At 35.7% G+C, this 57,671-nt stretch carries 56 protein-coding genes, 1 other RNA gene and 1 pseudogene (1 of these 58 running past the window's edge); 14 read left to right on the forward strand and 44 right to left on the reverse strand.

All coding sequences use genetic code 11. The features are described 5' to 3' along the window. Positions 1–87: 87 nt before the first annotated feature. Entirely contained in the window at positions 88–2,682 is a 2,595-nt protein-coding gene (locus EKM64_RS07115) for a glycoside hydrolase family 3 protein (RefSeq protein ID WP_125677055.1), read from the reverse strand. A gap of 372 nt (positions 2,683–3,054) precedes the next feature. Between EKM64_RS07115 and coaBC the strand changes: the two genes are divergently transcribed. Both coaBC and EKM64_RS07125 read left to right on the forward strand, forming a co-directional pair. Further along, entirely contained in the window at positions 3,055–4,257 is a 1,203-nt protein-coding gene (coaBC, locus tag EKM64_RS07120) for a bifunctional phosphopantothenoylcysteine decarboxylase/phosphopantothenate--cysteine ligase CoaBC (protein ID WP_125677058.1), read from the forward strand. 251 nt (positions 4,258–4,508) lie between these two features. After that, positions 4,509–6,131, forward strand: coding sequence for an APC family permease (locus EKM64_RS07125; protein ID WP_125677060.1), 1,623 nt, complete (start codon positions 4,509–4,511; stop codon positions 6,129–6,131). Between the two features lie 42 nt (positions 6,132–6,173). Here EKM64_RS07125 and EKM64_RS07130 read toward each other — a convergent pair whose 3' ends face one another. Next, complete coding sequence (locus EKM64_RS07130) at positions 6,174–9,200, reverse strand: MMPL family transporter (protein WP_125677061.1); 3,027 nt, start codon at positions 9,198–9,200, stop codon at positions 6,174–6,176. A gap of 295 nt (positions 9,201–9,495) precedes the next feature. Between EKM64_RS07130 and EKM64_RS07135 the strand changes: the two genes are divergently transcribed. Further along, positions 9,496–10,074 carry a TetR/AcrR family transcriptional regulator gene (locus EKM64_RS07135; protein ID WP_125677063.1) on the forward strand — a complete coding sequence of 193 codons (579 nt, stop codon included), beginning with the start codon at positions 9,496–9,498 and terminating at the stop codon, positions 10,072–10,074. A gap of 80 nt (positions 10,075–10,154) precedes the next feature. Next, positions 10,155–10,511 carry a bacteriocin immunity protein gene (locus tag EKM64_RS07140; RefSeq protein WP_125677066.1) on the forward strand — a complete coding sequence of 119 codons (357 nt, stop codon included), beginning with the start codon at positions 10,155–10,157 and terminating at the stop codon, positions 10,509–10,511. 53 nt (positions 10,512–10,564) lie between these two features. Here the strand turns inward: EKM64_RS07140 and EKM64_RS07145 are convergent, their stop codons facing one another. The 9 genes from EKM64_RS07145 to EKM64_RS07185 form a co-directional block, all read right to left on the reverse strand. Next, on the reverse strand, positions 10,565–10,753 hold the full coding sequence (locus tag EKM64_RS07145) for a PspC domain-containing protein (RefSeq protein WP_125677068.1): 189 nt from the start codon (positions 10,751–10,753) through the stop codon (positions 10,565–10,567). Between the two features lie 9 nt (positions 10,754–10,762). Next, on the reverse strand, positions 10,763–10,948 hold the full coding sequence (locus EKM64_RS07150) for a PspC domain-containing protein (RefSeq protein ID WP_125677070.1): 186 nt from the start codon (positions 10,946–10,948) through the stop codon (positions 10,763–10,765). Between the two features lie 699 nt (positions 10,949–11,647). Beyond that, entirely contained in the window at positions 11,648–12,337 is a 690-nt protein-coding gene (locus EKM64_RS07155; RefSeq protein WP_125677072.1) for a methionine ABC transporter permease, read from the reverse strand. Between the two features lie 2 nt (positions 12,338–12,339). Beyond that, complete coding sequence (locus EKM64_RS07160) at positions 12,340–13,383, reverse strand: methionine ABC transporter ATP-binding protein (protein ID WP_377769733.1); 1,044 nt, start codon at positions 13,381–13,383, stop codon at positions 12,340–12,342. Positions 13,384–13,435: 52 nt separating this feature from the next. Continuing rightward, positions 13,436–14,269, reverse strand: a complete 834-nt coding sequence (locus EKM64_RS07165) for a MetQ/NlpA family ABC transporter substrate-binding protein (RefSeq protein ID WP_125677077.1) — start codon at positions 14,267–14,269, stop codon at positions 13,436–13,438. A gap of 12 nt (positions 14,270–14,281) precedes the next feature. Next, positions 14,282–15,097 carry a MetQ/NlpA family ABC transporter substrate-binding protein gene (locus EKM64_RS07170; RefSeq protein ID WP_125677079.1) on the reverse strand — a complete coding sequence of 272 codons (816 nt, stop codon included), beginning with the start codon at positions 15,095–15,097 and terminating at the stop codon, positions 14,282–14,284. Positions 15,098–15,647: 550 nt separating this feature from the next. Continuing rightward, a complete protein-coding gene (locus EKM64_RS07175; RefSeq protein ID WP_125677081.1) occupies positions 15,648–16,115 on the reverse strand; it encodes a hypothetical protein in 468 nt (155 codons plus the stop codon). A 151-nt stretch (positions 16,116–16,266) separates the two neighbouring features. Further along, the gene (locus tag EKM64_RS07180; RefSeq protein ID WP_125677083.1) at positions 16,267–17,178 is read right to left on the reverse strand and encodes a hypothetical protein; all 912 of its coding nucleotides are present in this window, start codon (positions 17,176–17,178) and stop codon (positions 16,267–16,269) included. Between the two features lie 164 nt (positions 17,179–17,342). Next, complete coding sequence (locus EKM64_RS07185) at positions 17,343–18,035, reverse strand: DPBB and LysM peptidoglycan-binding domain-containing protein (protein ID WP_125677085.1); 693 nt, start codon at positions 18,033–18,035, stop codon at positions 17,343–17,345. A 223-nt stretch (positions 18,036–18,258) separates the two neighbouring features. On the opposite strand from EKM64_RS07185, the gene EKM64_RS07190 reads away from it, so the two are divergent. Then, a complete protein-coding gene (locus EKM64_RS07190) occupies positions 18,259–18,861 on the forward strand; it encodes a YitT family protein (RefSeq protein ID WP_125677087.1) in 603 nt (200 codons plus the stop codon). A gap of 54 nt (positions 18,862–18,915) precedes the next feature. On the opposite strand, the gene EKM64_RS07195 is transcribed toward EKM64_RS07190, so the two are convergent. From EKM64_RS07195 to EKM64_RS07270, 16 genes are all read right to left on the reverse strand, one after another. Further along, entirely contained in the window at positions 18,916–19,860 is a 945-nt protein-coding gene (locus tag EKM64_RS07195; protein ID WP_125677089.1) for a zinc-binding dehydrogenase, read from the reverse strand. A 319-nt stretch (positions 19,861–20,179) separates the two neighbouring features. Next, the gene (locus EKM64_RS07200) at positions 20,180–20,491 is read right to left on the reverse strand and encodes a rhodanese-like domain-containing protein (protein WP_125677091.1); all 312 of its coding nucleotides are present in this window, start codon (positions 20,489–20,491) and stop codon (positions 20,180–20,182) included. 1 nt (position 20,492) lies between these two features. Beyond that, on the reverse strand, positions 20,493–20,912 hold the full coding sequence (locus tag EKM64_RS07205; RefSeq protein WP_125677093.1) for a hypothetical protein: 420 nt from the start codon (positions 20,910–20,912) through the stop codon (positions 20,493–20,495). A 9-nt stretch (positions 20,913–20,921) separates the two neighbouring features. Further along, complete coding sequence (locus tag EKM64_RS07210) at positions 20,922–21,785, reverse strand: nucleoside hydrolase (RefSeq protein WP_125677095.1); 864 nt, start codon at positions 21,783–21,785, stop codon at positions 20,922–20,924. Beyond that, entirely contained in the window at positions 21,785–22,414 is a 630-nt protein-coding gene (locus EKM64_RS07215) for a TIGR04282 family arsenosugar biosynthesis glycosyltransferase (RefSeq protein WP_164505321.1), read from the reverse strand. Before EKM64_RS07215 ends, EKM64_RS07210 begins: the two co-directional genes overlap by 1 nt. Further along, the gene (locus tag EKM64_RS07220) at positions 22,411–23,412 is read right to left on the reverse strand and encodes an aminoglycoside phosphotransferase family protein (RefSeq protein ID WP_125677099.1); all 1,002 of its coding nucleotides are present in this window, start codon (positions 23,410–23,412) and stop codon (positions 22,411–22,413) included. Before EKM64_RS07220 ends, EKM64_RS07215 begins: the two co-directional genes overlap by 4 nt. Position 23,413: 1 nt before the next feature. After that, positions 23,414–24,085, reverse strand: a complete 672-nt coding sequence (locus EKM64_RS07225; RefSeq protein WP_125677102.1) for a TIGR04283 family arsenosugar biosynthesis glycosyltransferase — start codon at positions 24,083–24,085, stop codon at positions 23,414–23,416. Further along, a complete protein-coding gene (locus tag EKM64_RS07230; RefSeq protein WP_125677104.1) occupies positions 24,086–25,072 on the reverse strand; it encodes an ABC transporter ATP-binding protein in 987 nt (328 codons plus the stop codon). After that, complete coding sequence (locus EKM64_RS07235; protein ID WP_125677106.1) at positions 25,072–25,866, reverse strand: ABC transporter permease; 795 nt, start codon at positions 25,864–25,866, stop codon at positions 25,072–25,074. The genes EKM64_RS07230 and EKM64_RS07235 overlap by 1 nt, the downstream gene beginning before the upstream one ends. Next, positions 25,856–26,731, reverse strand: coding sequence for an ABC transporter permease (locus EKM64_RS07240; RefSeq protein ID WP_164505322.1), 876 nt, complete (start codon positions 26,729–26,731; stop codon positions 25,856–25,858). The genes EKM64_RS07235 and EKM64_RS07240 overlap by 11 nt, the downstream gene beginning before the upstream one ends. Further along, the gene (locus EKM64_RS07245; protein WP_125677108.1) at positions 26,721–27,965 is read right to left on the reverse strand and encodes an ABC transporter substrate-binding protein; all 1,245 of its coding nucleotides are present in this window, start codon (positions 27,963–27,965) and stop codon (positions 26,721–26,723) included. Before EKM64_RS07245 ends, EKM64_RS07240 begins: the two co-directional genes overlap by 11 nt. Before the next feature lie 12 nt (positions 27,966–27,977). Continuing rightward, positions 27,978–28,631, reverse strand: a complete 654-nt coding sequence (locus EKM64_RS07250) for a TVP38/TMEM64 family protein (RefSeq protein ID WP_125677110.1) — start codon at positions 28,629–28,631, stop codon at positions 27,978–27,980. A 33-nt stretch (positions 28,632–28,664) separates the two neighbouring features. Then, entirely contained in the window at positions 28,665–29,804 is a 1,140-nt protein-coding gene (locus EKM64_RS07255) for a TVP38/TMEM64 family protein (protein WP_225420977.1), read from the reverse strand. A gap of 15 nt (positions 29,805–29,819) precedes the next feature. Beyond that, on the reverse strand, positions 29,820–30,452 hold the full coding sequence (locus tag EKM64_RS07260) for a YdjY domain-containing protein (protein WP_125677112.1): 633 nt from the start codon (positions 30,450–30,452) through the stop codon (positions 29,820–29,822). Positions 30,453–30,471: 19 nt separating this feature from the next. Continuing rightward, on the reverse strand, positions 30,472–31,512 hold the full coding sequence (locus tag EKM64_RS07265) for a sulfurtransferase (protein ID WP_125677114.1): 1,041 nt from the start codon (positions 31,510–31,512) through the stop codon (positions 30,472–30,474). Between the two features lie 680 nt (positions 31,513–32,192). Then, the gene (locus EKM64_RS07270) at positions 32,193–32,552 is read right to left on the reverse strand and encodes an ArsR/SmtB family transcription factor (RefSeq protein WP_125677116.1); all 360 of its coding nucleotides are present in this window, start codon (positions 32,550–32,552) and stop codon (positions 32,193–32,195) included. A gap of 45 nt (positions 32,553–32,597) precedes the next feature. On the opposite strand from EKM64_RS07270, the gene EKM64_RS07275 reads away from it, so the two are divergent. Together EKM64_RS07275 and ssrA are read left to right on the forward strand one after the other, a co-directional pair. Next, a complete protein-coding gene (locus tag EKM64_RS07275; protein WP_125677118.1) occupies positions 32,598–33,194 on the forward strand; it encodes a cadmium resistance transporter in 597 nt (198 codons plus the stop codon). Positions 33,195–33,289: 95 nt separating this feature from the next. Then, positions 33,290–33,657, forward strand: a transfer-messenger RNA (tmRNA) gene (ssrA, locus tag EKM64_RS07280). A gap of 275 nt (positions 33,658–33,932) precedes the next feature. On the opposite strand, the gene EKM64_RS11650 is transcribed toward ssrA, so the two are convergent. The 9 genes and pseudogenes from EKM64_RS11650 to EKM64_RS07320 form a co-directional block, all read right to left on the reverse strand. Beyond that, positions 33,933–34,064, reverse strand: a complete 132-nt coding sequence (locus EKM64_RS11650) for a hypothetical protein (RefSeq protein ID WP_263852833.1) — start codon at positions 34,062–34,064, stop codon at positions 33,933–33,935. After that, positions 34,061–34,762 (reverse strand): Fic family protein, encoded by a 702-nt coding sequence (locus tag EKM64_RS07285; protein ID WP_125677120.1) that lies wholly within the window; start codon positions 34,760–34,762, stop codon positions 34,061–34,063. Before EKM64_RS07285 ends, EKM64_RS11650 begins: the two co-directional genes overlap by 4 nt. A gap of 131 nt (positions 34,763–34,893) precedes the next feature. Beyond that, a pseudogene (locus EKM64_RS07290) lies at positions 34,894–35,625 on the reverse strand (hypothetical protein); the annotation flags it as partial. A gap of 4 nt (positions 35,626–35,629) precedes the next feature. Next, positions 35,630–36,202 (reverse strand): phage scaffolding protein, encoded by a 573-nt coding sequence (locus EKM64_RS07295; RefSeq protein ID WP_164505323.1) that lies wholly within the window; start codon positions 36,200–36,202, stop codon positions 35,630–35,632. 94 nt (positions 36,203–36,296) lie between these two features. After that, positions 36,297–36,476, reverse strand: a complete 180-nt coding sequence (locus EKM64_RS07300; RefSeq protein ID WP_125677126.1) for a hypothetical protein — start codon at positions 36,474–36,476, stop codon at positions 36,297–36,299. After that, positions 36,460–37,689, reverse strand: coding sequence for a phage minor capsid protein (locus EKM64_RS11655; protein WP_125677128.1), 1,230 nt, complete (start codon positions 37,687–37,689; stop codon positions 36,460–36,462). Before EKM64_RS11655 ends, EKM64_RS07300 begins: the two co-directional genes overlap by 17 nt. Then, a complete protein-coding gene (locus tag EKM64_RS11660; RefSeq protein WP_125677130.1) occupies positions 37,673–38,065 on the reverse strand; it encodes a phage minor capsid protein in 393 nt (130 codons plus the stop codon). The genes EKM64_RS11655 and EKM64_RS11660 overlap by 17 nt, the downstream gene beginning before the upstream one ends. Then, positions 38,058–39,017 (reverse strand): phage portal protein, encoded by a 960-nt coding sequence (locus EKM64_RS07315; RefSeq protein ID WP_125677132.1) that lies wholly within the window; start codon positions 39,015–39,017, stop codon positions 38,058–38,060. Before EKM64_RS07315 ends, EKM64_RS11660 begins: the two co-directional genes overlap by 8 nt. 3 nt (positions 39,018–39,020) lie before the next feature. Next, entirely contained in the window at positions 39,021–39,377 is a 357-nt protein-coding gene (locus tag EKM64_RS07320) for an HIT family protein (protein ID WP_125677134.1), read from the reverse strand. A gap of 231 nt (positions 39,378–39,608) precedes the next feature. Here EKM64_RS07320 and EKM64_RS07325 point away from each other — a divergent pair, with 231 nt between their 5' ends. Continuing rightward, positions 39,609–40,796 carry an MFS transporter gene (locus EKM64_RS07325; RefSeq protein ID WP_125677137.1) on the forward strand — a complete coding sequence of 396 codons (1,188 nt, stop codon included), beginning with the start codon at positions 39,609–39,611 and terminating at the stop codon, positions 40,794–40,796. A gap of 92 nt (positions 40,797–40,888) precedes the next feature. Beyond that, positions 40,889–41,869 (forward strand): cation diffusion facilitator family transporter, encoded by a 981-nt coding sequence (locus EKM64_RS07330; protein ID WP_125677139.1) that lies wholly within the window; start codon positions 40,889–40,891, stop codon positions 41,867–41,869. A gap of 18 nt (positions 41,870–41,887) precedes the next feature. On the opposite strand, the gene EKM64_RS07335 is transcribed toward EKM64_RS07330, so the two are convergent. Beyond that, entirely contained in the window at positions 41,888–43,018 is a 1,131-nt protein-coding gene (locus EKM64_RS07335; RefSeq protein ID WP_125677141.1) for a glycerate kinase family protein, read from the reverse strand. Positions 43,019–43,135: 117 nt separating this feature from the next. On the opposite strand from EKM64_RS07335, the gene EKM64_RS07340 reads away from it, so the two are divergent. From EKM64_RS07340 to EKM64_RS07350, 3 genes are all read left to right on the forward strand, one after another. Further along, positions 43,136–43,981: an aldo/keto reductase gene (locus EKM64_RS07340; protein WP_125677143.1), complete on the forward strand. Its 846-nt coding sequence runs from the start codon at positions 43,136–43,138 to the stop codon at positions 43,979–43,981. Between the two features lie 127 nt (positions 43,982–44,108). Further along, positions 44,109–44,429, forward strand: a complete 321-nt coding sequence (locus EKM64_RS07345; RefSeq protein WP_125677145.1) for a DMT family transporter — start codon at positions 44,109–44,111, stop codon at positions 44,427–44,429. Between the two features lie 43 nt (positions 44,430–44,472). Then, positions 44,473–45,324 (forward strand): glycerophosphodiester phosphodiesterase, encoded by an 852-nt coding sequence (locus tag EKM64_RS07350; protein WP_125677148.1) that lies wholly within the window; start codon positions 44,473–44,475, stop codon positions 45,322–45,324. Positions 45,325–45,391: 67 nt separating this feature from the next. Here the strand turns inward: EKM64_RS07350 and EKM64_RS07355 are convergent, their stop codons facing one another. Beyond that, positions 45,392–46,729 (reverse strand): NCS2 family permease, encoded by a 1,338-nt coding sequence (locus tag EKM64_RS07355; protein WP_318530741.1) that lies wholly within the window; start codon positions 46,727–46,729, stop codon positions 45,392–45,394. A gap of 201 nt (positions 46,730–46,930) precedes the next feature. On the opposite strand from EKM64_RS07355, the gene add reads away from it, so the two are divergent. Continuing rightward, positions 46,931–47,956 (forward strand): adenosine deaminase, encoded by a 1,026-nt coding sequence (gene add / locus EKM64_RS07360; RefSeq protein ID WP_125677150.1) that lies wholly within the window; start codon positions 46,931–46,933, stop codon positions 47,954–47,956. A gap of 44 nt (positions 47,957–48,000) precedes the next feature. On the opposite strand, the gene mmuM is transcribed toward add, so the two are convergent. After that, entirely contained in the window at positions 48,001–48,912 is a 912-nt protein-coding gene (gene mmuM / locus EKM64_RS07365) for a homocysteine S-methyltransferase (RefSeq protein ID WP_125677152.1), read from the reverse strand. A 154-nt stretch (positions 48,913–49,066) separates the two neighbouring features. On the opposite strand from mmuM, the gene EKM64_RS07370 reads away from it, so the two are divergent. Next, entirely contained in the window at positions 49,067–50,407 is a 1,341-nt protein-coding gene (locus EKM64_RS07370; RefSeq protein WP_125677187.1) for an amino acid permease, read from the forward strand. Between the two features lie 152 nt (positions 50,408–50,559). Here the strand turns inward: EKM64_RS07370 and EKM64_RS07375 are convergent, their stop codons facing one another. The 5 genes from EKM64_RS07375 to EKM64_RS07395 all read right to left on the reverse strand — a co-directional run. Next, positions 50,560–52,494 (reverse strand): elongation factor G, encoded by a 1,935-nt coding sequence (locus EKM64_RS07375; RefSeq protein WP_125677154.1) that lies wholly within the window; start codon positions 52,492–52,494, stop codon positions 50,560–50,562. Positions 52,495–52,505: 11 nt separating this feature from the next. Beyond that, positions 52,506–54,086, reverse strand: a complete 1,581-nt coding sequence (locus EKM64_RS07380) for a cation:proton antiporter (RefSeq protein ID WP_125677157.1) — start codon at positions 54,084–54,086, stop codon at positions 52,506–52,508. A 609-nt stretch (positions 54,087–54,695) separates the two neighbouring features. Continuing rightward, positions 54,696–55,847, reverse strand: coding sequence for a mannitol-1-phosphate 5-dehydrogenase (locus EKM64_RS07385; RefSeq protein WP_125677159.1), 1,152 nt, complete (start codon positions 55,845–55,847; stop codon positions 54,696–54,698). Position 55,848: 1 nt separating this feature from the next. After that, the gene (locus tag EKM64_RS07390; protein WP_125677161.1) at positions 55,849–56,292 is read right to left on the reverse strand and encodes a PTS sugar transporter subunit IIA; all 444 of its coding nucleotides are present in this window, start codon (positions 56,290–56,292) and stop codon (positions 55,849–55,851) included. Positions 56,293–56,296: 4 nt separating this feature from the next. Beyond that, positions 56,297–57,671, reverse strand: partial view of a BglG family transcription antiterminator gene (locus EKM64_RS07395; protein WP_125677163.1) — the 3' portion only. It continues 704 nt past the right edge of the window; 1,375 of the gene's 2,079 nt are visible here — the last part of the coding sequence; its start codon lies beyond the right edge, outside the window; the stop codon is at positions 56,297–56,299.

Raw genomic sequence — 57,671 nt, forward strand, 5'->3', positions numbered from 1 at the left:
TCAAAAAACGCCTAATCACATTTAAGTGATTAGACGTAAAATTTCATAATCAACTCCAATTACTGGGGTTCATTGCACTTGTTCTTTTTATTTGTCCTTAATTAATTTTTTAAACTTATCAGTCTTCATAATAACTTTTAAGATATGAATTGCTGATTTTTGCAAATCTCCTAAATTCAAATCGTTATTATTTTTCCATTTACCTTGAATCAGGATATGACTGTCGTCAAGTACCTGCACATCTCCATTGAAGAATAGTTCTTTGATCTTATCGTCAACTTCTTCATCAGAAATTTTGATCTTGACCAAAACATCCCCGTCATCGTCAGGAATAAAGTCATTCCACAATTCTACGGTATCTAATTTCATTTCGGCCACATTCAAGACTTTCTTTGTAGCAATGCTTCCATCACCATTAAATCTTGGTTTCAAGTCATCTATTGCGGCAAAAAGTGTATCTTTAGAGTCCCCTGGCATGATCAGATCATTACCGGCATGAACACTTTCTTTAGGGTCAGCCACACTGAACCAATCAGTCATAACCATGCCCTCAAAATGCCATTCATCACGCAAGATATTAGTCAATAATTCGAAATTAGCTCCCGAAAAATAATTATTGACCAGATTATATGACGACATCGCGGCGAGTGGTTGAGCTTCTTTAACAACAATCTCAAAATTCTTCAAATAAATCTCTCTTAAAGCTTGTTCCCCGATGATACTGTTGCCAATATTACGATAGCTCTCTTGATTATTTCCAACAAAATGCTTGATCGTAACTCCTAAACCGGAATGGCTCTGAACACCCTTAGTCTCAGAGACGGCAACTGTCCCTGACAGGAAAGGATCTTCTGAAAAGTATTCAAAGTTACGACCACCTAAAGGATTTCGATGAATATTCATTCCTGGAGCTAGCCAGAATGTTATTCCAAATTGCTCCATTTCATCGCCAATCGCTGATCCTAATTTTTGAATCAATTTACGATTCCAGGTTTGAGCTAACAATGTCCCAATAGGCCAGGCGGTGGTCTTTGCATCCAAACGCAACCCTGCTGGTCCGTCGGCATTAACTGTTACTGGGATACCATGCTTTTTATTATCAACTGTTTGACCAGCTGCGCCCCTAACTAAACTGGAACCATTACCGATAATGCTGTCATTACTAGATTCCAGGTCACCTTCGACGATGTCGACTAATTCTTGATCTGTTAAATTTGCAACAAAGGTTTCAATCGAGATTTTTTTATTATAAACGTCAGCCAACGTAAAATCGGTCAGTTTATCTTTAACGACAGTCTTTTCATCCAAATATTGACCCGGAAGGTTTCGATTATTGACAACATAAGTGGTCACATCAGATTTTTTTTGGTATTTCACAGGTTCATCTTGTTCAAAGTTTTCTGACTTCAACAAGAAAAGTGGAACACCAGAGGTGCGACGCAATTTAACTTCATTTTTTCTTAATCTAGTAGGATCAAATTGTGGCAGCATTTTGTGTTCGACCGACTTGATAATGGTCTCACGGTCTAGTTTAACTTCACCAACAACTGTTGAATTACGAGAGCTGTTACCTATCCTTAGAATATAAACTCCTGGTACCAACACAAAAGCAGCTCTTCGTTCATCATAAACAGCTAGATCTTTAGTCTTGAAATTAAGCGTCAATTCCTGTGATTCATGACATTTTAGAACTTTAGTTTTAGCATACACACGTAGAGCCTGATATGGAGTAGGAATATTCGATTGAGGATTAGATACATATGCTTGAATTACTTCTTGACCTTGAAATTTATCACTATAATTTTTAACTTCAACTTTAAATGAAATATGATCCTCGTTAACTGAAACTTTTTCAGTTGTAATATCAAATTTAGCATAACTCAAACCGTAGCCAAATTCGTATCTGGGTTTAATATTGAAACTATCAAAGTACCTATATCCAACGTAAATACCTTCGGTATATTCCGGATTTCTAGTACCAAAATCATTGCTTGAAGGATAATCTTGGTAGGCAGACCAAGTATCAGTCAACTTACCAGATGGTGTTTTAGTCCCATCTAATATCTCCGTAACGGCATTTCCTGCCATCATTCCCGGTTGTGAGATCAATAAAATACTATCCAACAACGGACATTGATCAACGAAACTTGTATCGATCACTCCGCCTACATTCAATAAAAGAATGCTGTTTTCATAAAATTCACTCAAGCGTTTGATATTTGAAAGTTCATTTTCTGATAATTGAAAATCACCCGGTTCATCTTTACGGTCATACCCTTCACCAGAACTACGCGAAATAACATAAATTCCAACGGTCCCTTCTTTGAAGTCATCTATCTCTGGATCATCCATATCAAAAGCTGGCGATAAAATATTAGCAGTTTTTTGATATTCAGCCTTTTTTGATTCATAATATCTTTGAAAACGTGTCAACCACGCCATCGTAGTGATATTAAAATTATAATTCTCTAGTCCTTCAACAATACTGATTGTCTTTTGATCAACATCACCAGAACCAGTACCACCCTTAACAGTTGCAAATGCTCCGCTACCATACAATGCAACTGTTTTATTGCTCAAAGGCAAAACATGATGTTTATTTTGCAGTAAAACCATTCCTTCTTGAGCCACATTTTTTGATAGAAGCATGTTTCTTTCATTATTTAAATTTGTATTTTCCATCTTATTCCTACTCCTTTGGTGGAAATATATCCGTTACTTTCAATTTTACACTTCTCAGTTACAAAAAAAGAGTCATTGCCGGCAATAATATCGACAGACTCTTATTTTTTACTAAATATCTTCTTCAAAATAAATTTGTAGATTAAATAAACTACGATAAGAATAATAATACCGATGAATATTTCACTCATCCAAAAATTAAAGCCTACATTTTGAAATAACTTTAATAGCGGATCGTTTCCTACGAGGAATAATAAAATGGCAACAATTATAATAATGGTCGAAGTATACATAGTGACCTCCTAATACTAAAAATATTATCACATAACAAAACATGTATAATGGTATAAAGAAAGTTTTTGAGGTGAAATTATGTTAAAGGATAAACATGTAACTCTTTATGTTTCGGGGGGGATCGCTGTTTACAAGGCACTTGGTGTCGTTCGAGAATTGGTCAAAGCAAAAGCTCAAGTCCAAGTCGTCATGACAGAAGCCGCTCAAAGATTTGTCACACCACTGACCTTTGCAACTTTAAGTCAAAGACCAGTTTTAACCGACAACTTTTCGGCTCAATCAAGTAGTGATGACTTTATTCCTCATATCAAATTAGCACGCTGGACAGATTTAGCTATTATTTTGCCGGCCACAGCAAATATCATCGGGAAAATTGCTAACGGTATCGCCGACGATTTAGCAACGACCACTTTGTTAGCCACTGCCGCACCAAAAATCGTTTTTCCTGCCATGAATACAACCATGTGGGAAAACCCTGCTGTCCAAAAGAATCTGCGCACATTAGATCTAATGGATATGACCGTAATCGAACCCGCATCAGGATTTTTAGCCGAAGGTGAAATTGGCAAAGGACGTCTACCAGAATTAACCAATATCATGGTCGAAATTTACAAGACCTTCACAAAACCAGTTTTGGCCGGTACAAATGTCGTCGTCACAGCTGGAGGTACCAAAGAGGCTATTGACCCAGTAAGATTTATCGGTAACAAGTCATCCGGAAAAATGGGCATTGCTTTGGCTAATGTCGCTGCGGATATGGGCGCACATGTCACACTGATAAGCACTGTCCACGATCCCATCAGCTCACCAAATATCGAAGAAGTTCACGTTTCAACTGCCATCGAAATGCAAAAGAAACTAGAAGAAGTCTTCCCAATAAATGATGTTCTAGTAATGGCCGCGGCTGTATCTGATTTCAGACCAGTTCATCAAGCTGATCAAAAAATTAAAAAAAACAACGATCAAGATATCTATACGATCAATCTGCAAAAAAATCCTGACATCTTAAAAGAAATTTCCAAGAAAAAAACTAACCAATTCATAGTAGGTTTTGCAGCCGAAACCGAAAATTTAATTCCCTATGCTCAAAAGAAATTAAAAGAAAAAAACGTAGATATGATCCTAGCTAATGATGTTTCAAAAACTGGATCAGGATTCAACGTCGATACTAATGAAATAACTGTTATCCAACCCGAGAAAGATCCAGTAACATGGCCATTAATGTCAAAAAGCGACGTAGCCGCTAAATTCTGGGAATATTATCAAAATAACGTAAAATAACAAAATATAAGTGGTCATCTGTTAAACACAGATGCCATTTTTTTGTTACCAATTGTTTGTAATTATAGATGGTCTATAAACACTGTTCTCACAATTATGAAAGCGATTGCAAAAGCTTTATCTTTTTTTCTAAAATCTATTGTTTTTTACTGAAAAAATTGATATAAAAATATATGTTGTTACTAATTTGAGACCACAAGTTGTTTAAACATTGTATTACAAAATTGTTTAAGTGATTGGGGGCTTCTATTATGGAAGATCCGCGTAAAAAATATATTAACTGGCCCACACTAGCATTAATGGGTTTCGTGACAGTCGTCGGATTTGACGACTTGATATACAACTTTCAGAATCAAGGATTAAGCGTCATCGTCTCTTGGATTCTGATGATTGTACTCTATGTCGTGCCATATTCGATGATGGTAGGACATTTGGGCTCGGTATTTAATCATGAGACCGGTGGACTGTCATCGTGGGTACGTGGTACTAACGGTGACTTTATGGGGTATTTGACAGCCTGGACACACTGGGCAGCCTCCATTCCCTATATCGTTGACACGGCAAATACGATCGTAATTGGGATCGGTTGGTTGATCAAGGGTAATGCTAATCTACAAGATCAATTATCAAACAGTGGGTTTGCGCTTTTGACTTTAGTGGTATTCGTCGTTTTTATTTATGTTCAATCAAAATTTCAAAACTCAATGGAATTTTTAAGTAAAGTCGGTGGTATCGCAATGTTCAGCATGGCCGTACTATTCGTAATCATGACTTTTGCAGCGTTATCAATGGGTGGACATATTGAAACTGAACCCATTACGGCAAAAGCTCTCATGCCAAAATTTGATTTCCATTATTTAACAACTATTGGTTTGTTGATTTATGGAATCAACGGTGCTGAATCAATTGCACCGTTCATAACCAAGATGCGCAATCCACAAAAAGAATTTCCTAAAGCTATGATCATGTTGGCGGTTATGACCGGATTTTTAACGATCTTTGGATCATTCTCGTTAAGTGTCTTTTTCAATGCCTACCATTTACCAGCAGATCTCAAAATGAATGGCTCATACTATGCCTTTCAAGCATTAGGTCAACATTTCCATCTTGGTAACATTTTTATGTATATTTTCGCTATTACTGAAATTCTTTATCTATCCGCCTTATTAGCCGTTCTTCTGGATGCAATGACCAGAATGCTTATTTCAGATACAGGAAGCAAATACATCCCTAAAGTACTCCAAAAAACCACTGATTCGGGTCTACCGATCAATGGCTATCTTTTGACATGTGGATTAAGCGCTTTCATAATGATGCTAGGAATTTTCTTACCAAGTATGCTAGATGTTTTTGACTGGTTGCTTAATCTGAATGGTATTATTTCTCCTGGTGTTACTTGCTGGGTCTTCTTCGCCTTTATTCAAGTTCGTAAAAGAAACAGTGAATTTCCTTCTGATTATGTCTTTATAAAGAATGACAAAATGGCTCAGGCTATCGGCTGGTGGTGTTTAATAATCACCTTATCTGCTACGATCTTTGGAATCGGTCCAAAGGATGTTCCTTCAATGTCCAGCACTTGGTGGTATGAATTGATCATTAACATTGTTGCTATAGCCTCTCTAGTTGGTCTCGGTGCTATCCTGCCTTATCTCGCTAAACGTGAAGTACGTAGTAACAAGGGTTCCGCCTTTACTCAAAAACAATGGATCGCCATTTCGATTGTATTACTTGTTACAATTGTCGGTGATTTATATATCGGTGGAACGCATGTTAAAAATTCTAATTGGTTAATGATTTTAATAACAGCTATTGGAGTTACACTTATATACATTTGTGGTCACAAACAACACGATTTAAAAGAAGTAAATATATAAAAAATAGCCTATCGAAAATTCGATAGGCTATTATTTTACTTATTATTCAGTTATTTCTGGTTTCTTCTTTTTCTTACGATCATTAAAACCTTTTTTAGGTTGTGCAACCCGATGAATTCTATTTTCATGCCAAGTCGTCATACTGATCAATGATGAAAGCGTTAGTGGAAGGACTATTACTAAGATAATCAATCCAAAGATAACACCTAAGGCAACTTGAATCAAAGTAGTTACGCCTGATGGGATCAAGGCCGCGAAAGTACCACTCAAAATAATGGCAGCTGAGATCACGACTGAACCAATTGCAGTAGCCGCATTCAACATTCTGACCTTGAGATCAGGTTCCTTTTCATCCTTGAAACGAACCATCAAGAAGATACTGTAATCAACCCCTAGGGCCATCAACATAATAAAGGTAAAGAATGGTGTATTCCAACTTAACATTGAATCTCCAAGTACAACACGAGAAACAAAACGTGTAATGCCCATCGATGCTTCATATGTTAACAATAATGTTCCAATAATTGTCATTGGTTGCAAGATCGACTCTGTAACAACGATCAAAGCAATACCAATACCAATTGTCATAATGGTAGCTGTACGAACAAAGTCTCCATTAGCTAACTTACGTAGATCATTATTTTCAGATGTTTGTCCACCGACAGCAACTTTAGTATCTTTTAGAGCACTGTGCTTCAAGTGAGACCTCATATCTGATTGAATAGTCTTTAATTGTTTTGAAACCTTTTCACTATTTGGATCACCCTTGAATACAAGAGTTAACTCAGCAATCTTACGATCCTTATCCATATATGCATCTAGAGATGGTTTGAAGACTGAGCTTTGAATTGAAGCCTTTGGAAGATAGAAATCATTTCCAATATATGACTTCTGAACTTCGTCAAGGTAAGATTTCATACTTGTATTACCTTGTGCTAATGTATCAAGGCCATCAGTTGCACTGGTTAATCCATCTTCAAGTTCGGTAATTTGTGATGCCATTGATTGAAGTTGAGTATTCAATTGTTGAACACCACTATTGACCGTAGTAGCTCCACTAGCAACACCTTGACCTCCACTAGTTAGTGTAGAACTTGATGCTGCTAAAGTGCTTGTACCACTAGCTAAAGTAGACATGCCTGAAGTCAATGCTGGTACTTGACCTTGCAACTGTGTCATACCACCAGAAATGGCAGCTGAACCGGATGACAATTGACTAATTGCACCTTGTAAAGCACCCATTTCAGCGGCTGCAGTTGAAGTATCTTGACCAGTACTTGCTAACAAGGCAAGGATCTGACTAGCTTGTGAAGATAAAGCACTGACTTGAGTTTGTAGTTGAGATAAACCTGAAGTCAATTGTTGGGAACTGCTTGTTAGAGTAGAAACTCCACTTGTCAAAGCAGGCATTGAACTATTGGCACTTTGAAGTCCACTATTGACGCTTGAAACTCCACTAGTGTATTCATCAATACCACTTGATAATTGTTGAGCACCACTTTGCAATTCACTGGTACCATCGGCCAATTCCTGAACCTGAGCAGTACTTCCACTAATATTAGCAGCTTGTAATTGATTACTTGCTGATGTTAAACCAGCCTTGATCTGTTCAATACCCTTAGTTGACGTATCCAAGCCATTAGTTATAGTAGCTAATTGATCTTTTAGATACATACTCTTAATCTTGTCACCACCTGGTTGAGTCGCAGAAGCAACTGTTTTAACACCGGGTTCTTGCTTGAGGTATTGTGTTAAATCATCAATAGCCGCAAGTTTGGCTTGAGTATTTAGTTTAGAATCACTTTGAATATAAACTGTTGCAGGGGCAGACATACCTTTACTAAAGTGATCTTGAATTACTTCATAACCACGTTTAGCTTGGTAAGAATCAGGAACCTCATCTGCATTATTGAAGTTCAAACTTGCATTTGAATTGATCAAGAATGGAATTCCCACAACTGCAACAATGGCAATGATAACAACTGGATAAGCTAAAGCTGATCTAGATAAACCATACCAGATACGACTCTTACCTGAACCACTTGTAACCTTACTTGGCCAGAACATCTTTGCACCAAGTGTTTCCATAAAGAACATGTTCAATGTCAACAAGACGGCAAGTAAGACTAGAACACCGATTGCAACCGCAACCGCACTTTGATAGAACTCGAATTTGGCCAATGCCAAAACGGTAAATCCAATCAATACAGAAATACCACTATAAAGGATCGTACGCCCACCATGTCGTTGGGCATCATGTGCAGCTTCAACCGCTGGCAAGCCCTTGGCAAGCGCCCCTTTGAAGTAGTTATAAAGTAGGATATTGTAATCCGTACCAATTCCGAATAGTACAACTACCAAGAATACTTGAGTAAAGTTAGAAATTGGAAAATTAGCTTTCTCAGCCAAATTCATTACGATACTCAATGATGTTACAAACGATACACCAACGTTCAACAATGAAACCAAAGGAACAATTGGTGATCTGAAGACAAGGATCAAGACAATAAAGATGAATATGACTGCGATGACCTCTGTCTTTTGAAGACCTTTTTCAGTAACGGTTGTAAAGTCATCATTCAAAGCATCGGCACCCGTAACGTAGGTTTTTATGCCTGAAACTTTCAGTTGACTTTGTAATTCATCAACTTGTTTGCTGATATCTCCACTACTCTTAACAGTGATTTGTGCTAATTGTGTTGTCTTGTCCTTAGCAATCAACTGTTTCTTAGTTTGGGCGTTATCGCTCGGACCCATTACCTTTCTGATTTTAAGGTAACTTGTATTTTGTAATTGGTTTAACTTGTCGGCGATATCTTCTGACTGACTCTTTGATAATTTGGTATTATCTCGATCATTAAAGACAGCCGTATATGTCCTAACCGACTTGTTTCCATTAGCTTTTTTTTCAATCTTTTTAGCTTTTTGACTCTCAGTATAACTTGGTAACGTAATAGTACCGTTATCACGAACAAGCTGAGAAACATTTGGCATGGCAAAGATTGCTGCCAATACAACAATGACCCATAAAACAAGTGCTGCTGTATATTTCTTAGTAATCCATTTCATTCCTATACTCCCAATCCCATAATCAATTCAAGTGTAAAATAATTGACAGTTGTCAAACACAAAGTTAATAATAAAATTAATTTCACATATAGGCAAGGGACAATCCAAAAATAACTGTTAAATTTTAGACATTTTTCAATATAATGCAAAAAAAGTGAAAAAACATTTCCCATTTAACATGAAAAATTCAAAATCCATTGAAAATCTAAATCGGTTACATTTTTGCACTTGTAAAAATATAAACATATGTTAAAGTCAAATTATTCGGATTTATTGATATAGGGTGAAACAAATAATGAAAATTGATGTAACTCAGCACTTGACATTAGGGGCAAAGCGCACACTCAAAGCCTTTCGCATAGCGATGTTTGAAGCTTTAAGCGAAAAAGAATTTGATAAGATAACCGTCAACGATATTTGTAAAAAGAGTGAATATCCACGTGCAACTTTCTATAATTATTTTGATGATAAATACGATCTACTACAATATTTTTGGTCATACATTGGAAAAGATATCTTATCTAAAATTCCAAATGACTCTGATGAAGAAGAAGGAATAATCAGTATTTTTAATTTACTATTGGATTTCTTCTCTCGTCATCAAGATTTAGTCAAAAATGTTATTAAAAACAACGGCGTCAATTCCAATCTATGGCGCAGCATGTCAGGATATTTACGCCAAGAAGCAAATATTTTAATCTATAATTACTGTTCAACCAATGAACAAATAACCGTACCAGCTAAATTGTTAGCTCGCTTTTATAGCGATTTGATCATTGCTGTACTCGAATGGTCTTTGTTTGAACAGCCAAATATTAATATTAAAACCGCAGACAAATACCTCACGTCATTGTTGAATGGTGATTTTAAGTGAGTTGATTTATTGCAAATTAAGTACTAAAATTATTAAAAATTTTGAAATCATATTTATCGTAAACTTATAGGAGAATAATTATGTCAACATTAACAACGAGCTCAGAAGTAAAAACTGCAATCGAGGCTCTCACTAAGGGATTATTGAACTATGATAATCAATCACCAGAATTACTGGATATCATCGATGTTTTGGGCCAAGTTGAGAAAAAAATTGACGAAAAAAAACATCCTGAAACATTAGTTATAAGAATGATCAATTACATTCGCAGCGTGTCTATGAGAGGTAAGATTCATTTTCTAAAACCCGAAGAAAATATCATCATTGATCTTGGTACCTTTGGTCAAAAAGCCGGTCTTAATGGTCAATACATGGCTGATTTCTCGGATAAGTCACAATTTTATAGTTTTACGGAACAAATGCCACGTCACAATTAATAACAATATAAAATGCCTGTATTTGAGTTATCAAATACAGGCATTTTTAAAATTTAATATGGGGTTTCCATCAACATCCAAAGTAACAAATAAACAATTACTCCAGGGAAAACTGGGGTTAACGTCAATAAAACATATAGGATACGTCCAATGGCTGGGTCCCAGTCATAATGTTCACACAGACCAGCGATGACACCGCCAAAAATTTGATTCGTTCTCGATCTTTTAATTGGAATATGCATAATTATCTCCTATTCTGGACTTTCCATTAACATCCATAGAACTAGATACGCAATAATCCCTGGAAGTGGAGTTAAAGCAATGATAACCCATAGTACACGAGCAATTGCGGCATTCCAACCATAATGTTCAGCAATACCACCGATAACTCCTGCAATAATTCTATTATTTCTTGATCTCTTAATTGGAATATGCATAAATAATTTCCCCTTTTCTTTATTAATAATATAATAGATTTCGCGTTCTAAGTACATTCATGACGCTTACAAATAGCTTACAATTTTGTAAGATAACTTTTTTAGTTGCCATCTACAGGGATAAAAATATTCACCTGCTGTGTAGACCGGTCCGAGCCAAAGTCTCGTCCCTCGATTTGAAGCCTTACCACAAAGGGTAAGTCTCCAAACTCGCCTGGTGGTGTAATGCTCTACTCTCACTGCTGGCGAATATTCTTATCTCTTCCGACTCATTTTGCTTTTGAAATAATCCATACTAATAGTAAAGAAAAACCGTATGAACACTTAAATTTAGACAATAATTGCATCATTTTTGAACGGAAAGTTCTCGGTATATCACCGGGATCTTTCCGTTTTATTTTTTATATATTTTGCCATTACTGTAAATGATAAATTGAATACGGCAATAAAAAACCCCTTAATTTGAATTTCACATCCAAACTAAAGGGTTCACTTTGTATAATTATTTTAAACACCAACCCAGTCGTAAGGACTGGGAATATTTACCATCTATGAAAATGCCGTAATGGCTTCAGCCATTACGGCATCGGGCGAGTTTGGAGACGCAAGGCTTCAAACCGAGGGTAGAGACCTTGGCTCGACCCGGTCCGCATAGCAGGTGAATATTCTCAGTCCTGGAGAGGACCTACCAAAAAGCAATTAGTGTTCTAATTTACGAACTAGCAGATCACCGATTCCTTGGATAACGAAAACTAATATCAAAATGAAAATCATTGAGACGATAGTTACATCATTTTCGAATCGTTGATAGCCAACAGCGATGGCCATATTACCTAGACCACCACCACCAACAGCACCAGCCATGGCAGTTAAACCAATCAAACTGATAGTTGTGAAAGTTCCTGAACGGATCAATTCTGGAAGTCCTTCTTTTAGATAAACTCTAAAAATGATCTTTATTGGTGACAATCCCATTGCTTCCGCAGCTTCGATCACACCATGATCAACTTCAACTAAAGCCAATTGAACTTGTCTAGCAAAGAATGGTGCTGTACCAATGATCAATGGTACCAAGGCACCTTTTGGTCCGATTGTTTGACCAACAATCAACTTTGTAAAGGGTCCAATTACGGCTAGTAAAATAACGAAAGGAATCGAACGAAACAGGTTAACTAACTTGTCCAAAACATTGTAAAAAGTTTTGTGTGGAGTAATTCCGTCATCAGTCGTTACTACTAACAAAATACCGAGAATAATACCAAAGATACCAGCGAATATGGCACTGACAAAAGTCATATATAGTGTTTGCCAAATAGCAACCACGAAACCATTATCACCTTCCCAGTTTGCCACAACATTAGGAAGATATGTATTAATAAAATTAGTCACGGTTAAGCCTCCTCGCTTTCTGCAATATCGATCTCTTTAACATTAACATTCAAACCGTTCAAATATTTAATTGCTTCACTAACTTTATCTTCATCCCCAGTTAAGGCAAACAGCATGATACCAACGGTAGTTCCTTGCAATCTTTCAATATTACTAAAGAGAATATTGGCCTCAACGTCAAACTTCTTATACAAACCGACAACTAATGGTTCATTAGTTACATTACCAATATAATTCAATTCAACTAGACGACCAGAGATCGATCCAGCAATACCGCTTTCCTTGATCTCATCAAGAACAGAACTGATTTGAGTCGACGTATCAACGAAGTCTTTAGTTAATTTCTTCTTAGGACTACCAAAGATCGTTAATAAATCGCCCTCCTCGATCAAGGCTCCATCTTCCATTACGGCTACTCGATTACATATCTGTTTGATAGCATCCATTTCATGAGTAATGATGACAATCGTAATGCCTAATTCCTTATTCAAACGACCCAACAATTTTAGTATTTCAGTTGTTGTCTTAGGATCCAAGGCACTAGTAGCTTCATCAGAAATTAGAATTTCAGGATCACTTGCTAAAGCACGGGCAATCGCAACACGTTGTTTTTGACCACCGGATAATTGTGAAGGGTAATTATTAGAACGATCGTCCAAACCAACCAGCTTCAATAGTTTATCCACTTTTTCCTTACGTTCCTGTTTTGATAACTTGGAATCACGCAACGGAAAATCTACGTTACCAAAAACTGTCAGTGAACGCATCAAGTTGAAATGCTGGAAGATCATACCGATATTCTTACGTTCTTTACGTAAATCTTTGACACTGAGTTTAGTCAAACTTTTATCGTTAACAATAACTTCACCAGATGTAGGCTTTTGTAATAAATTGATAACTCGTACTAAAGTACTTTTTCCTGCGCCGGAATAACCAATAACACCAAAGATGTCGCCTTTATTTACGTTAATGGATACATTTTTAACAGCTTCGATTGTTTTTCCTTCATTATGGAAAGTAACGTCAATATTTTTAAGCTGTATTATTCCGCCTTTTTCTACCATTAAATTACTCCTCACTTAGATTATAAGAATTGTGTTAGAACTTGTAGTTCCATGCAGCATACGTTGATCCATTATAAACTTCTTTGATCTTCTTAGCAGTAGCTTCTGTTTGGTAAGCCTTTACAACTTTCTTATAAGTCTTGTTATCTTTGTTCTTCTTTGTCGTAGCGACAATATTTACGTAAGGTTTTGATTCTTTAGTTATCTTTTCCTTATAAATAGCTGAGCTTGGTTTCAATTTAGCATCTTGGGCCACATCGTTATTAACAACGGCAATTGCTACATCAGTAAGTGAATGAGCTGTTTGGGCTGCATCTAATGGTGTTATGTCCAAATGCTTAGGATTTTCAGTTACATCTTTAGTAGTAAGAAGCTTTGATGATGAGCCTTTAAGCTTGATAAGCCCGGCTTGTTGGAGAACTCTTAATCCACGATCCTCGTTAGTTGAATCACTTGGAATAGCAACTTTTGCGCCGTCCTTTAATTCACTGATGCTCTTTAAGGACTTAGAATAAACTCTCAATGGTGCAATATATGTGTCACCGATTGAAACGATATCGCCTTTATTGGCTTTGTTCCAATCATTCATGAAGTGGTAGTTTTGGAAAGCATTGACATCTAGTTCACCTGATTCCAAAGCCTTATTTGGAGTATTGTAATCATTGAATTCAACGATCTTTAATGTAATACCTTGTTTCTTCAACTTGCTGACGATCGGTTTCCATACACGATCATCTGATCCGTAGATACCAATTTTAACTGTCTTGTTAGTCGAATCCTTTTGTTGTCCACAACCTACTAATGCAAAAATTGAGAAAAATGAAATTGCTAGTAATAAAACCTTAGTTAGTTTATTTAACTTCTTCATATTAAAATCCCCCTATTTAAGATCATTATTCCAAGCTGGAATGGCGCTTCCTCCATAAACCTTCTTGATTTCTTTAGCAACGGCTTTAGTTTGGAATGCCTTTACAACCTTTTTATAATCTTTATTATCTTTATCCTTTTTATTTGCGGCAATGATATTGATCCATGGTTTGGATTTAGCATTGACCTTTTCTGTATAAATTACTTTATTAGGATCTAATTTAGCATCACTAGCAACGTTTCCGTTAACAATGGCTACGTCTACATCATCTAGTGAACGGGCTGTTTGAGCTGCATCTAACGGTGTAAACTTAAGATTCAACTTATTTTCTTTAATATTCTTAGTTGAAGGCATCTTTACACTATCATCTAGCTTGATGATACCGGCCGATTCTAATAATTGTAGTGCACGACCTTCATTGGAAGCATCATTTGGAATAGCAACTTTTGCACCATTCTTTAATTGATTCAGGTTAGTGATTTTGTGTGAAAAAGCAGCCATTGGTTGAATTACGGTATCGCCGATTGGAACGATGTCTGTGTGATGTGATTTGTTCCAAGAATTTAGAAAATATCTATGTTGATAAGCATTCATATCAATTTCGCCTTGAGCCAGTGCTGTATTTGGTTGATTGTAATCACTAAACTCAACAACTTTAAGATCGATTCCTTCTTTTTTGACCTTCTTTTTAACAACTTTCCAAATCTCTGTATCAGAGTTATTAATTCCCACTTTAACGGTTGTATCTTTATTTTGATTGCCACAACCTGCTAATACGAAAACAAATACTGCTGTGAAAATCAATAACAAAACTTTCTTGAACTTCATCTTCTTATCCCCACCCATATTGTAATTATTGTTAATAAATCATTAACAGAAACAAAAAAAGCCACTCCTGTAAAACATCAATTGATGTTTTAGAAGCGACTTATCGCGGTACCATTCTAATTTAAAATAGATTTACACCTATTTTCTCCACAACACACAGAAATCTATGTGCGTGTACTGTAAAGGGTACCAACCATTACATCTTTATCCATTAGGACTCAGAGTACCAATCACAGGTCATTTTCATTTAAGTTATTCGTCCTCTTCTCAACAGCCGAGGCTTTCTGTGCAAATAACTATAAATTACTTCCCCTGATCTCTTTGTTTGAAGTTATTGATTTATTAATCGTTGACAAGATAATACAATCTATGGATTAAAATGTCAACTGATTTATTAGAAATAGTTAACCTTACAATTATTCATTATATCAAATATAATCATTTTAAAGTTGTCTATCTCTATTATAACAAGGTTTCATCATTTTATATTAAAATTAAAATATACAAATTTTTCACTGCAGTAAATTTACTTTATTAAAATAAAAATACATTACTTCTTTAAAGTTAAAGTGTCCCCTTTATCGGTCTCCTTATTACCTAAAGAATAAATAATGCGAGCCTTCTTATTATCATCAGTTAATTTGATCTTCACGCCAGTAATAAAATTCTTATAATTATCGTAAACATCGTCTTGATCGATAACCAATTCGTCACCATGCTTTGAGTAGTACATAGTCACAAAATTAGAATCATCATATTCATCACCAAAATTTACTGATACTTCATTTCCACTTAAAATACGAACTTTATACCTCGACTCATTTGTGGAATAATACTCATTACCAACTACATTTGACCTATTTAAAATAAATTGCGTCTTAACCCCCACAAATACTGCCAAAATAATTGTTGAAGTCATTATTTTTTTAAAATTGGGATTATCGTTGTAATAAACATATACTACGAATACTATCGCAAGTAATAAAAACCACAGTCCTATACTGTATACCCAAAACATATTTAGATTCCCCCGTTGAATTTAGTCACAAAAAAATTGTGTTAATCTTTTTAACACGCCTTTAGAAATTTAAGAAAGATAATATCCTGATTCACCTAAATTAAGATTAATTCTATATAAGCCAACTGAATCACTTTCAAAGTTTATTTTTTTAATAGTTATCTGGATCATAGGAAGCTCCATCAGGATTGGTAGCATTATAGGTGGTTCCTGATACTTGATCATAAGAATCCTGATCTCCATTAGAATATGAAACGCTACCATCATAATATATAGTGGCACTCATATCTGAACCCTCCGTAGTATGTACATAGAATCCACCACTTACTGGATCAGCAACAATATCACCTCTTGCTCCCATCGCATACATATGTTTAAATAATCCAATTGCCTGGCGAGAGGTATTAATAATATTATTTGATGCACTACTATTCTGTGTATTACTTTGTTGTCTACCATTATCAGTCGTAGTTGACGTATCAGTAGTGGATTCGTCAGTGGTACTTGGTTCATTATCTTTTTCAGCTTGTTTCTTATTGAATTTTTTAGCTGTACTATCATTTAAATTATTCGATACGGCACCTTTATTATTGGTTGAATTATAGATATAAGCTAATCGATAGTTTTTGTTCAAATAATAATAGGCTCCTTGACCGTCAATAACATCTTTGGGTACATTTTCAAAGATTTGTTTGACGGTCTTCTTTTGTCCAGACTTAAGTGTAATGGTTTGCTTTTTACTTGAAGTTACTTTGGTATCTTTATCATACGGATTCAACATAAAGAATTTCGACAGATCTAATTTGATATCCTTAGTGTTTTTGTTCTTCATTGTCATATCAACGATATAATTCGTATCAGTACTGCTTGTCGAGTCGTCTTCCACGGCTTTAAAAGTAAAATCAAGATTCCCTCTATCCGATTTAGATAGATCCTGATAATATGTCGATTTATCGTGTTGAGCGTTAGACTTAGTTACAGTTTTATTAGTCTGATTTGAACAGGCCGTACCTACTATCATTAACATCACAGCAATAATTATTCCCCAGAATTTCTTCCCCACGGTTGTTCTACCTCCCTTATTTCCAAATACTACTTTACTACTGAAAAAAGGTTATTAATATAATTTTTACGTAAAATAATACATATTTTATAATATGGTAACGATTATTATACTTAGGAAAAACAAAAAAGAACCCCTTTCGGAGTTCTCATTAATTTAATCTATTAAACAATTTCAACTGTAGCTGTTGTAACACCATATGAAGGGATCGATGAACTTGGCATAGCAACGTCTAATTGTTGTGAATTAGTATTAGCAAATGTACCTGTATCATTAACTGTTCTATACATTACTGTACCATCTGATAGTGTGATCTTAAGTTGTGTTCCCTTAGGGAATACTGAAAGGTTAGCAGCAACACCGCTATAACCCATATTTGAGCCTAATACGGCTGGATCATAGAAACTGATCTTGAAGGTTCCTTGTGAAGTACCAGTTGTTGCAGTTGAAGTGCTTGATTGTGCTGAAGCTGTTGTATCTGTACTTGCTTGTGTCGTTGCAGACTGTGTAGTGGCAGTATCTGTTGTTGCTTGAGTATTAGTATTTGCAGCAGCTGTTGTATCTGTGGCTGCTTGTGTTGTTGTATCTGTTGTTGCTGTATTTGATGTAGCTGATGGTAAAGTGATTGTTTCGCCAGGGAAAATCAAATCAAATCCACCGACATCTTTATTGTTAGCTTGTTCTAGTGCTGAAATTGAAACACCATTTGCTTCTGCAATACTCTTATATGAGTCACCAGATTCAACTTTAACGTGTGTACTGTCAACTGTTGTTGCGGCGTCAACTGTATTTGATGTTACTCCAATTGCTGTTAGTGCTACTGAACTTAATAGTACGACTGATAATAATTTTTTCATAAATTTATTTACATCCTTATATTTAATATTTATAATTTGTTGCTTTCAACTTAACGACACCTATATTAGCAGGCTAATGTTACATAGCCACCAACACAGGGTTACAATTTCGACCATTTTTGTAACCTTAGTAACATTATTGCAATAATAATAGCTGTAATCACTGATATGAAGGCAATTGTATTTGTTGTCTGGAATTATATACTATGGTATATTTTTAAGTATGACGAATAAAAAAATGAGAATTATCGCGAAAATATTCATCATGTTCATTGCCCTGGAGCTGATAGCCTTCAGTTTGAATATGTTTTTTGAACCAAATAAAGTTGCCGCGGGTGGCGCGACCGGAATTGCTATCTTGTTATACGAAGGCTGGTCGATTCCCACTGCAATATCCGTTTTCATTATCAACATCATCATGCTTATCTTCTCTTATTTCCATTTAGAAAAAATGACAACTATCAAATTGATCTTCGGTAGTTTTATGTTGCCAGTCCTGTTGTATCTCACGCCGGTTTATAATATCATCCCCGGAAATAGACTGATTGCTATAATAGTGGGAAGTGTAATTTTCGGAGTCGGTGTGGCGATACTTTATACGCTCGATATGTCCAGTGGTGGCACGACTGTTCCACCGATGATTATCCATAAGAACTTCGGAATTGATAAATATATTAGTCTGTTCGTGATCGACGGTCTAGTCTGTTTCGGTAATATCGCCTTAACAGGTTTCATATCATTCTTCTTAGCTCTTATGTCGGTCGGGATCTCCAGTGCCGCGATCAAACTAGTTACTGTAATTGAAGACAAGTATGCTGATGCTTAATAATAAAGAAATGGAGTTGATCAAATGATCAACTCCATTTTTGTTTCTACTATATTAATCATTATCGACAATGACTTGACCGATATCACGACTCTCCATTACATAATCGTGTGCTTCCCTAATATCGTCTAATTTGAATACACGTGCAATTGGGATCTTCAAATCATGCTTTTGGATCAATTTAAACATTTCGTCTATCCACTCTTGATGGACATCAGTTGAATCAAAGCAGGTGAGATACTTTCCAGCTAAAGTGAAAGGATTAAAGTTCTCCACGATCCATTCGCCGGCAAGTAATCCAATCAGTGAAACCACCCCACCTTGATTTAAGTGCATGATTGAATTGGTTAAAGTAACTGTTCCAACCATATCAATTATTCCATCAAAATCTTTATCAGTCTTCAACTCATTGTCACAATCAATAACCACATCGTCAGCTCCACAATGTAGTAATGCTTGTACCATTTTCTCACGCCTAGTTGTGGCAGTGACCTTGATCCCCATTGTCTTGGCTAATTGAATCGTAGCCAAACCAACAGCACTGGTACCGCCACGTATTAATAACGTCTGCCCATACTTTAATGAAAGTGACTTGAGTGAACCAAGGGCTGTGTAAAAGTTTTCTGGGTATTGAGCAAGCGTTAACCAATCACCTTTATAATCAACCGGATACAAATTATCATCAGAGACCAAAGCATATTCTTGATAGCTTCCATCTACTTCACGACCAAATCCACCCATCATCGTGATAACTTTTTGGCCGACTTTTAACTTACTATTATCTGATACTTTATATATTTCACCAACAGCTTCTACGCCAATGACGCGTGGAAATTTAACTGAAGGTGACCCGCCTTCACGAGTCAATACTTCATATCTATGAGCGCCAAAGGCGTGAATACGCATTACTGAATGATCAGTATCAGCCTCAGGAATAGGTCTTTCCACAATATTCATAACACTAGAATCACCTGGCTTATCAATTACAACTGCTCTCATAATATTTCTCCTTTAGTCTTTCATTCGTTCTATCAATGAACATAATATAATGTGTAACGATTCAAAAATTTACAGCCCTGTCTGGGACAACACGTCGTATTTTGATCTTTTATGATCAAAAAATCAATTCAACCAAAAGAAGGTTTCTGCTCGAACTGATACGAATCATGACACCAAGAATATCTTTATTTATCTATAAAAATTAGATGAGAACTTCACCAATAAAGCTACATTGGATCTGGTTTGTCTACAGTATCAAAGACAAGACTAGAAAAATACCCTATAAATCCAAAATTGGATTTATAGGGTTATTTTTTAATTATGCTTCTTTACCCTTATTAACGTCGTAAGTCCACTTGATCATTCCGCCTTCAATATTAACAACATCATAACCTTTAGCAGTTAACTTTTTAGCAGATTTAACGCTGTTAACTCCTGAATGGCACATAATATATGTTTTACCTTTAGGTTCAAAATGCTTGATAGTCTTATAAGGAACATTAATAGCCCCAGGAATATGTCCAGCCTCGTATTCTTCAGGAAAACGAACGTCGATAACATTAGGATGTTCTGGTAATAATTTATGAAAGTCATCGATCGAGATATTATCTATTTTTGTAAAAATTGACATTTTAAAAACCCCTTTTGATTGATTTTCTTATCTTAAATACTAGTAACAAATTAATTAGCGCTACGACACTAAAACACATTAAGTCGTAATAATAGAGTGGATCTGTGCTTCCGATGTGCAAAATACCGAAGGTAGATAATCCAGTTATCAAAACGATCCAGAGTTCCATAATATATGGAAAAACTTTTTTTGGTCGGCTATTTCTTGTAAGTTCAATAAAGCAAACCACCACAGCTATCATCAAAACCCAAAATATCCAACGAGTGATACTGACAGGATATGTTTCATTCATGAACAATATCTGCCTCATAAATCCCAGATGTGTATCGTAGAGTTCTTGAAATTCAGTTGGTAGCCATAATAGTATAACTTGCAAAACCATAGCTAAGCCATACAAAAATCCACTTACTATTTTTTTCATACAAACACCTTAATATTTATCTAATGTCGCAACCAACATTGAATTTAGTTTTGATAAATCTTTGATCTCAGTTAAAACTCTAGCTGGTCTTTTATCAGGAAGATCAGTTTCTTCGATCAAACCTGTTTCCATATCGGTAGCACTGGTTCTTAACCTTGTATTCTTGAAGACAAATTCCTCAGGATCAAGTAAAGAAAAAGCCGTGATACCATCCCAATTAATAAAACCGTCGACATCCCAAATACCCTTGGTATAGTCGATCCAGTCTTTAATGACCTTCTTCAACCAAATGAATTTTTCTTCATCAGAATCTTTAATAGCAGCAAGATCGTCATAACTGAATAAAGCGCCAGCAATATATTGGCCACTGGAAACTGTTAATTTAGCATTACTGTTAACCACCGCGTACGCAGCTTTATCTGAAATTGAAAAATTCAATTCCGTAACGGCCGTTTTATTGATATACATTTGACCAAAGCGTCCGCCCATTACGACGATTTCTTTGACTAGATCAAAGAAGTCTGGTTCGATCTCTGCTGCTTCTAACAAATTATTCAAACTTCCGGTAGCAAGAATTGTGACTTCATTAGGATCACTCTTAACAGTTTTAGCTAAAAATTCAGCTGCTGGTGAATGAGTCTTGTCAGAGTCATACTTCTCTTTACCCTGATAGGTTTTCACATCTAGTGAAAAGAGTTCTTTAAGTTTGTTAGTCTGTTGAACCACTTGTTCAACCGTTCCGTTACCAAAGGTCAATGTGACTCCCAGTAATTCCACATTAGCCTGTTGATAGAGATAGAGCAAGGTCAAACCGTCATCGACATCTTTGCCGTGCAGTCCGATCGTATTATCACAATCATAGATTAATTTCATTAATTTTCCTTTATAAACTCGATATTTTTATCTAAATCAGCTTTAAAGTCCACATCCAATAACTTAGGTAATAATTTGACTGTTTTACCTTCATCTTGCAAAAGTTTGATGGTAGTATCCAAAACACTAGCCGTACTCCATGAAATATCAGCATCCAAAAACTCTTCAACTGACAATTGGCCGGCACCAAACATGTAATAACCACCGTCATACGATGGTCCTAAGACAACATCATGATCAAGCAGTTCATTCTTGGCATCCGCAATTGCATTGGAAGTAAGTTGTGGGATATCACTACCAGTCAGAATGACCCGTTTATATCCTTGATTTTGCACAACTTCGATAGCTCTACTCATTTTAAGACCCAGGCTTCCATCTACTTGTGGAAAACAATGGATCCAATCTGGTACGTTATCCAAAAACTCGGCCGTAACTGCATCATCATGCCCTTGATAAGCTAAAAAGATATCTGTTGAAGCCTTAACTTGTCGACTAACTCGGAATAATTTATCCAACATTAGACTTTGAATATTGGAAGCCTCAATAGCTGAAAGGTCAGGTTCCAATCTCGTCTTAACGTATCCGGCTTCTGGTATTTTAGAAAAAATGATGTATGCATCTTCAATCAAAGGATCACCCCATATTTTTGTAATAATGGTAAAGCAAAATCTGGTTTCAAGTACATTTGACAGCGATTATATATCTCTTCATTTTGAATTGGCTTGTCATCGTAGGTGCTGATCAGCATCCCACACCATGACAAAGCACGCAACAATAAAAATGGCATATAAATCCTAATATTCTCTTCAATTTTATCCAGCGGCTGTTTTGTCAAAATCGCATATTCGGTCAAAAATCCGGTTATTTGTTCATCCGATAATTTTTCATCAGTTCTCCACAAAGTCGTCGTATCAGACATAAATTGTGTTAAATCTTGTACGGCATTACTGATAACTGGCTTTTCCCAGTCGATCAGATAGCCATAATCAGACGTGATCAAAAAATTATTAGAATTTACCTCAGTATTGACCAAACATTCATTTTGCCCGATGAAATGTTCATCAGCATTATGATCCTGGCACCAATCATAGAGATCAGTCAAAATCTGAGCGCTCTCTGGCACAAGCTTTTGATTCTTCTTGATTGGCTTCAACAATTGCCAAGCTTCATGCAAGCGATCTGAACAAATACTATTTTCAACTATCAGCTGATCATAAGCAGAATCTTCCAACTTTAAATTGTGGATCGAAGCAAATATCTGTGCCGCTCGGCTCAAGTCACGATGATAAACAAGTGGCTCCCCTGGTAAAAACTTCTCCATCAAAATATCGTGATCGAAGAAGCTCTCAGAATCGTCTAACCAAAGTGGCTCAGGCGTATGACGACTAGGTTCGAGTATCTTTAATGCTTGATATTCATAACGAGCCTGTTGTTTAACGTTGATCTGTGAACCGTAATTGATCCTAAAAACAACTTTTTGATTATTTTTATCAACAATCAAGAAATTACGATTATATTCACCTTGTGCTAAAAAAGAAATATCTTTTAAATCGGCTAAATTTAGTTTTTTTAAAATATCATTCTGTTCGAGATAGGTTTGAATTTTTTTTAAAATATCTTGTGCCACTTTATCCTCTCCTGTAATACATTCTCTTCAGAATTTCTGGATTGACACCCATTCTATAAAAGAATCTTATTTTTTGCATTCTAAAAAATGTCTTAAAATACCCTTCATTTTGATACTTCCGTGCACTAGTCATGATTGGTAAATTCAATTGAGCAAACTCAATATGTAATTTACTCAAACTGCGACTGAATTCGTAATCCTCCATCAGTGGCAAAACCGGAAATCCGCCTGCTTTTTGATAGACTTTCTTAGTCACGAACAGCCCCTGATCACCAAAGATAAGTTTTAAATATTTGGCTCTGATGTTTGAGCTAAAAGCTAAAACCTTGAAAAATAGTGCTGAATCGTCAAAATGAATTCTGAAGAATCCGATTTGAGCAGTTGTTTTCTTTAACAGACTTAATGGAGACCCCTTGATGAAGTGAGAATCTGCATGCAAGAACAACAACTTATCAGCTTGAGCATTCTTGGCTCCTAATCGTAACTGAAACCCTCGATTAGCTTTACTACTCAGATAAATCACATTATCAGGTAACCAATTCGGACGCGCTCTCTTTTCTCCGTCAGTAATTATAATTTCTACACCAACTGGTCGCCAACTTTGTATTTCACTTAGAATTTCCTTTAGAGAATCATCATCATGAAAAGTTGGAATAATTATTGTTAACCACATTTAAAACACCACTGGTAATTTCGAAAAATAAAATTGATATGTTTTATTCTCGTCAACGCTTTCTGAAGCTAAGTCACAATAAACAGTTTTTTGATCAATTTCAATCGTGATACGCTCCAAATTACTACCCATCCATTTCTTCTCGAGGATATTCCCCTTAAAAGCTGGATATTCGGTTTTATTCAATTGTAATTGTCCAGAAAAAGGTAAATATAGCACACCTTTTTCTGTTACAGTTCTGACTTTTCCTGAATAAACAGGTGAAACAAAATCATTATTTGACAAACTTCCCTCAATAAAATTAGCTTGTCCCAAAAATCTTGCCACTGCCAAATTCTGTGGATTACTTTCCAATTGTTTTGGGGCATCCACTTGCATAATCTGTCCGTCGATCAAAATAGCTACCTTATTAGATAACATATATGCTTCAGTTTTGTAATGGGTCACAAATACGATCGTCAATTGAAATTTACGCTGTAATTCTTTAACGAAATCGAGCATTTCAATTCTTAAAGCCTCATCTAAACTAGAAAAAGGTTCATCCATCAACAATAACTTTAGATTTAGGATCAAGGCACGTGCCAAGGCCACCCGCTGTTGTTGTCCCCCAGACAATTCATCAGGATAACGATCGATCAGTTCTGATATTCCCATTGTTTCCATAATATCTTTAGCTCGTTGCTTCAATTCTGAACTATTAGTTTTTTTGACTTTGAGTCCAAAGGTTATATTTTTAAAAACGGTCATATGTGGAAAAAGCCGATAGTCTTGAAATACCATGATACCTTTTTCCACTTGTCCGTCTTCATTCAAGAATTTACCGTCTGTAGGACGATCGATCCCTGCTAAAATATTTAACAAAGTTGTTTTTCCACTTCCAGAAGGCCCCAGAATGGCAAAAATACTGTTTTCGTCAATCGTTAAATTGATTCCGTGCAGTATATGAGTATTTCCCTTTTGTTGGGAAATATTATCTAAATGATACATTAAGCCAGCTTCCTTCCTTTATGTGTGACCCAAACATCGATCAAATATAGAGGTATCAATGTTACCAACATGAACGTTATTCCATAAACTGCGGCGATTCGATACTTGCCCTCAGTTGTGAAGGGAAACATTCGTACTGATAAGGTTATATAATTACCGTCACCAATCAAAAGTGTTCCTAAATATTGAGTCATCGAAACAATATAACTCATCATGACTGCACCTTGCAGACCATTTTTATTAAGCGGAATAGTCACTTTAAAAAACGTTTGTAACGGCGTTGCACCTAAATTACGACTAGTCACCTCATATTTGTCTTTCCATAATATTAAATTATCATATAACAGTTTAATTGCATACGGTAAACAGAACAAAGTATGCGCACTTACCACACCAAAGAAGCTGCCGTTCAAACCATATTTGATCATAATGAAATCCATATTTGTCAATACGGCAATACTAGGGATTATCATTGGTAGATAAACTAAAATATTTAGTAATTTCTTACCCTTAAAATCATAATATGACAACGCCATTGCGGTAGGATATGCAATCAAAATTGTCAATACAACAGTTCCGACTGCAAGTTCCATACTAGACAATAGTGACGCTTGCATTTCTGCGTTAGTTATTAGAAAACGGAAATAATATCCCCAATCGACCCATTTAGGCCACAACGATGGATAATTCCAGGTTTTACTGATGGCTAACATAAAAATCACAAATAGGGGCATTAATACTAAAACAGCAAACAATAAATAGACTAATAATTTTAAGATTTTTTTAGATGCCACCTGTATGACCCCCTGGTAAATGTTTACTCAACCACAACACCAACCCGGCAAATGCAATTGAGAAAACAGATAATATCAAATTCAGGCTCATGATCATTGGCAATTGCGTATAGTCACCCTGAACGTAGAGATCATAGATATATACCGGCAGCATTTCTTTAGTCTGATTACCTAATAAATAAGGTACTTCATAAGAACCAAAGTTGAATGAGAAATTAATAATGAAAGCATTAACGATTGCCGGCATCAATAGTGGTAAAGATACTTTCCAAAACGTTTGCCATTTCGTTGCCCCCAGATTGTCAGCGACGATTCGGTAACGATTGTCCATTTGTCGTAAAACCAAAACTAGTGAAACTATAACAAAAGGAACCTCCTTCCATAAATACGTCAGGATAATTCCTATTTGCCACTGGTCGTTCAATAGTAGTGGAAAACTATTATAAGAATGTATGATACCAATTTTAGTCAACAAACTTGATACTAAACCCGTTTGACTGAGTAATTGAATCAAGGCCAACACAATAAAAATATGTGGCAACATGACTGGTAATTGAGCAAGTTTAAAGAAGGGCTTAGTAAATGGATTATCATTTCTTTTGAAAAGAAACGCCAATACTGTCCCGATAAAACACGCCATACCAGCACTAAATAGAGCAAAGATGAATGTTCTAAAAAAAATTCTTAGAAATACTTTGTCATTTAATGCATCAGTATAATAATGCAAACTCAACTTTTCCATACCCATTAATGGATAATAGCCAAAACTGGTTATTAAGGATTTAGCCAAGGCACTGAAAAAGAAGAATAGCATGAAAAGACAAAACGGACTTAATAACAAAATAAGTTTTCTTTTAGTCAGCATTCAAAACATGTTCTTTCCACAAATCTTCAATAATAGGAATCTTCTTAGCAGAAACTTCTGGAACACGTTTCTTAGATAATTCATCCATTGTCAAAGTATTGTTTTCTTTAGCTTGACCATTTAAATCATTAGTTATACTTGCTGGGACTTTGCTTCCAGAATATGGAGGAATAGCTGAACCATATTTGGCCTTCAAACGTTGTGTTTCTGCTTTCTTACTCAACATTGTATTAATAAGAACAGCAGCAGCTGCTTTATTATCAGATGTCTTTGGAACAGCAAGATAACTGTAGTTACCTACGGTACCTTTATCAAACACAAATGTATGGGCGTCATCAGTAAACTTACCATCAGCTCTTTGAGTTGCGGCATACATTTGATTATATGAGAAAGTCATTGCAATTTGGTGATCGGCAAACATTTTATCCATTTGAGCACTTGTCTTAGGATATGTCTTACCTTCTTGCCATAGATATGGTTTCAATTCATTTAGATAATCTAAACTTGGTTTGATAGCCTTGTAAACACCTGCTTTAGTTGCTGGTGCTTTGTTGATAGCATCAAAACCGACTGTTTCATAAATAATGTTTCTAACGAAAGCACTACCAGTAAAGTCTGGTGGAGCAACATATGTTAGCTTGCCAGGATTCTCTTTAGCCCATGAAAGTAATTTATCTGAACTAGTTGGATAGTCCCCGTTAAACATTTGTTTACTACCGATCATAACCAATTGGGCATTTCCGAAAGGAACTTCCATATTGTTGATCTTTGTACCCATATCACTCTTAGCATCAGGATCGCTACCTGAAATGTAAGTCTTCATATTTGGAATCAAAGAATTATCTAAATTGCCAGATAATAGTGATAGTTTTTTAGCTGTTAAGAAATTTTCACCATTGATCCAAACAACATCAATGTTTCCAGATTTCTTATTTGCCTCTTTTTCATTAGTCAACTTCTTAAGAATATCTTCAATATTCATTGGAACACGTTTAACTTTGATACCCTTTTCTTTCATCATTGGAGTAACAACATCGTCAACCCAACGATTTTGTGTATCAGAGCCACCATAACCATAGAAAGTTACAGTCTTACCTTTAGCTTCTTTCAAAGCTGTTTTATAGCTAGTTGGCATTTCTGATCCCTTAGAATCGTTACTCTTATTAGAGCAGCCACCTAATACAAACAAAGGAAGTAAAAACGCTAATAATACAATTAGCTTTTTGCCTCGCATAATATCCCCTCACTATATCATTTTTTTATGTTGCCCAATTTTTTTAGGTATATATGTCAATAAGAAAAGAATTACACCAAAAATGGCGAATTTGATCGACAACGATGTCGACAAACCTTCAGTCAGAATATCTGATGCCATGTAAGCATAGATAAAACAAGCTGGAAGCATTGTTAAACCCGAAATCGTTGAGAACTTCCAGAATCCCATTGGTGTCAATGCATAAGCATAGCTTTGCAAGGCATAAGGGAAAATTGGAACCAATCTTGTCAGAATTAAGAACGAAATACCATTCTCATTCACACCATTCATAATCTTATTAAAGGTAGGTTTATCACCATATTTTTTTATTACAGCATCTCTAAGCAAAGTTCTGCCTAAAACAAATGAAATACTTGCCCCTACTGTGCTGCCAACAACGGTTAACAGTCCGCCCAAGAATCCACCATAGGCGATCCCGGCAACGATAGCCAATAATCCTCCTGGTAGCATAAAGACGGCCGTAATAATACACAATAGAATGAAAGCAAAGTATCCAATAAAACCTTGCTCTTGAAACCAGGCCTGCATCGCCGAAACATTTTGCAGTTCATTGATCAAACCGGTTTCATAAAAGAAGATAATTCCTACGATCATTAAACCAATAAAAATTACTACTTTTTTCATTCCTACACCTCATAATCACAGTCACACTATCAATTATTTGGACATATTTAATTTTTTGTTTTGTTGTTTATTCATCATTACTTTACGTACGACCATTGAAACTACGATCAAGATAATGAATGAGATCAAGCCCATAAACATCAACATCTTGCTTCCGCCCAAGCTTCCTCCAACGAATGAATAAACAATAGTAGCTGGTAACTGACCAATTCCGGTAGCAATCATAAACTTGCCAACTTTCATATCAGTGAAACCTGCACCATAACTTACTTCGTCAAAAGAAACAAACGGTAGTAAACGTAAAATCACAATTGTATAATCACCATACTCATCGAAAAATCCATCCATTTTTGCTAGAGCACGTTTTGTGATTATTTTTTCAGCTAACGGACGGCCGATACCTCTGGCAATGTAAAAGCACAATAATGCACCCAACATAGCACTACCCCAGGATAATGCAGCACCAAAGTACCATCCGTATAGATACGCATTAGCAAATGTTAGAACAAATGCTGGAAGTGGAGCCAAAACAGATTGGAAAACCATCAATAATGTTGAAATTAAAGGTCCCCACATACCAAAGCTATCAATATAATCTCTGACACCTTTAATATCTAATTTTGCTAATAAAGCAGTCATTGTATCAATGAAATCTTTATAAGCCGGGATCCAGTAATAAAAACCGATCAAAAGACCTAGGAAAACAAGAGTCAAAACTAAACTAATCTTACTTTGAGTAGTTAATTTATTAATCTTATCTCCAGATTCAATTTTAGCAATCGGATGTTTTTTACTATCAACATATAAAGCAATTAACCAAACAATCAAAACGGCAAAGATAATTCCAGAAGTGACCCCAAACGACCACTGTGCATGGAATAATTCACGAACTGTTGCTCCCAGAACAACAATTAATGGTTGCCATCTATATGTCATTAATAGTAATAGGAATGTGACGACTGTAATACCCAGTGTTTCTGGGAATCTAAAGATTGCCCAGTTTTGTTGCAGATGTTTACCATAATACATGTAACAAAGATAAACAATTATCGCCACTATAGGTATTATCCACCCTAAAGGAATACGCATTTGCAGCCAAGTGGATTTCCAAGCCATTAAAGAACAAAGAATACCTATGACGACTCCGTTATAAAGAATCCGTAACCTTGTCATCTAATTATCTCCTCTTTATTTAACTTGCATAATAACTTTAACTTGTTTGCCATCCTTTGGTAGAACACTTGATTTACCAGTGAAATGTTCGCCATATGATGATCCATATTTAGAACCTGAAACAGTACCTACAGCACAGCTATCGAAACATAGAACACAACCAGTCTTCATCTTGTTATTCATAGCCATGTTTCCACCAAACTTGAAACCAAGATCTTTAACATCTTTACCATTAACTTGAACAGCTTTTTCTGCTCTCATTTTCTTACCATTAATTACGAAATAAACTTGAACTTTTGTACCTTTAACCTTTGTACCTGGTTTTGATTCCTTTGTTACATTATCGCCAGGTTTTGCGCCAAACTTCTTTAAATCGTTATAAACTGTTTTTGGCTGTACATCAGTTTTCAAAAGTGATTTGTTACCATTTGTTCCATCAACATTAACGATTACGTGACGTGTGCCTTGTGTAAAGTAAGTTCCGTTAACTGTTGTTAACATTGTAATTGTTTTTTTCTTTTTGTTCATTTGAATCGGATTATCTGATGATAACTTGGCTGCTTGTGCTGTAACATCTGAAACGGCAAACATGCCAATAATTACCAACAGACTAGCAAAAAAGCTAATTAATAGACTTTTTTTCTTCATTAAAGTATACCCCTATATTTTATTTAAGAATTTTAACATCCTTTGAACGTGGATCTCCTACTTGAACTTGATACTTAGATGGGTTCTTCTTATGAGCTTTGTCCCATGCGAACCAACCGCCATCATATACATGAACATTCTTCCAGCCAGCTTGGTATGTAATAAAGAAGGCTGTAGTTGCACGCCAACCAGTACCACAATAGAAGTCAATATTACTGTCTGACTTAATGCCCCATTTTTCCCATGTTGGAGCTAGATCAGCAGCTGATTTAACAGTGCCATCTTTATTTAATAAGTAAGCTACATCGGCACTTGTCTTACTTGACTTAGCATAAACAGCACCCTTTGGTTCACCCTTGTCTTTGATGTATGAGTAACCACTAGTCTTACCAGTGAATTCTTTCCATGAACGAGTACTTGCTAAAATAACATTAGGATCTTCTTTTTGTTGCTTCTTGAAATCAGCAGGTGTCTTGATTTCATATTTGGCATTTTCTGGATTCTTATCGCCAAAGTCTTTAGCTACAGTAACTTTCTTAGCTACACCCTTTTGTACTTTATAATTTCCTTTAGTCCAGCCATTGTATCCACCGTCTACGATTTTGATATTATTAACACCGGAAGTGAATGCTGCAAAGGCAACTCTTGAAGCAGCATTGACGTCTGTTGAATAGACGATCAATGTTGTTTTACTTGTAACACCATTCTTTAATAGAAGCTTTTGGATCTTACTTGTTGATAGAAGGTTCCATTGATTTGCTTCTGATTCAACAGAATTAGTATTAATGTGACGAGCACCAGGAATGTGACCCTTCTTAAAAGTCTTGTCATTACCATATGATGCTTCGAAGACTTTATAATTCTTAACATCTGTCTTTCCATTAATTACTTTGTTTGTCCATTTAGGACTAACGAATACTCTTGGACCGTCAGTTTGTTCTGTGTCGTCGTTTGATGCAATTGCATCAGCACTAACATTAGTAGTGTGCAATGCGGCAGCCAAACTAACACCAGCCAAAAGCACTGTTGCTGTTAAGAAAAGTTTTTTGAACTTTTTCATAGCCAATTCCCCCAATTTTTTTATAAGTTCATTACAAAAAGAAAAAATTTACAAAAATTGCATTAATGCCAAAAATTTGTTCTAAAATTTACCCAGATTCAAATTAAAAAACGTGTTCTTGATCCGCGAACAATCTTTGTTAATTTCTTCATTTGTAGCGCTTCCATTATATCATCTCTAAAAAAATATTAATACACTGTAAGCAAATTAGTTGACAATTTGTCATTTTTGACCATTTTTACTGAACACGTCTCTAGTTTACTTTGACAATTCCTTTATTAAGATAAAAATCAGTTACTGAAAATGTATCACAAGTTCACACTCTGTACTAAATGGCTGAACACAAAAAAACGATACCGAAGTATCGTTAAACAAAACACGTTAATTATTATCGTTATAATGTACTATCGGCATGATAGTGTATCATCAATAAATTTCTTTTCTAAATAATAAATATTATTAAGTGTATACGATCGATTACCACTACTATAACTATTTTGTGAAAAGATTCGAAGTAGACAACGGGATAGAATTACTTCTTATTAATTCTTACATTGATTTTGTCGGTTTAATTTTACTGCCGTAAGAATTCAAACATCGTTACTCTTAAGTATTATTTCTTAAAATCCTTAATTATAGTCACATACAATAACTAAAATTTCCATTTGTGAATAACGTTTTTATTCACCATGTGTCTTCCCTCGCATAACATGATCGGCATGCTCTAGTGTTTCATCAATAACATCTAAAATATGTGGATCATTTAATTTGTAATAATTGGATTTACCGACTTTTTTGGTACTAACCAATTGATATTGTCTTAAAAGAGCTAATTGATGTGAAACGGCTGATTGTTCGATTTCAAGTAAATTGACGATCTCGCTGACATTCATTTCTTTTTGTTCTAAAATATTGAGCATTTGCAACCTTATTGGATTATTGAGCATCCTTAATATTTTCTGTGATTCATCTAGTAGTTTTGGCTCAATAAGTTTGATATCGTCCAAATTGATTCCTCCTACATATGTTGATGTTTTCATATGACAATGTTATCATATGAAATATATTTGAAACGAGGTAATAAAATGTTAAAAGCTATTTTAACCGGTGTAACAGCATATATATCTACCAGTATAGACTATTTAATAATCTTGATGGTCATATTTGGGTCAACTAAACCAAAACAAAAATGGTTAGTTTACTTTGGAGATATCCTTGGAACTTCCATTCTAGTTATCAGCAGTTTGATCATGGCGTTTGTACTTGGGTTCATTCCTCAAGAATGGGTTTTAGGATTTCTAGGTTTAATTCCTATATTAATGGGACTAAAATTATTATTTTTTGGCGAAAATGACGACGATGATGCAGTTGAAAATGGCATGAATAGGCGTTCCAATGTAATCATAAACGTTGCTTTAATAACTGTTGCTACTTGTGGTGCCGACAATATAGGTATTTACGTACCGATCTTTGTTCAATCAAGTGTCAGCAGTTTAATAATTATCCTGATTACTTTCTTCTTCATGCTGACGTTATTTTGTTATATTGGATATTTATTAGTACGAATTCCTAAAGTGGCTGACATTTTAGAAAAATGGGGTAAGTATATTACTGCAATCGTATATATTGGAATTGGATTATTTATCTTGATTGAAAGTGGTACTTTTGAACATATCTTTTAGATGATTAATTTTGTTAAAGAATATTTTATTAAGTGGATGAGGCTTATTCGTTTGCCAAATCATTAGAAATTCGTTATTATTGTAAGGAACGTTTTGGGGGCGTTCTGGATTCGACATGTGTAGTAGCGTGTGGGTCGCACTTCGGTTTTCGTGTCCCGTAAAAACACACAGTTTATTATAACTGCAAAAAATAATAATTCATACGCATTAGCTGCCTAAAAACAGTCTAAGCGTGATCCGTCTGATTTTGCTCAAGGGTCAGAGCCGGGTCTCAAATTAATTGAGCTACGTTTGATTTGTCCAGCCTGAACAAGTTAAAAAGAGATTAATCGGGGTTAGCCGCTATGGCTAGCCAGGTTGTGCGGCGTTCATAGCGGCGAAATTTTAAATAGTACAACTATGAGTGTAGAAGCTCGCATTGCATTATGCTTGGACAGGGGTTCGATTCCCCTCGCCTCCATTTTCAGTATTTTAACCAATTTCATAGGTCTTGATATCGTTGATAAATGTACGTTTAGGAATTCAAAAGCTTCAATAAGCTTCAATATTTTTGATTAATCCGGACATTATCCGGACACAACAAACACAATTACATCGCGAGGGCCTTAATCAATCGTTAGTCGTATATGACTAGCGATTTTTATTTTAAAAAAGATCCTCAATCGCAATTATACGACTGAGGATCTTTTATGTTAGACAATCTTTAACTTGATCTAATACTGTGAAATTATTAATCATTTACTGAGTAGATAACTTTTTTAAAGCGTCAATTACACTGGTTTGACTTAAAATTTCTTTTAATGCATTTTTTTTGTTTTCTTTAACTTGAACTTCAGTGTAAATATTAGAAACTTTTACAATTTTATTCATTTTGATTTACCTCTCATAATAAAATTTTTCGTAGTTCGTTCAATATCATAACTAACATTATCAATTATGAACATGTAGACATCATACTCCGAACATCTTCCGTTAGCAATTCTTATAGAAATTTTTTCATACAAATCCGATTTATCTTGTCCATTATCAAAAATGTAAAAATTCAAATACAAAAACATTAGTGCGGCAATTAATCCCGTACGCTTATTACCATTAGAAAACGCTTGATAGTAAGCTGTTCTATACCAATACTTTGCTGCTTTATGAGCAATCGAAGGACTAGTATCTAAATCAAAACAAAAAGAATCTCTGACAGAACTTACGGTGTAATCCAGTGTACTACTATCAGTAACTCCTCTTTTGCCATAAACTCCATCTTCTTTAAAAATATCCTGTGCAGCTTCATTATATTCAATCATATCATCCATGTTCAAATATATAGTTTCAATACCCATAATTAAGTATTTCTTTAATACCTTACCATCTAACTCTACTATTATTTCACCATGTTCATTATCCACCGGTTCACTAGAAACGGTTAGTTTCTTGTCACTGAGATTTTTATATTGTCTATGCATCTGACGTTGTAATATATACAACAAATCTTTAATTTCTTTCTCTGATTGATAGGTCCAATAAATTACACCTTGATACCTTACTTTTTTATATAGTATTTTGAAGTCTTTCATTTTACTATTATATCAAAAAAAGAGGTTATCCATCTATTGTTGTAATAGATGGATAACCTCTTTAATTTATTTGGTAGCATTGTCGAATGTCTTCCATAGTTGTCGGTTTGATATCCCCTTCAACGTCAAAATAGATAGTTAATTTGTTGCGCACCGGCAGTGGCGACAGCTCCATCAGTGTAATCATAATCGCTCATGAATCTGTTTGAGTCCCAGACCTCAACTAATTGAACACCATCAATAGATGTAACACGTGATTCTAATGCTGTTAATCCAACATTTTGATTAGTAATTTGACGATTGAACTCTGATGAACGTTCCAAAGCATCCATTGTAGCTGATGACACGAATCCAGTAATGTTAGCGGGATTGTACTTCCTGATTGGTAAAATGGCTGACTTTAATGATGAATATGCATTATCTTTTGTGATTGTTTCACTCAATTGATGTTTTGTTTCTGTTTCCTTTAACGCATCGAAATCAGCGGTATTCTTAACCATTGTTGAGAATCTATATGAATCCAATTCAGGTTGAACATGTGTTGTGATGAATGAATTGGATATATTGGCCATTGCTAATTCCTGATTAGTTTCATCAACATCTTGATTATCAACGAAGAATTCAATATCACGATCTTGACCCATTGTGTATGTGTCCTCATCGTCTGTTACTGAACCTTCATTGTATCCTTTAGTACGTGTGTGATCCTTTAACCCAGATGTTGTGATGTTACGTAGCTTGAATGATTTACCACCATTAAACCAGTTAACTTGGGGGATACCCAAAGTTGCTGTAACAAGCCCTTCTGTAATCTTTTGATCAAGTTGTTGACCATATTGTGTTGCGTAATTAAATGTAGCCATTTATTTAGTCCTCCTTAATATTGTGTAGACCCAGCGCTTTAGCAAATGCATCATCGTTTGTAGGTGCTCCCGAAGGATTACCACCAGCGGTTGCGTTGATTGCTGACTTGTCTGGTTCGCCGGATTGAAACAAGTAATCATGATCTGTTTTTATATTGTCCACTTGCTCCTTTAATCCCGTTAGTTCAGATTTATCAGCATCAAACTTAACTGTGTCAGTATCGATGAATGGCATTACTGCCTTTACATCCCTGACACCGGCATCCTTAAGGTAGTTTTCAACTGCGTTACCCTGCTTAACTTGTAGCAAGTCATTAGCAGCCTTCTGATCATTATCTTTAATAGTGGATTCAAGATTCTTGATAGTTTCTTGAAGATCATCACTATTGCCAACTTTTTCACCTAAATCCTTGATTTGAGTATCACGATCGGTTACTTGAGATTTTAAGCTGTCTCTTTCTTGCTCGGCCGTAGCAAGTTTAGAATTGACACCCTGGACATCTTTACCATATTCGGTCATGACCTTTTCAATTGATTCATCTGTTAAACCTAAGTCTTTTAAAAATTCTCTTTTCATGCGTAATCTCCTTTTACGTTTTTTTACGATGTACGACATCGCAGAATTGATTGCATAAAAAATAAGCAGTTTAATGACTTACTTAGGTCAATTACTATTTGTTCTTCTTTCTTTTATCATTAATAATTTTTCTTACTCCAGCGACAAATTTATCGTGATCTAATTCTTGCTCTTTTGTTGGATTACCCTTTTTGATTACAGATAGATGATTTAATTCATCAGAATCTCCACGCCACCTTCTATCAGAGTATGGTTCACTATTTTTCTTTTTCAAATTCTTCAACCTCCATGATTGGTAATCCATTTTGGATATACTGTTTAAGAATCTTAAAAGAAGTTCCATTTTTGAATAAAACTTCCTTTTCATTATCATTGTATCCTTTAAGATCAACGGCATTAGAATATTTTCTTATGATAATTCTCAAATCATCATTGTCATCATATACTGACTTAGAAGTCGAAGAAAATCCCTTTTCAGTATAAACATCACCAATACTCTTGTCTGAAACGAATTCGCCCAATGACTCTCTATCAAAAAAATACGACCTGTAAAGTGGTTTATCTGATTTATATTTAGGAAGTTTGTTTAAAGCCGAATTTAAATCATTAATTGTTTTCTGTTGCTCATCTGAAAGCTTTGTACCTCTACGTAATGCATCATTTATCTTATAAGAGTCTGATGAAACATATTTTAAAATGGCGCCTTTTTCATCATGAGTTAATTCGGGTTTTACTGGTTGTATTCTCTCACGACTATAATTTTGTTTCAAGAATTCGTTATCTTTAATCAATTTTTTTATTTCTGACGAATGGTGGTTATGTTTTGCTTTTAATTTACTAATATCGTCAGCCGTACCAATCTTTTTTGCCGCATTAAGTTGTTTTTTATCATTCTTAATACGGCGTTCAAGTGCACGCTGTTTCTGCTGAATTTTACCTTTTTCAATAGCCTCATCAGTATCAGGATGAGTAAACGGGTTAGTTGAAACTCCTTCAATATAAGGGAACAACTCATGATGGCAATTAATGCCCTGAGTACCTCCAGCCTCCCCATATCCATGATTATAGATTGAATCATACTTTGGATTATATCTTGGATCACTAGATGGAATCGTATTAACTACTAAACCTTGAATCGGTGCACAGGCAGGACGTGAGGCCGCATGACTACTCATCATAGCTAGAGTTACATCATATTTATCCATCACATTCATACGTGTTTTGTTGTATGTGTTATGTGCGGCAGTATTGATAACCATTCGGGTGTAACCTTCAAGCGACCAGTTGTGACCAGCCTTATCAACTAGATTGGTCTTCATCCCCGCTTTGACCCATTTATTAACGTTATCGAATACGGCTTGTTCGTGGGTTTTAAGACCCACAATAGTTTCAATGGTAGATTTATTGATAATGTCTTGATATGTCCTAGTAGCACTATTCTGTCCGTAATTTCGACTAATCAGTGATTGATTAACAACGTTGTTCATGCTGCCATATGTCTGGGCCCATCAGTCCGCCCAATAAAGCTGTGCTATCAACACTAATCTTTGAGCGTTGCATCATATTGGATAACTGAGAGTTCAAATCGTCTTCAATCTCGATTCCATTATCAACGATCAATTTCTTGATCATCGGTTCGGCTTGACCAGTTACTTCTGATAATAATTTAATAACGTCATCCGTCAGCATCCCCATCTTAGATAATTGTTCGGCTTGCCACATCAACACATTATCTTTATTGACATCCTTATAGTTTGAATCTTTTAAGTAGAAGATTATTCGATTAAATATCTGCTTTTCCAAATTGGAGTAAAGAGATGTGATATCATCAGCGCTATTTTGCATGTAGTTCTCATTAATCACCGTCACCACCACCTAAGAGGGTGTTTTCATCCCCCGAAGTGGTATCTGTGGTAGGTTCTTGCTCTGATTTAATCTTCTCTAATTCATCTAATGCATCACTATCGGTCAACCCATAGTTTCGAGCTAAGAATGTCTGCTTAGATAATGCACCAGCAATTACATTTTTGAGATCCTCATCCATTTGTTTATCCTTATCAACAAACACACCATCATCATAGTGAATCTTGATTCCGATATTGTTTAAATCAAGATTGGAATCACTAAATTTAGGTGTTTGACCATTGAATAATTCTTTGGTCATCGCTAATTCAAGGATAGATACACATATGTTTTCGATGAACTCAGATACATTAGTTAGCAGGCTCGATCGTGTCTGATATGTAAGACTGTTCTCAGATACAACTTCCGTAGCCGTCTTCATACCAGTGTTGGCGTCAAAACTAAATGAACCAGGCGACATCCCAACATCGGCTTCTAACTCCTTTAACCAGTAATTAATCGAATCTGTATATTGTTGAACCCTAATATCATGAGTTAAGTCAGTGATATTCATATCAGCTTCACCCATCAACTTAATAAACACGTCAGTGTCAGTATTAAAGGTTGGCTTGTGTGCTGTGTCATCAAACCTCATCATTGATTCAGGCACTGCCACTGTTCTACGTCCATTCTTAACTTCCCACATAAACGAATCATGCGTCATGTTCAAGTTATCCAGAGTAGCATGACAGTTATCAACGATACCAACACCTAATGGACTTTCAAGGTTAATATTGTTAGCTCCAGGCATTTTTAGGTAAACAAAAAGTGGTCTAACCATCTGATTACCAGATAATTTAACCACTTCTTCTAAATCGGGATATATTGTATTTAATGGATAGCGTGTACCAACTTCGTGCTTACTATCACTTCTATATAATTCGTTAGTAATTTGATACGAATCATCATCAATTTTTTATTTACTAAGATCGTCGGGAAACTTGGTGAATACAATTTTCCCATCATGATATCGAGGGATCAAATGGATATGACAATGCATGATTGCCTGACCACCTGCAGGGTTAACATTAACATCAATGTTATATCCATCTGGATGAAATTCATTGTCCAAATATTTTTTTGCTTCATTCAATAAACTATACATGGCGACCATTTCCTCTTTGGGAACATCGAAGAAAGTTGGATGATGCCTTTTTGAAATTATCAAAGAATGCCCTTTTGTTACAGGGTGAATATCGAATAGCATCCCTGCATATTCGTTCTCAATCACATAGTTTCTATTTTTTGGATCACAAAATATACAGTCTTTCATTATCTAATTCGCCTTCCCTAATATAGTGGTATTTTAACATTCTTTATTAATGATCTAACTTTTTCTTCTATTATATGTGCTTATAATCTTCAGAATATATTAATGGACATAATTGATATTTAAGTGTATTGTTTATCTTAATGTTTTTAATAAAAAAGCCGATAATCGAGTGCCAAACTCGAATTATCGGTTTTTATTCTGAATTTTAATAAATTATGAGGGAGGTAAAATATGGGGAAAAACAAAAGATCCATTTATATCTTAGTATTCAGTAACTTTTTAATCTGTTTAGGAATTGGTTTGGTAATACCTGTCACGCCATTTATCAAGAATGAGTTCCATTATACAACATCTGACATGGGAGTGATGACGTCATTATTCGCTTTTGCACAGTTTATCGCTTCACCGATCGTCGGAAAATTATCCGATAGGGTTGGACGTAAACCAGTCATTGCCATAGGACTATTCATTTACATGATTTCAGAATTTATTTTTGCTATGGCAATATCACTGCCAATCTTTAATTTATCAAGAATTATTGGTGGTATTTCTGCCGCTATGGTTATTCCAACTTCAATGGCTCTTGCTGCAGACTTAACTGATTTGAAGAATCGTGCCAAAGTTATCGGCTGGTTGTCGGCTGCTTTTAGTGGCGGTTTGATCCTTGGCCCTGGTCTTGGTGGTATGTTAGCCAATATTGACTACAAAACACCATTCTGGGTTGCCGGAGTTATGGGATTGATCAGTGCTATCTTTACTCAAGTATTCCTTAAAGAAGATAACAAAACACGCGAACTGGAAAAAGAGGAACAGCTTCGAGAACAAAAAAAAGGTATCTCTTCAATTAGAGCTATCCTAACTGCTCCAATGGTAATGCTTTTCGCTATGATCTTAGTAGCATCTTTTGGACTACAAGGATTCGAAAGTATTTATAGTATCTACGTTAACCAAGTTTTTAACTTTGGACTAGGAACAATCGCTCTAGTTTTGACATTAAACGGGATCATTTCCCTTATTTTACAAGTGACTGCCTTCAATTGGATTATTGTTAAAATTGGTGAAATGAACTTGATCAGCTGGTGTTTTCTACTCAGTGCCATCTGTGTTTTCTGGATCACACAAGCTCATTCAAAAATCGAAGTTATCGTAGCTACATTGATCATCTTCTCCGCCTTTGATTTATTGAGACCTGCTATCACTACGCTTTTAACTAAGTCTAGTGAAAGTAACCAAGGTTTGATCAATGGTATGAACATGTCACTAACTAGTATCGGTAATATTATCGGACCTCTAATGTCTGGGGCATTGATGGACTGGAATACTCACTATCCATATATCGTTGCTGCTATTATTCTAGCAATTTCTTACCTATTCACATTAGTTGTTAAAAGATTTCCGATCATACCTAAAAAAGCATAACGAAGGTGTTTCCAAAAATGGAAACGCCTTTTTATTTTTCAAAAATAACCCTATAATTAAGTACTTGAGAACATGCAAAAGGATCTGATTTAATGAACACACTTACTAAACACTTTTTAAAGGAAACCAGTCAAAAAAATATCATTCGTCAAAATGAGATCAAAAATCTGAATTCTGCTAAAAATTCACTTTGGATCAATGTTGGTATTTACATTGTGATAACAATAATAGAATATTGGCTATCAATCATTGGCAATTCACAAGCCTTACGAGCTGATGCATTTAACAATTTATCCGGTGTTATTTCAACAGTTATTTTAATAATTGGATTATTTGAGGCTACTAATATTGACGATGATGATTTTGTCGGAAAACCTCTATCCAAAAAATATGGACGTAGTAAAAACACACTACAATTATCAAGATTCCGACTGGAAACTGTCTTCACGCTGATAACTAGTTTTGTTATCATCTTGATTGCTTTACAGATCATCGTTCAAGGTGGAGTTGGATTATTTCATTTAAAAGGAAAAACCAGCCCTAATCTGTTATCCGCCGCTGGTGCTGGGATGGCAACATTATTAATGATTATCGTCTGGTATCTGAACCATCACAATGGTAAAAAATTGCACAGTACATCCCTTTTAGCAGCCGCTAAAGATAGTTTTGGCGATGTCATTACCAGTTTGGGAACAATGGTCACCGTTTTATTATCTTATTCTTTAGGATTACCTTGGCTAGATAGTGTTGTCAGTATCGCCATCGGAATATTTATTCTCTGGTCTGGGCTGATGATCTTTCAGGAATGCACACTAAATCTTGCTGACTATGTTGACCCTACTCTGGAACATAGTATTAAAGAAGCTGTTTTAAAAATACCAGATGTTCATGATGTTTTAGAATTGCGCAGTCGTTACAACGGAAATATTTTTATCGTCGACATGTTTATTTTGATCGACCCTAATAAAACAACTATTGACATTTATGATCTCGATGAACAAATTGAAAATAAGCTACGAGAAAAATTTAATGTTTTTGATACCACTATTACTGTAGTACCTGATATTAAATAATTTTATTTGTTAGAGGTACTATCTATTTAATGAAAAAGCCTTATAAGCAGTATATCCTGCCTGTTCTAATAATTGTGGTGTTAGTAGTATAGCCTGCTTCAATGACATTGGACCTGTTGTTGAAGATAAAACTAAATCAATACCATTTTGATATACTTGCTCGATCCCTGAACCGACACTGCCAGCAACTGCAATTACTGGTAAATCAAATTTCTTAGCTAATTTTGCTACTCCGATCGGTACCTTGCCCATAACAGACTGACCATCAATTTGGCCTTCACCGGTTATTACTAAATCAACATCTTTCATTCTCTGTTCAAGATGTATCAGTTTCATAATTTCTGTGATGCCGGACTTTACCGTCGCATTGCAAAAAGCCATTAGACCAAATCCCACTCCACCGGCGGCTCCTGCACCCGATTTTATTGAGAGATCTTTATTTAGAACTTGAAATGTTTTATCTGCTAGGTTTCTTAATCCTTTCTCTAAAGATACAACTTGATCTTTCGTGGCTCCTTTTTGAGGACCAAAAATTACAGTGGCCCCAGTCTTTCCTACTAAAGGATTACTGACATCAGATAAAGCTATGATGGTTGTATTCTTTAATCTAGGATCAATTTGAGAAATATCAATTTTGGCTAAGTTTACTAAACTACCACCGCCAAATGACAGTTCATTTCTAAATTCATCTAAAAAATGTACACCCAATGCTTGAGCCATTCCGACCCCACCGTCATTAGTTGCACTGCCACCTAAACCAACATAAATCTTCTTTGCATTCTGATCTAGAGCTTTTTTGATCAACTCACCAACCCCGTAGGTAGTGGTTTTATCGGGGTTCAGTCGATCTTTTATCAAAGTTATCCCACTAGGTTCGGCGACTTCGATCACGGCTGTATGATTTTCGACCATTCCCCAGTTAGCTGAAACTGATTCTCCTAATGGACCGGTAACGGTAGTTTTAATGATTCGGCCATTTAAAGCATTAACAACGCTGTCGACAGTCCCCTCACCGCCATCAGCTATTCCATATTTATACACTTGTGCATTACTATCGGCTTTTTTAATGCCGACTTCCAGATAATTACTTATCTCAATTGAACTAGCACTGCCTTTAAATGAATCTGCTGCAATCAGTATTTTTGTCATGATATGCCTTCTAAAAATGTTTTAATACCAATCTAGCATAGTCAAAAATTTAAGTAAAACTGGCTTTATGATAAGCTATGCATGGATATATTAATTACATTTTAAAGGAGGAACATCGTGAGACAAATTACGTTTAATCAACAAAATGCTTCTGCTATTGGATTAGGGACCTGGCGTATGGGCGAAGGAAACAACGCCAAAAATGAAGAAGAATTGAAAACAATTCAATATGGTCTTGATCATGGCATAACAGTGCTGGATACGGCTGAAATGTATGGTGATGGAAAATCTGAAACACTAATTGGAAAAGCCATTCAAGGTTACAATCGTGATGACTTTCAATTGATCTCCAAATTTTATCCTAACCACGCTACTCCTGAACTAATAAAAAGTAGTCTGGAAAATAGCCTCAAACGTCTTAAAACAGACTATTTAGATTTGTATCTATTACATTGGCGCGGTGCAACTCCGTTGGCCGAAACCATTGCAGGTTTACAGGCTGTTCAAAAAGCTGGGTATATTAAAAATTGGGGTGTCTCAAACTTTGATATTGCTGATTTAAAAGAACTCGATAGCCTGGCTGGTGGTAATGAATGCCGCGTCAATGAAGATCTATATAACGTTGCCAGTCGTGGGATCGAATATTCGATTTTACCATGGCAAAAGGAGCACAAAATGTCATTCATCGGCTACTCACCTTTTGGCTCAGATGGCGGAGATTTTCTAACTATCAAACCAATATTAATCGAAATGGCTAAACAAAAACATGTCACGGTCTATCAGCTATTATTGGCCTGGGTCTTGAGAAATCATAATATTCTCAGCATACCTAAGTCCAGCACTATCGAACATCTGAAAGATAATATGGCGGCCGTTGATATTAAATTTACTGCTGACGAATTAAAATTAATTGATTCTGAATATCCAAAACCAAATAAAAACACCCAACTTGAAGTTATTTAAGTTATTTGCTATTCTTATTTGAAATCAATACCACCGCCGGGTGTATAGAAAAAGAGTACTCTTAACAATTCCATTAGGCCTAAGAAGGAATTGCTAGGGGTACTCTATTTTTTTGGAGGAAAATATTATGAATTGGATTTATTTGATTACTGCAGGTTTGTTCGAGGTGATTTGGGCAACAACTATGAAGCTCAGCCATGGATTCACTAAATTAAATTATACTGCTTTAACTATTTTAGGGATGATCGCCAGTTTTATACTATTGGCCAAGGCTACTAAAACATTGCCGTTAAGTATCGCTTATCCTATCTGGACAGGAATAGGCGCTTTGGGAGCTATAATCGTTGGATTTGTTTTCTTCGGTGACAAAATATCCCTCTTAACTTGGCTCTTTATCGTTCTACTTTTAATCAGTATTATTGGAATCAAACTTACGACCAGTAATTAAGTGGTAAAATTGGATTCATAAATTAACAAACAAGGGAAGAATTATGAAACGGATTGAATATTTAATTATTGCGTTAATAAGTATTATCGGATTCTCATTTACAACTACCACAGTTTTTGCTAAAAATAACTTGAGTTCAGTTGAACATGATGTCAATCATGCCTCTGCGAGTGAACCACTGGTATTTTCACATCGAGGTAGTCCTTACAATAGTCCTGACCATTCATTCAAAGGTTACGATCAAGCCATTAAAGATGGTGGTCAATATATCGAACAGGACGTTTGGCTCAGCAAAGACAATGTTCTTTATGTTTCTCACGATAATAATTTAAAGAATTCAACTGGGAAAAATATTAACATCTCTGAATCAACAACAGATCAGCTTTCAACTGTAAAATTGCGTAACGGTGAAAATCTTCATAAACTAAGTGATGTTTTCGATAAGTACAAAAAATCGATCCACTATATTATTGAAACCAAGAAAAATGCTGGCGATAATACTGATACAGAAAAAGCTCTTGTTAAAGAATTGAATAATTACCAGATGAATAAAAACGTAATTATGCAAGATTCCAGTATTCCTGGTATTAAGGAATTTCACAGTAAAAAATCTCAAAGAAATGTTCCGATCCTTTGGCTAATGGATTCTGTAACCCAGCGACAATACTTAGAAAAGATTAATAATGCACCTAAATATATTACTTTCGTATCGGTTCCACTGGAACAGTTAACACCTAAAATAATTAAAACTGCTCACAAAAATGGTTTTAAGGTCAATACTTGGATTATCAACACTTATAATGATAATTACAACGCATTGAAGACCTATAAAGTTGACAGTTTATTTACTAATAATACTAAAGAAACTTTGAAACTGATCCACAAATGGAAATAGTAAACATTAAAAGGGCAGGTATACTGAAATCTATCAGTATACCTGCCCTTTTTGGTGCAAAATAATTTTAACCTGGAAGAATATTAATTATATAAAGTAATCCGATAAAGATGAAGAAAAGAATGTACATTATTGGATTGATTTCTTTTCTTCTACCGGCTGCAATCATTGTTAGTGGATATGCCAAAAATCCAAAGGCAATACCGTAAGAAATATTGTAAGTTAGCGGCATTCCAACAATTGTCAAAAACGCCGGCATGGCTATTTCAAATTTTTCCCAATGAATCTGCTTCATTGATTGGGCCATTAAAATACCGACAATAATCAAAACAGGCGCAGTTACATTAGTAGTAACAACCATTAAAAGTGGTGAAAAGAACATCGATAAAGCAAACATTACACCGACAACTAAAGATGTTAATCCGGTTCTACCACCGATGGCGATACCAGCACTTGATTCAACATAAGCAGCAGTTGGAGTTGTACCCATTACCGAACCACCCAGCATTGAAATTGAATCAGCCATAAGTGCTTGTCCGATTCTTGGCATTTTATTATCTTTCATGAAGCCAGCCTGTTCAGCTAGTCCAATCAGAGTTCCTGCCGTATCAAAGAATGCCACTAACAGAAATATCAAAACAACCGCCCAAAGTTGTGGTTGGCTGATATCACCTAAGTGAGCAATCCCGACTCCAAATGTTGGTTTCAAACTAGGAATTGTCGAAATAATATGAGTTGGTAATTTAATAAGTCCGGTAATAAGTCCCAAAATAGTTGTCATTACCATTCCAATAAAAATTGAACCCGGAACCTTTCTAGCCATTAAAATACCCGTAACAATTAATCCGAAAATAGTTAACCATGTTGTTGGAACAGTGAACGAACCCATTGCTACAAGAGTTGACTTGCTTCCAACGATCAATCCTCCGCCTTTTAATCCAACAAAGGCTATAAAAATACCAATACCAGCCGCAATAGCCAATTTCAAATCGTGCGGTATTGAATTAATTACGATCTCACGCAATTTTACTACTGATAATATCAAGAAAAGAATACTTGAGATGAAAACTCCCGCCATTGCAGTTTGCCAAGGAATCCCCATTGCCAAAACAACCGAATAAGTAAAGAAAGCATTATCTCCAAGTCCTGGTGCAATTGCAATTGGATAGTTTGCCAAAATCGCCATCAAAACTGATCCCAAAATCGCTGAAAGAGCCGTAGCTGTGAATACAGCTCCTTTATCCATCCCCGCATCACCCAAAACTTGTGGATTAACAAACAAAATATAAGCCATCGAAACAAATGTTGTCAGACCCGCTAATACTTCACGTCTAACAGTTGTATTTGCTTCTTTCAAATGAAATAATCGTTCAACGAAGCTTAAATCCTTTGCCGTAGATTCCAATATTAATCTCCTTTTGAAAATATATTTCTATACTCGAAGTATCGCAAATATGAAAGCAAAGGTCAAGTAAAATACGATTATTTTTAATGTATAACCATTATATTGTTCGTATTTTATAATGATTTAGTTATCCAAATTCTTTGATTATCAGCAAAATGTGTATTATTCTTAACTATAAACAGTACGTAAGGAGTTATTCATTTGCTTTCAAAAACTATCACAACAAAGTTTGTTTACGGGCTTCCTAAGGCCGAATTGCATGTTCATTTAGAAGGTACTTTAGAACCCGAATTAAAGCTCGCTTTGTCTCAAAAGAATCATATTGATATTGGTCAGACGAATGTTGAAGATATACGGAAAACCTATAAATTTAATTCATTACCATCATTTCTAGCTGTCTATTACTCAAGTATGATGGTTCTTCAAACTGAAGATGATTTTTATCAACTTGCTATGGAATATTTAAAACATGCGAAGGAAAATAATGTTCGCCATGTCGAAATGTTCTTTGATCCCCAAGGACATTTAGCTAGAGGTATTAATTTTGATACAGTTATAAATGGTTACTATCGAGCTTGCCAAGATGCCAAGGCTTTAAATATCGACGCACAATTGATCATGTGCTTTTTACGAGATATGCCGGCACAATCTGCTAACGAGATATTATTAATGGCTCAACATCATCGTGAAAAAATTATCGGTATCGGTTTGGACTCCGATGAACATCACAATCCACCTTTGAAATTTGCTTACCAATTTGCCAATGCTACCTCCCAAGGTTATCGTACTACGATGCACGCTGACATTGATCAAGTCAATTCTATTGAACATATTAAACAAGCTTTAGAAATCATAAACGTGAATCGTTTGGACCATGGAACAAATATAGTTGAAAATCCAGATTTAGTCAGATGGGTTGCACAAACTCAGATTGGTTTGACTACTTGTCCGCTATCTAATAAATTTATTTCTGATGATTCTAAAGGTAAAGAAATCTTGGACTTACTAGATCAAGGTATAAAAATTTCAATAAATTCAGATGATCCAGCCTACTTTGGAGGCTATATTAGCGACAATTACCTTGCCTTGAATACAGAATTCGAAGTATCAAAAGAAGATATCATCAAGCTAGCCAAAAACTCATTTGAAACTTCTTGGATCAGTCCTGTTCAGAAACAAATATATTTGAACGAAATTGATAATTACGTTAATAATTACGAAGAGTAAACAAAAACCGATACTTACATTCAAGTATCGGTTTTTTGATCGAACTATGAGTATTCTGCTATTTCATTAATATCACATGGAGTAGTTCTACAACAACCACCTATTAATCTGGCACCGGCATCGATCCATTTGGGTACTAATTCTTTGAAAGACCTAGTTTGAGGATTAGGTTGCCAAGTTTTTGTTTTAGGATCATAGATATCTCCATTATTAGGATAAACGACGATCGGTTTCTTTGTTACTTTTCTAATGTTAACAATAGAATCTTCAATATTTTCTAATTTAGTGCAATTCACTCCGATCGCGGCAATCTGTTGGTTATCATTAAAGTACTTCACTGCTTCATTCAACGGCGTGCCATCACAAAGTGTCTGACTATCCTTGATACTAAATGACATCCAGGCAGTTTTCCTGGGAAATTCAGTATTCAGTAACTTGGATAGAGCCTTGGTTTCTTCAAAATTTGGCTGTGTTTCAAATGCAAATAAGTCAACCTGAGCTTCATTCAAAAGTTGCATTCTTTGACGATGAAAATTCATAAATTCAGTGATTGATAAATCGTAGTCGCCACGATATTCACTACCATCGGCCAAATACGCACCATATGGCCCAATACTACCGGCGACCAATAAGTCACTATTTTTGAACTCTCCTTTGGCCGATTGAGCAAGTTGTACCGCTTTAATAATTAATTTTTTTGATTCAGTTTCACTCAAACCGAATTGTTGAAATTTTCCCACGTTAGCCTGATAGGTATTGGTCGTAGCTACTTTAGCACCAGACTTAAAGTAACTTTCATGTACTTCCTTGATGGCCTCAGGATTCTTGATTAATGCCATAGCTGACCACAACTCATTATCGGTATCAATGCCGTGCTTCTCCAATTCAGTTGCCATCGCTCCATCAAGTACCAATAGAGAATTATTTTTTAGTTGATCAGAAATATAATTAATCATTTTGCACCTTCAATTCCTTTTTTTAATTGTTATTTAAATTCAAAAAGTTTAAAGTGTCTTTATTAAACTTTTCTCATCTTATTCTAATAATAGCTAATATGCAAGGGGGATTATCTTGGGGGATAAAGACGTACACATTAAATTAAAGAGAAATATGGAATCAAGACATCTTCTGATGATCTCATTGGGAGGTGTCATTGGAACTGGACTATTTTTAAGTTCCGGATATACAATTCACGAGGCCGGTCCAATAGGTACAATTTTGGCCTACGGAATTGGAGCCATTGTCGTTTATCTAGTCATGTTATGTCTAGGTGAACTATCAGTTGCGATGCCTGAAACTGGCTCTTTTCACGTCTATGCTGACAAATATATTGGACCTGGCACTGGGTTTACAGTGGCTATTTTATATTGGCTCACTTGGACAGTTGCTCTAGGATCAGAATTTACCGCAGCGGGATTGATCATGCAGACCTGGTTTCCTAAATCCCCGACTTGGATCTGGAGTGCGTTGTTCATGCTTGTTATTTTCGTATCTAATGCACTTTCAGTTAAATTTTTTGCGGAAACCGAATTTTGGTTTTCTAGTATTAAAGTTATTGCAATTATAATTTTCATTATTCTTGGCGGTTTGGCAATCTTTGGGGCTATTCATATCAAAGGTTACACTCACGCTCCAATGTTTAATAATCTTTTTAAAGATGGTATCTTTCCTAATGGATTTAAAGCTGTTTTCACAACTATGCTGACAGTTAACTTTGCCTTTTCAGGAACAGAATTGATCGGTGTTACTGCCGGTGAAACTAAAGATCCTGGTAAAAATATTCCTCGTGCAATTCATACTACATTGTTAAGATTAGTGATCTTCTTTATTGGTAGTATTGTTGTTATGGCGGCCTTGATTCCATGGCAAAAAGCTGGAGTAAACCAAAGTCCATTTGTACTAGTTTTTAAAAGTATTGGCCTACCATTTGCTGGAGATTTAATGAATTTCGTCGTTTTAACTGCCATTTTATCGGCTGCAAATTCTGGACTATATGCCTCAACTAGAATGCTGTGGTCATTGGCTCATGAAGGTATGATTCCTATGCGCTATGCAAAAACTAATTCTCGTGGTGTTCCTTTAATTGCTTTATCACTAAGTATGCTGGGCGGAATATTGGCATTAGTATCTAGCGTTGTTGCTGCCTCTACGGTCTATCTAATTCTCGTTTCGATTTCTGGATTAGCGGTGGTTTTTGTCTGGATGGCAATTGCCTTATCTGAAATCAATTTTAGAAAAAGTTGGCTGAAGTCTGGGCATACTGTGGACGAATTGAAGTTCAAGACGCCTTGGTACCCGGTAATTCCTTGGGCAGCGTTCATTATGAGTTTATTATCCTGTTTCTTGATCGTCTTTGATCCTAATCAAAGATCAGCCTTATTTTATATGATTCCATTCGTTCTATTATGCTATGGAGTTTATTATGGAAAAGAATATTTGAAAAAATCATAAAAATCGACCTTAATCATAAATTTTAAGTTTGTCTATTTTCAATCCTTCTGACTAATTTAGACTTTTTATTAATTCATGTAAATACCCACAAAGAGGCGTTGTATCACATCTGAGATAATCTGATATGATACAACGCCTCTTTTTTTTTAAAACTAATTATTATTTAAATATGGATAATGTGCCATCTGTGGTACATCATCCCAATGGACTGGATAACCAGCACCATGTGCACAAAAGACTGATCCTGGTGTATTTTCTAGATCTGAAACTGGATCATAATCATATTTATCAATGATTTCTTCTGCATTATGGCAAGGTCGGTATCCATCAACGAAACATTCGACCTGACCTTCACCATGAGTATAGGCATTAACTTCTTGAGCATAATCGCGCATTTCTGAAACGGGTGCATTACCTGTCAATATTGACATACCATTGCCTGCATCTTCTGGCGTATTAAAATTTCCACTCATCTTTTGAACATCACTCATAGCACGGCCGACTTGTTCTTGATCAACTACCAATCTAAATCGGTACCACGGTTCAAGCAATTGACAAGCATTATTGAGTTTAGCCACCATTAAGCCTTGCCTTACAGCACGCCATGTTGCTTCTTTAAAATCTCCACCGACTGAATGAACGATACTTGCCTTTCCACCAACCAAAGTTATACGCATATCGGTCAATGGGGATCCAGTTAGTACACCAAGATGTTCTTTAGAATTGAGATTAGTCAATACTTGGTGTTGCCAATTTTTACCTAATACTTCCAAACTACAATCTGAATCAAAGACTAATCCACTATTTCCTTCAGCAGCTTGTAATAACAAATGCACTTCCGCATAATGACGCAAAGGTTCAAAATGACCAACACCTTCAATTGTTTTCGTGACGGTCTCTTTGTAGAGAACTCCACCCTTTCCAAAGGCCATGTCTAAATCAAATCGATCCAGTAATAATTGTTGTAGGATTTCTAATTGAACTTCACCCATTATTTGAACACTTATTTCTTCCAAATGACTGGACCATGAAGCATGGAGCTGGGGATCCTCATCCTCTAATTGTCTTAAAGCCATCAAACAAGTGTGGATATCATTATTCTTAGGATCAACTGCATAATTTAAAACCGGCTGGATCTCTGGTGCACTGGCATCCTCATTTTTACCCAATCCTTGACCTGGTTTTGTGTCAGTCAAACCGGCAATAGCACAGACCTCACCAGAAAGGATCTCTTGTGACAATGTAAACTTATCACCATTATAAACTCGCAATTGATTAGCTTTTTGTTCACCGATAACAATTGCCTTGTTGTGCAAAACTCCACCAGTCACTCGAACCCAAGTTAATCTTTCGCCTTTTTCGTCATGAGAAATTTTAAAAACACGTGCGCCAAAATCATCTGCGTAATTATTCTCAATGGTCCATTTTTCAAATCCATTCAATAATTCGTCTATACCAGTTAATTTCAAAGCTGAACCAAAATAACACGGAAACACTTTTCGCTGTTTGATAAGGTGTGAAACGTTTGTTTCTAAAAGTTCCCCAGAATTCAAAAATTCGTTCAATATGTCTTCATCTTGCATAGCAATTTCCTCAGACATATCTTCTGTTAATTCATCAAAAAACTCAATACATCCTGATGATAATTCAGCCTGTAACTGTTCTAACACCCTGGATTTATCAGATCCAACAGCATCCATTTTATTTACAAAAATAAAGGTTGGCACATTATAATGATCTAATAATCCCCACAGAGTTCTGGTATATCCTTGAATTCCATCAGTTCCTGAAATAACCAATATTGCATAATCTAGAACACTCAAAACTTGTTCTGTTTGTGAGGCAAAATCTACATGTCCGGGAGTATCGAGTAATGTCAGGTCCAAATCATTAAATTTCAAATTGGCCTGATGTGAAAAAATAGTAATCCCACGTTTCTTCTCCAATTTGTCAGTATCAAGAAAAGCATCCCCATTATCCACTCGACCTAACTGTCTGAGATTACCGTTACGATAGAGTAAACCCTCTGAAAGAGTTGTTTTACCGGCGTCCACATGGGCTACGATCCCTGCTACAATTTGTTTCATTTTAAATACTCCTATTCCTCATATGAATCTAAAACTAAAGATTCCGAAATCAATAATTCACTATACACATCATAAACATATTTGGCCTTATCCAAAGCAGCACCATCAATCAGATCGTACAAATATTTGCGTTCTTCCTCAAAGGCATTCATCAAGATTTGTCGTTCTTCAACCGCTTGAAATCCAGTAAATATGTAACGCTTACTATTAACACCAGACCACTGTTTTAAAAACTGCCTCAAGGTAGTATTCCTATTTTGATCCAATAAATCAAACGTAACACTCTCTTTAACAGCCGGTGATATTTGCAAGTTCGAAACATACTCGATACCAACTCTAACCATTTTTTCACGGACAACTTTTTTATTCATCCATAGATCGTCCTCGTTTTGAACTGGATCCAAGATTAATTTGAAAACAATTGTTGGCGTCAGCATACTCAAAATAATTACAACTGTTTCAGTTAATAAAATCAGGTTGAACAGATGTGTTGAAATTCCCTGTCCCACTAAGGAGAAGACCAAGGCCAGTGTAACTGCACCATGAACTCCACCTAACGAAAAACTGATGGCTTCCATTTGACCATATCTCGTTACAAATTTTGCATAAAGATATCGTATCACTAATGACACTAAATAGATGACGATTCCCATCCACAGCCACTCTAAAGTGCTAGTTAGTTCAGTCTTTTTTTCAATTATGATTCTCATCAAAGATAAGCCTAAGATCACAAAGACAAATCCATTCATCGTGTCACCGATGAAATTCACCGTCTGATTAAAGAAGCTTAAATATCTTGGGCTGGAAAAGCGACTCCGACTCATTTCTCCATTAAAAATCAATCCTGCACTAACAACAGCAATGATTCCAGAAAGATTCAATTCTTCAGCAGCCAAATAAATCAAAATTGGTGTCGCAAAGTAGACGATCAAATGTGATGAAGTGACATTAAATCGTGTCCGAATGATCATTTGTCGACATACCATGATAATAAAGGCCACCAATAAACCAAGTAGTGCACCACCAATGGCAGTCAAAATGAAAACTCCAAAATTTTTGGCATATGACAAATGACCGGTCTTGAACCAAATGACTCCAGCTTGCAGAAGAATAATGCCAGAAGCATCGTTGAATAATGATTCCATTTTCAAAACTGTTTCAGTCCGTTTAGGCATCTTACGACCTTCACTGACCGAATCCATTGCCGTCGCATCAGTCGGTGTACTGATGGCAATCAAGATCAAAGCAAATGGTAAAGTTAAACTGAATACTTGGCTGATCGTAAACAATCCTGCAATAGCAGATACCAGCGCCAAAACCACTGCCGTCCCAATAATCGATTTGATTTTCTTTCTAACTAGGATACTTCTAGTTTTCTGACCTTCCAAAAACAATAACGGTGCGATGATAAAGGCCATAAAAAATTCAAAATCAAATTTTGAAATATAACCATTAATAAGTGGAATAGCCGCAAAGATAATTCCAATAATCAAACTAATATACGTCTTTGAAATAGAACTGACAAATTTCGCTAAAAAGTTACTTAAAGCTACTGCAATCAAAATAATGATCGTCGATACATACATTTCCATAAACTATTCCCCCACTCAAAAAAAACAAGGCGTGAAAAAACTATGTTTTTCCACACCTACTAGTCATTTTTGAGGTTATATTAACTATTTAATTTTGTCAATTAATAAGCGGTTTGAATCGTCTCTAGGTATGAGAATGGTCACCTGCTATGCGGACCGGTCCCAGCCTTGGTCTGGTACCTCGGTTTGAAGCCTTACAAAGTTCGGTAAGGCTTCAAACTCGCCCGATGATGTAATGGCTAAAGCCATAACATCATTCTCACAGCTGGTGACCATTCTCATACCCTCCGACTTAATTTATTCAATGAAATCAATTAGTTATATAAACATTAAATGAAATCGAAAAAAGAAGCCATACCACATCTAAAGTGCGATACAACTCCCTCTTATTAAAATTAATGAATTATTTTCGAATACTAAATTAGTCGTAAGGACTGAGAATATTTACCAGCTATGAAAGTGGCGTTACGGCGTGAGCCGTTTACACCACCGGGCGTGTTGGAGACTTGCGAGCAAGGCTTCAACACGAGGTACCAGACCAAGGCTGGGACCGGTCCGCATAGCAGGTGAATATTCTCAGTCCTGTAGACGAGACAACACAATTAAACTCTATTTGTTAATTTTTGCTTCATATGATGCAAGGATTTCATTAATTAAGTCTTCATCCTTAAGACCAGTTACCTTCTTGATAACATCGATAGCTTTATCCTCTTTAAGCATCTTCTGTAATTCAACACTCTCTGAATCTTTAGCCTCGTCAAATGTTAATATCATACCTACTGTGTCTAACAATACACTATAGTCTAATGAGCGCTCTTTCAATTCACGGATTGGGCGAATAAATCTTTCATCAAATCCTAATTTACGGATTGGTGTACGACCAACTCTTAAGATATCATCTGAAATATATTTATTCTCGAAACGACTTAGGATCTTATCTTGATAAGCTTTGTGTTCTGCAGGATCGAAGTTCCATTTGTGAATCAATAGGTCACCAGTTTCTTTGAGGGCCCCTTTAACTTGTTTAAGAACTTTTTCGTCAGCAATAGCATCACCGATTGTCTTGTATCCAAGGTATTCACCAGTGTAAGCTACTGTGGCGTGACCTGTATTAACTGAGAACAACTTACGCTCGATATATGGTTCCAGATCCTTAACATAAACAACTGTATCCAATTTAATTGATGGATTCTTCATTTGCGATTCATCAATGACCCATTCCTTGAATGGTTCAACTGAAACGGCCAAAGGATCTTCATGATGTTGGATAGGAACGATACGATCAACAGCTGCATTAGGGAAACCGATATATTCGTCAGCAAACTTCTTATCATCATCTGACAAGTGCTTGTAAACTTCACCCTTTAGAAATTGGCTACCACCGATCATGTTTTCACATGCGATAACGTCCAATGTCTTTTCGTTGCCATTAGCTTTACGTGCACTGATACCATCAGCAATCAAACCAGCGATAAATTGTAAGATCTTAGGTCCGATAGCTGTTGTAACCATGTCAGCATTTTCAATAGCACTAACAACCTTTTCAGGATTGTCTTTATTGTTAATACCGTCTACGTTAGAAACATGAATTTTCTTCTTGCCTTCTGCGGCTAATTCAATATCATATTCTTTTCTATTATTTAAGGCATCAATGATTGTTGAGTTAACATCAACAAAGTGAATGTCGAATCCGTTAGATGCTAAAGTTTCTCCAATGAATCCTCTACCAATATTACCTGCTCCAAAATGTACTGCGTTCATCCTAATCAACTTCCTTTAATAGATTAATTACTTCTTCTGGTGATTGTGCATCGGCTAATTTTTCGACATTAGCAATATCACTACAAAATAGTGCGATCGATGACAACAATTGCAAGTGCTCACCGTTTAATCCTGCAATACCAAATACAACTGTGACAAGTTTTTCATCAGCTGGATCCTCACTGAAATCAACACCCATTGGATATTGAACAATTGAAATCCCAGTTTTCTTGATGAAATGCTTACCATTTTCGGTACCGTGCGGAATAGCTATAAAGTTACCCATATAAACTGATACATCCTTGTTACGGTCAATCATTGAACTGATATATCCGGGTTCAACGTAACCATTGTCAACTAGCAATTGACCAGCTTGTTTGATGGCATCTTCTTTTGTCTTTGCTTCTTGATTAAGTTTGATGAGATTTTTATCTAAGGCCTTCATCGTTTCACTTCCAATCCCTTTGTTTAATAGCGTCCAAAAATAATTCAGATACTAATTCTTTTAATTCATTAGTATTACCATGTTGGTAAACTTTCAGATTACTTTCACTATCAATGATTGAACTGGAGATACCTCCCATCAAATCTGCACTGAAATCATTCATTTCTCTAGGCGCTAACATGAAAAAGCACCGTTTCAAATTCATTGCCTTATGATCCATTCCCTTAATAACGATCCAATTGGACAACTCATAGATTGAGAAAAATGGTTCAATAACAGCTTCATTAGTTGTATGGACTAAGCCCATGCCGGTATTAGGAAGTCCCACTGGAGCTCGTTCCATTCTCTGGAAAAGTGCGGTTGCCACTTTATCAGCATCTGAAACGAATTCTGGTCGTAATCTTCTTGATAGTAACAACAGTGTTTGCTGTAAATTGTAATCACGATTATCAATTTTCTTAACTTCGATATGTTTTAATAACTTTTTAGATACAGATAATTCATCATAAAGATTATTCAATTTAGTTATGGGATCGTTTGTCTTACCCGAGATAGAGAGTCCCCTCTTGACCTCTATGGCACCAAACTGATCGTTTAAATAATCTTTTATTTCTCTAATTTCATTTTGCAAAAGCAATGGTGAGATAACTTTGTAAGGATATTTGAAACCAGGCAAGAAAATTGTTGAGAGAATCAAATCATATTGTTTCAAATCTAATTTACTCAATTCGGCAACTCGAGATACTCGATAATTACTGATTTCCGGTACGGTTTTCTTTAATCTGCTTTTCAAAACTCTGGCTGTCCCAATACCATTTGCACAGACGACTAAGGCGCTAATAATCTTGTCTTGTCGTTGCTGTTCAAAGGCTGATGCAAAATGAATTAGCACATACGCTGCTTCACTACTGGGTAATCTATCGTCAAATACGTCCTTGAGACTATCTTTCACTCTTTCATAAAGCTGTGGATAATTGCTAATGACATTTTTTAGAACTGGATTGTTGATCTCCGGTAACTGGGAGATCTGTCGTTTTAAGGCGGACCCAATGTGCGCCATTAAATCGTTGAACAACGTATCATCAGTTTTAAAATCATATCCAAAACTATCTGAAACTTGTTTGATCAAACTTCTTACCTGATAGGAAAGTTGCAGATCATAGTCATCAAGTAAAACATTATTAGAAATAGAAAAGCTCATTCCTTGAATCTGTTGTGCCATAAATCCTAATTCCATCAATGAAATACGATCTCGAATCGTCTCACTAAACTGATTAAAAAGCTCTATTGCAACATGTTGATATTTGAACAAATTGCTCTGATCAATGTGGTTTAGATGAGAAATAACTCTTTTGTCTTCAATTCTCTTGGCCGAAACA

Origin of the sequence: Companilactobacillus keshanensis (assembly GCF_003946205.1) — a bacterium.
Lineage (GTDB): Bacteria > Bacillota > Bacilli > Lactobacillales > Lactobacillaceae > Companilactobacillus > Companilactobacillus keshanensis.

Coding starts and splice junctions, on each gene's coding strand:
- EKM64_RS07270 (WP_125677116.1), bottom strand. CDS start 32,552: ATGAAAACATCAACATATGTAGGAGGAATCAATTTGGACGATATCAAA.
- EKM64_RS07225 (WP_125677102.1), bottom strand. CDS start 24,085: ATGTGGTTAACAATAATTATTCCAACTTTTCATGATGATGATTCTCTA.
- EKM64_RS07335 (WP_125677141.1), bottom strand. CDS start 43,018: ATGACAAAAATACTGATTGCAGCAGATTCATTTAAAGGCAGTGCTAGT.
- EKM64_RS07380 (WP_125677157.1), bottom strand. CDS start 54,086: ATGGAAATGTATGTATCGACGATCATTATTTTGATTGCAGTAGCTTTA.
- EKM64_RS07350 (WP_125677148.1), top strand. CDS start 44,473: ATGAAACGGATTGAATATTTAATTATTGCGTTAATAAGTATTATCGGA.
- EKM64_RS07295 (WP_164505323.1), bottom strand. CDS start 36,202: ATGAAAAGAGAATTTTTAAAAGACTTAGGTTTAACAGATGAATCAATT.
- EKM64_RS07265 (WP_125677114.1), bottom strand. CDS start 31,512: ATGAAAAAGTTCAAAAAACTTTTCTTAACAGCAACAGTGCTTTTGGCT.
- EKM64_RS11650 (WP_263852833.1), bottom strand. CDS start 34,064: ATGAATAAAATTGTAAAAGTTTCTAATATTTACACTGAAGTTCAAGTT.
- EKM64_RS07115 (WP_125677055.1), bottom strand. CDS start 2,682: ATGGAAAATACAAATTTAAATAATGAAAGAAACATGCTTCTATCAAAA.
- EKM64_RS07330 (WP_125677139.1), top strand. CDS start 40,889: ATGAACACACTTACTAAACACTTTTTAAAGGAAACCAGTCAAAAAAAT.
- EKM64_RS07145 (WP_125677068.1), bottom strand. CDS start 10,753: ATGCATATTCCAATTAAAAGATCGAGAACGAATCAAATTTTTGGCGGT.
- EKM64_RS07135 (WP_125677063.1), top strand. CDS start 9,496: ATGAAAATTGATGTAACTCAGCACTTGACATTAGGGGCAAAGCGCACA.
- EKM64_RS07345 (WP_125677145.1), top strand. CDS start 44,109: ATGAATTGGATTTATTTGATTACTGCAGGTTTGTTCGAGGTGATTTGG.
- EKM64_RS07140 (WP_125677066.1), top strand. CDS start 10,155: ATGTCAACATTAACAACGAGCTCAGAAGTAAAAACTGCAATCGAGGCT.
- EKM64_RS07385 (WP_125677159.1), bottom strand. CDS start 55,847: ATGAACGCAGTACATTTTGGAGCAGGTAATATTGGTAGAGGATTCATT.
- EKM64_RS07185 (WP_125677085.1), bottom strand. CDS start 18,035: ATGAAAAAATTATTATCAGTCGTACTATTAAGTTCAGTAGCACTAACA.
- EKM64_RS07240 (WP_164505322.1), bottom strand. CDS start 26,731: ATGCTGACTAAAAGAAAACTTATTTTGTTATTAAGTCCGTTTTGTCTT.
- EKM64_RS07195 (WP_125677089.1), bottom strand. CDS start 19,860: ATGAGAGCAGTTGTAATTGATAAGCCAGGTGATTCTAGTGTTATGAAT.
- EKM64_RS07165 (WP_125677077.1), bottom strand. CDS start 14,269: ATGAAGAAGTTAAATAAACTAACTAAGGTTTTATTACTAGCAATTTCA.
- EKM64_RS11655 (WP_125677128.1), bottom strand. CDS start 37,689: ATGAACAACGTTGTTAATCAATCACTGATTAGTCGAAATTACGGACAG.
- EKM64_RS07190 (WP_125677087.1), top strand. CDS start 18,259: ATGACGAATAAAAAAATGAGAATTATCGCGAAAATATTCATCATGTTC.
- EKM64_RS07260 (WP_125677112.1), bottom strand. CDS start 30,452: ATGAAGAAAAAAAGTCTATTAATTAGCTTTTTTGCTAGTCTGTTGGTA.
- mmuM (WP_125677152.1), bottom strand. CDS start 48,912: ATGATTAATTATATTTCTGATCAACTAAAAAATAATTCTCTATTGGTA.
- EKM64_RS07275 (WP_125677118.1), top strand. CDS start 32,598: ATGTTAAAAGCTATTTTAACCGGTGTAACAGCATATATATCTACCAGT.
- EKM64_RS07130 (WP_125677061.1), bottom strand. CDS start 9,200: ATGAAATGGATTACTAAGAAATATACAGCAGCACTTGTTTTATGGGTC.
- EKM64_RS07125 (WP_125677060.1), top strand. CDS start 4,509: ATGGAAGATCCGCGTAAAAAATATATTAACTGGCCCACACTAGCATTA.
- EKM64_RS07230 (WP_125677104.1), bottom strand. CDS start 25,072: ATGTATCATTTAGATAATATTTCCCAACAAAAGGGAAATACTCATATA.
- EKM64_RS07200 (WP_125677091.1), bottom strand. CDS start 20,491: ATGTCAATTTTTACAAAAATAGATAATATCTCGATCGATGACTTTCAT.
- EKM64_RS07210 (WP_125677095.1), bottom strand. CDS start 21,785: ATGAAATTAATCTATGATTGTGATAATACGATCGGACTGCACGGCAAA.
- EKM64_RS07250 (WP_125677110.1), bottom strand. CDS start 28,631: ATGAAAAAAGTAGTAATTTTTATTGGTTTAATGATCGTAGGAATTATC.
- EKM64_RS07375 (WP_125677154.1), bottom strand. CDS start 52,494: ATGAAACAAATTGTAGCAGGGATCGTAGCCCATGTGGACGCCGGTAAA.
- EKM64_RS07205 (WP_125677093.1), bottom strand. CDS start 20,912: ATGAAAAAAATAGTAAGTGGATTTTTGTATGGCTTAGCTATGGTTTTG.
- EKM64_RS07390 (WP_125677161.1), bottom strand. CDS start 56,292: ATGAAGGCCTTAGATAAAAATCTCATCAAACTTAATCAAGAAGCAAAG.
- EKM64_RS07245 (WP_125677108.1), bottom strand. CDS start 27,965: ATGCGAGGCAAAAAGCTAATTGTATTATTAGCGTTTTTACTTCCTTTG.
- EKM64_RS07325 (WP_125677137.1), top strand. CDS start 39,609: ATGGGGAAAAACAAAAGATCCATTTATATCTTAGTATTCAGTAACTTT.
- EKM64_RS07175 (WP_125677081.1), bottom strand. CDS start 16,115: ATGTTTTGGGTATACAGTATAGGACTGTGGTTTTTATTACTTGCGATA.
- EKM64_RS07170 (WP_125677079.1), bottom strand. CDS start 15,097: ATGAAGTTCAAGAAAGTTTTGTTATTGATTTTCACAGCAGTATTTGTT.
- EKM64_RS07285 (WP_125677120.1), bottom strand. CDS start 34,762: ATGAAAGACTTCAAAATACTATATAAAAAAGTAAGGTATCAAGGTGTA.
- coaBC (WP_125677058.1), top strand. CDS start 3,055: ATGTTAAAGGATAAACATGTAACTCTTTATGTTTCGGGGGGGATCGCT.
- EKM64_RS07150 (WP_125677070.1), bottom strand. CDS start 10,948: ATGCATATTCCAATTAAGAGATCAAGAAATAATAGAATTATTGCAGGA.
- EKM64_RS07370 (WP_125677187.1), top strand. CDS start 49,067: ATGGAATCAAGACATCTTCTGATGATCTCATTGGGAGGTGTCATTGGA.
- EKM64_RS07255 (WP_225420977.1), bottom strand. CDS start 29,804: ATGACAAGGTTACGGATTCTTTATAACGGAGTCGTCATAGGTATTCTT.
- EKM64_RS07320 (WP_125677134.1), bottom strand. CDS start 39,377: ATGAAAGACTGTATATTTTGTGATCCAAAAAATAGAAACTATGTGATT.